Genomic DNA, 54,584 nt, shown 5'->3' on the forward strand with positions numbered 1-54,584 from the left:
TTGCTGACATTGCTCACGCAGTACGAGGCCGACAAGATCCACCTGCAAGACATGCCCGATGGTGAGGAAAAGACCGCCTTGCGCAAGGCATGGCAGGCGCGTGGTGGGCAGATGCTGACCCAGGCGCGTCAGGCGCAGCTGTTGCGTGCGGTGTATGCGCCGGAGCAGACGCGCGAGCAGCTGGTGTGGTTCTGGCTCAATCATTTCAGCGTGTACGCCGACAAGGGGCGGGTGAAATGGATGGCGGCCGATTACATGGAAAACGCGATCCGCCCGCATGCCACCGGCAAGTTCGCCGACCTGGTGATGGCGACGCTGGAAAGTCCGGCGATGCTGGAATATCTGGACAACGCCAAGAACGCCAAGGGCAAGGTCAACGAAAATTACGCGCGCGAACTGATGGAACTGCATACGCTGGGTGTGCATGGCGGTTACAGCCAGCAGGATGTGCAGCAACTGGCGCTGATACTGACCGGCGCCGGCCTGGTGCCGGTCAAGGCCGAGGGCGCTCCGCCCTTGCCGACTGCCGTGCCGGGGCAACCGCAGGTGGTGCGCAAGGGGCTGTTCGAATTCAATCCCGCACGCCATCAACCCGGCGACAAGACCTTGCTGGGCAAGCGCATCGCTGCGGGCGGCCTGGATGAGATCGAGCGCGCGGTGCAGCTGTTGGTACGGCAGCCGGCATGCGCACATTTCATTTCGCAGCGTTTGGCCGAGTACTTTGTCAGCGACAAGCCGCCGGCCGCGCTGGTCGAGCGCATGGCGAACACGTTTCAACGCAGCGATGGCGACATCGCCAAGGTGATGCAGGCCATGCTGGACGCGCCGGAATTTGCGCAGGCGCAACCGCGCAAGTTCAAGGATCCGAATCGGTTCGTGGTTTCGGCCATGCGGCTGGCGTACGAGGGCCAGCCGGTGGTCAATGCCGCGCCGATGGCGAGCTGGCTGCAGCAACTCGGCGAGCCGCTGTTCGGGCGCATCACCCCCGATGGCTGGTCGCTGCAATCGCAGGCATGGACCAGCTCCGGGCAACTGGCGCGACGCTTCGAGGTGGCACGTTCGCTGGGTAGCGGACCCAAGCAACTGTTCCGCTTCGATGGCGATAACGACACGCCACTGCCGGCGCTGACGCAGATCGATACGCGCCCATCGTATCGCTGGGTGGCGCCGTCGCTCTCCAGCGGCACGCGCGATGCCTTGGCGCAGGCGCGTTCGCCTGCGGAATGGAACGGATTCCTGCTGTCATCGCCGGACTTCAACTATCGCTGATTCGAGGGTCGCCGATTCGACGGTTGCCGATTCAAACCCGCTGTTCAACGTTCGACCAGCGATCACCGCCACGGGAGCGCGCCATGCAACGACGTCAATTTCTGCTTGCCTCTGCAGCGGCCGCAAGTCTGCCCTGGAGCGGTCGCCTGTTTGCTGCGCCACGCGACAGTGCGCGCATGCTGGTGGTGTTCCTGCGCGGCGGCTACGACAGCAATAATCTGCTGGTACCGCATGCCAGCGATTTTTATTATCAGGCGCGTCCGACCCTGGCGATCGCGCGGCCGGATGCGGCCAACCCGAACAGTGCCGTTGCGCTGGATACGCAATGGGGTCTCAACCCGGTGATGTGCGATGCGCTGCTGCCGCTGTGGCAACGCCGGCAACTGGCGTTCGTGCCGTTTGCCGGTACCGACGATCTGTCGCGCAGTCACTTCGAAACCCAGGACGATATCGAATCCGGGCAATCCGGCCGACAGCGCCGCGATTATCGTTCCGGCTTCATGGCGCGCCTGTCGGGTGTGCTCAGCGGAGTGCCGGCGATTGCCTTCACCGATTCCTTACCGCTGACCTTCCAGGGCGGCGGCGACTTGCCCAACGTGTCGTTGCGGGGCATCGGCAAGGGCGGTCTGGATGCGCGTCAGGCACAGATCCTGTCGCAAATGTACGACGCAACCCCGCTGGCGGCCGCTGCGCGCGAGGGACTGGCACTGCGTCAGCAGGTCACCGCGCAGCTGCGCGAAGAGATGGAGCAGGCCGGTCGCGGCGCCGCCAGTGCGCGCACCTTCGCCGACGAAACCCGGCGCATGGCAAGCCTGATGCGCGAGCGTTATCGGCTGGGCTTTGTCGATGTCGGCGGTTGGGACACGCACGCCAATCAGGGCAGTGTCGAAGGTGGGCTGGCGAACAATCTGCGCAATCTGGGCGAAGGGCTGGCGGCATACGCCGACGCCCTCGGGCCGGCATGGAAGGATACCGTGGTGGTGGTGCTGTCCGAGTTCGGCCGCACCTTCCGCGAGAACGGCAGCAGGGGCACCGATCACGGGCACGGCACCACCTATTGGGTGCTGGGTGGCAGCGTGCGTGGCGGCCGGATCGCCGGCGAGCAGGTAGAAGTTGCGCAGGCGCAGCTGCTGCAGAACCGCGATTATCCGGTGCTCACCAATTACCGCAGCCTGTTCGGCGGTGTACTGAGCCGGTTGTGGGGATTGTCGGCTGCGCAGCTGGAACGGGTGTTTCCCGGTGCCAGGCCGCGCGATCTTGGGTTGGTGTGAATGCCTGGCAATGCGCGAGCGATGTCGATCCGTCCCGCGTGTGGCCGCGTGCGGCATCGCGCATTGGTGTGCTCAGTCGCTTGAAACGCCTGCGATTGATGCGCGCGACAGCGTTGCATGAGACGACAGCCCAACGCATGCAGGCATGTCAGCGCACCATCAGCGCTGCGCTGACGCCGCAAACGGCGATGGTCCATAAAAACGCGTCAGCTGTGCAGCGACATCCGGCATGAGGCGCGCCAGCAGCTGTGGCGCGGAGAAGTGGTATTCGCTTACGACCGCGAAGAATTCTTCCGGTGCCTCGGCGGCATACGGGTCGATCTCGGTGTCTTCGCCCGCATCGACGCGTTGGCAAAACGTATCGAAGGCGCGCTGGAAATCGCGTGCCCAGGCACGCTGCGCAGCGTGCGGCAGCGGCGGGGTGCCGTCGAGCGCGCCATCGAGTGCATCGAGCTTGTGCGCCATCTCATGCACGATCACGTTGAAGCCGGCCTGCGGGTCGTCCAAGTCGGCCTGTACGTCGGCCCAGCTGACGATCAGCGGCCCTTGCTCCCAGGCCTCGCCAATCAGGGTGTCGTCCCAGGCATGCATCACTCCGGCCGCATCCACATGCGTGCGTTGCACGCGGAATGCGTCCGGGTAAACGATCAGCTGCGACCAGCCACGCCAGCCGGCCGCGCCGATGTTCAGCAGCGGCAGGCAACACATGGCAGCCAGCAAAACGTGATCGTGCGGTTGCAGCTGCAGCCCGTCGAGCGGGGAAATGGTTTTTTGCTGCAGGAACTGCGCGGTCAGTGCACGCAGACGGTGCTGGCGGGGCGGATCGAGCGCAGCGACCCAGGCGCAGCGGCGGCTGACCGGCAGCCATAAGGCATCGGGAATATCGGCCGGCGGCCGGCGCAGCCGGCGCAACAACCACTGGATCAGCGGAACATGCCCGGCAGGAAGCTATGCCAGCGCGGCATCGTGCGCATACGGGGGAACAGTCCGTCGCCGTCGCCACCACCACCGCCGGTGGCCGGTGCGGGCTTGTGCGCGGGAGCACGTGCCGGGGTTGCCGGCTCGCCGTTGGGGGTTCTGCCGCGTGCCGCCGAGTTGCTGCTGACGCAGCTCTCATGATCGCCATCGGCCAGCTGGTCCGATGCCAGTGCGGCAAGCGGAGCCAACAACAGGAGCAGGCAAACCGTGATTCGGCGCATCGTCCACATCCAGGGCAAGCGGCGTGAGTCGCCGATCATAACGTGCTTTTCACTCCCTCACGCAAGCCAGGCTGGGCGGGTGCGGACGCTTGGCGCATACTTTCACGGATCGATTTGGGGACTTGCCGTGGATGACCGCGCCTTGCTGGCCAAACTTGCGAGCGGCCGGCTATCCGGCGATGCGTTGGCGCGCGATGCCGGGTTGACCCGTGCGGCGGTGTGGAAGCGGATTCAGAACCTGCGCGCGGCCGGGGTCGAGATCGAAGGGCGGGCCGGGGACGGCTACCGCCTGGCGGCGCCGCTGGACCTGCTGGACGACGCGCGCATTCGTGCGGCGATGGCGGCCGAAGCGCTGGCAGGCCTGGCTGCGCTGGAGATTGCCTGGACCCTGGAATCCACCAACACCAGCTTGCTGGCGCGCCCGGCGCCGGAGCAGGGCGTGGCGGTGCTGCTGGCCGAGCGGCAGACCGGCGGGCGCGGCCGGCGTGGGCGTCAATGGACCTCGCCACTGGGTGCGCACATCTATCTGTCGGCCTCGCGCCGTTTCAGCGGCGGATTGGGCCAGCTGGCCGGGCTCAGCCTGGCCGTGGGCGTGGCGGTGGCCGAGGCCCTGCGCGGTTGTGGCTTTGCCGATGTCGGGTTGAAGTGGCCCAACGATCTGCTGGCGCGCGAGCGCAAGCTGGGCGGCCTGCTGATCGAAGGCGGCGGCGAAATGGCCGGCAACGCCCGCGCGGTGATCGGGTTGGGTTTGAACGTGCATATGCCGGCGGCAGCGGCCGCTGCGATCGACCAACCGTGGGTGGATCTGGATACGCTGGCCGGCCACGCGGTGTCGCGCGATACCGTGGTGGCTGCAGTGTTGTCGGCGCTGCTGCCGGCGCTGGAGCTGTTCGAGGCGCAGGGGCTGGCCCCGTTCCTGGGCCGCTATGCGGACCTGGACGTCCTGAGCGGCCGCGCGGTGCAGGTCGAGGAAGCCGGCACCCGGCATCACGGCATTGCGCTTGGCCTGGCAGCCGACGGCGCGTTGCGGGTGCAACTGGGCGAGACGGTGCGGCTGTTCCACTCCGGAGAAGTGAGCGTGAGACCTGCATGAGCGAGTGGTTGTTCGACCTGGGAAATTCGCGGTTCAAGTACGCACCGCTGCAGGGCGACCGCGCCGGCGACGTGCAGGCCTGGCCGCATGGTGCCGAGGCGATGGACGCGGCCGCGTTGTCGGCCTTGCCCACCGGACGCATCGCGCACGTGGCCAGCGTGGCTGCGCCGGCGTTGACGCAGCGCATGCTCGGCTGCCTGCGCGAGCGTTTCGAACAGGTGCGCATCGTGCGGACCGCGGCCGAGTGCGCCGGCATCCGCATCGCCTATGCAGACCCGGGCCGCTTCGGGGTCGATCGCTTCCTGGCTCTGCTGGGCGCACGCGGCGACGCACCGGTGCTGGTGGCCGGCGTGGGCACCGCGCTGACCATCGATGTGCTCGGCGCCGATGGGCAGCACCACGGCGGCCGTATCGCCGCCTCGCCGACCACCATGCGCGAGGCGCTGCATGCGCGCGCGGTGCAGTTGCCGGCCAGTGGCGGGACCTATGTCGAGCTGGCCGACGACACCGACGATGCGCTGACCTCCGGCTGCGATGGCGCGGCGGTGGCGCTGATCGAGCGCAGCCTGCAGCACGCGCAACGTAGTCTGGGCGTACCGGTGCGGCTGCTGGTGCACGGGGGGGGCGCGCCGCCGCTGCTGCCGTTGTTGCCCGATGCCAGCTTCCGCGCCGCGCTGGTGCTGGACGGGCTGGCGACCTGGGCGAGGTCTGCGTCGGCGCCTTGAACGGCGGGCCATGCGATCGTGCGGCCACGCGGCGGGCGCGGCCGGGAGACGGAATCGGTCGGCAGCGCTCGTACACTGCGCCCCCACTACCTGGCATGGGCAGCAAGCCGACCAGCGCTCGCCGGTTGTGACTGCCCGCGCTTAGAATCCATCGCATGTATGTACGCGCACTCATCGTCGTCCTGATCGTCCTCAATGCCGGTGTGGCCTTGTGGTGGGCGTTGCAGCCGGCACCGGCAGCGGTGGCGGCACCGCCGCAGCCGGCCGGTGTGGCGCGCCTGGAAGTGCTGCCGAGCACTGCGGCAGCATCGCCAGGCGAGGCGAGCGAGGCAGGCATGGGCCCGGCAGCTGCGGTCACCGCACCATCGGATGCACCTGCACCTGCACCTGCACCTGCATCGACACAGACACAGACACAGACGGCAGCAGCGGCAGCGTCTTCTTCGATAGATGCGGCCGCCGCGAAGGTGGCCGCACCGTCGCAGACGTCGGCACAGGTTCCACCACCAACCAAGGTCGCTCCAACACCGAACGAGGTTGCGGCAGTGGCGATCAAACCATCGCCAGCGGTACCTACTCCCGCCGCTGCGCCGGAGCGTTGCGCCAGCCTGGGGCCGTATGCGGCGCGCGCCGATGCCGATGCCGCGCTGGCACGCCTGCGTGGCCAGGCCACGCGCACCCGCGTGCGCGAGGACAAGGACGCCGGGGTCAGTACGTTCCGGGTGATGCTGCCCAATGTCGGCGATCGTGCAGCGGCGCAAGCCTTGGTCAAGCGCATCGCCGCCGCCGGCATGGGCGACTATTACGTGATTGCCCAGGGCGAGAACAACACCATCGCGCTGGGGCAGTACCAGAGTCGCGAGCGTGCAGAGCGACGGCAGGCCAGCCTGGTCGGTGCAGGGTTTCCGGCGCAGTTGCTGCCCAGCGGCACCGGGCAATCGCGCTGGTGGATCGATGTGCGCAGCACGGCTGCGATCGGCACATTGCAAGGCACCGCAGGTGCAACGCGTCAGCGGTCGCTAGATTGCGCCGCGCTGCGCTAGAATGCGCACCGGCGCGCAACGCGCCTGCCTTTGCCGGCATAGCTCAGTTGGTAGAGCAACCGCCTTGTAAGCGGTAGGTCCCCAGTTCGAATCCGGGTGCCGGCACCACGAAGGTTCTCTCGTCCTATCCCGAAATGTCCATGTAGCTCGGGGCTGACTGCGCTGTTGGGTCAGCGTCTCCGGGCCGCGCCTTGTCCGGTGTGATCGGCCGAAACAGCTATCTGCCCGCGGCCCGCCAATCACAACGCGCCAGTTGCTGTTGCCTGCGCGCAAGACGCGCAGCGACTCAGGCCGGGCGACCGGCCGACAGCAGTTCCAGCGTGGCCTGGTCGGCATCGGTGGCGTCGACGCGCAGGCGTTCGGCCAGTGCGGCAACGACGATGGCGTGGGCCTGGCGGAGCACGCTGTCCGCATCGGCGCTGGCGTCCACGACGTGCTTCCCCGGCAACTGCAGCTGGGCAAAGATGCTGCGGCAGCGTTCCAGGTTGTCCTGGGTTTCGAAGTGATTGGGTGCATCGCCGCGGGCGCGGATACGCGCCAGGCCGGTAGGCGGGGGCAGGTCGAGCAGCAGCAGCACGTCCGGGCGCGGCGCAAAGGCGTTGCGGTCCAGCAGGTCGTCCAGCGGCAGGCCGGCGGCGCCTTGGTAGGCGACCATCGAGGGGAAATAGCGGTCCAGGATCACGATGTCGCCGCGTGCCAGCGCCGGCACGATCAGGGTGTCCACGTGTTCGTGGCGGTCGCGGATCAGCAGCTCGGCTTCTTCGTCGGCGCTGAGGCGGCCGGTGGCGGCGGACTGGCGCAGCTGGGTGCCCCAGGGGCCATTGGTCGGTTCCTTGCTGAGCACCACGCGCGCGCCGGCCGCTTCCAGCGTGGTGGCCAGGCTGCGGGCGAGGGTGGTCTTGCCGGCGCCGTCGATGCCTTCGATCGCGATCAGTAGACCGCCGGGCTTCAGTTCGATTGTCATCGCGCTACTTTATCCGATCGTGGTGCTGGATCAGCACCTGGCATTGGCGCGGACGTCGCCCTGCAGCGGCCGATCCCGGCGCATCGGGTCTGCGCTGCGCGTTACCGATGGCACCGCCGCTGCCGCGCGTCGATGCCTGTGCGAGATGGCTTGACGACGGTCTGTGCAACGCAGCGCCGGGCGCGCACAACAACCGCATCACGACCGCCGATTGCAGGCGCTGCCGGCTGCTGGCGTTATTGCATATGCCGTATGACCGGTATGTCCTGCGCGATGTCGGGAACGTCCCGATGCCCTGATTTCTGGCTGCGCGGCATACTGAACAAGTCAGGCAAAGCACCCGAATGTATGACGTCCGCGTCGCGTGCCTGGCAACAAGGAAGATGGACGCGTCGCCGTCACCCTAGAGGCGGCATCCCCCGCGTGACGCCCTCTCAGGCACCGTCGTGACCGGATTCCTTGTTTTTCTCGCGCGCCGACCACGTCGGCAATGCCACGTACGCGCCCGCTCAGCTGGTCGCCGAGGTGTAACGATAGGACAGCAGCGACTTCACCAGGAACGTGATCTGGGTGGCCGAGCGTGCGTCCACGCGCATGACCGGGATGCGGAAGCCTTCGGCCACCAGCGCATCGCGAAACGGCGGCAGCAAAAAGTCCTGCATTTCGTCGGTCATGGTGATGCCCACCGCCAGGCTTGCCGCAGGTGCGATCTGCGAAAACTCGCGCAGCAAGGCCACGGTGGCATCGCGCATCTGCGGATCGCGCGCGCTGACCAGCACGATCACGCCCAACGCGCCGTCGCACACCAGCGGCCACATGAAATCCAGGTACTTCTGCCCGGGCACGCCGTAGACGTGCAGCAACTCGCCGTCTTCCAGTTCGATCGAGCTGTAGTCCAGTGCGACCGTGGTGTAGGTCTTGTCGCCGTAGGCATCCTGGCTGAGCGGCATCTCGGTGCTGACCGGCTCCACGTCGGAGATGGCGCGCACGGCGGTGGTCTTGCCGGCGCCCATGCCGCCAACGAACACCAGTTTGTTGGCCGGAAGACTCATGACTGCGCCTGAAAGAGAGAGAGGCCAAAGCGACGTGCGACCCAGGAGAAAAACCGGGAGTTGCTGCTGTCCGGACGGGGCTGCGTTGCAGGCACGGGAATCTCCGCAGTCTGGGCAAGGCCGCTGGCGAGTGCAGCGGCGAACAGGCATTCCACCGTTTGCAGCGGCAGCTTGCAAGCATTGGCCAGCGCCTGCGGGCGCCACGGGCGCGCATGCAGGTGGGCAATGGCAAGCAGCTGCGCCGGCGAACTGGTCTCGGCACTCAGCTCCGGCCATTGCCGCAACCGCAGCGCATGGCTGGGTTCGACCGCCGGCAGCGCGGGGCGCAGGTGCTCGGGCAGGGCGAAGTACAGCGCCTCGAAGGAAATACGTTGGCTCAGTACGCTGTCGGCGGTGTCCGGCGCAACCTGCCAGCCGGGGCGATCCAGGGCCGCCAGCAGCTCGGTCAAGGCGATGCCGGCGGGAAGCTGCACGCAGCTGTCGGCCGGGTCCACGCGCACCTGCAAATGCCCGTTGCGCAGCAGCACCGCAGCGGTGCCGAATTCGCCGCGGCAATGGCGGACCAGCAAGGCCGGCTCGGCGACCTGCGCATGATCGGAGGACGACAGCAACAGGCGCATCTGCTCGTTGAGTTCGCGCACGGTGGCGCCGTGCTTGAGCCATGCGCCGCCGACCGGTGTCCGCGACACCACCAGCACGCGCACCGGTTGCCCCTGCAAGGCCTGCCAGGCGGCCAGGCCATCGGGGCTTTCCAGCCCCAGCACCACCACCTCGGCGGCGTGTTGCGGCCATTGTCCCAATTGCACGTCGATGCGCTCGGCCAGCAGCAACGAGCACGCCAGTTTCAGGCGCGTGGTGTGCAGCAGGTCCAGGCCGGCCGTGGCGACCCGCATGGTGTGAATGGGTGAGGTCATGACAGGGCGCCGCGTCGGCGCGTAGCAAGTACGGTGGCTGCCGGTACGGACCGGCAGGCCGGGCAGGCGACGCGTGCGCGCCGCCTGGTTGGCATCAACCGAAGTCCAGGGTCTTCTCGAACGCCTTGAGCTCATGACGGGCCATGGCCAGATTGGCCTTGGCGCGATCCAGCACGACGTACAGGAACAAGGTGCCGTTGCTCTCCAGCGGGCGCAGCAGGTGGTATTGACGCGCCAGGGTGATCAGGATGTCTTCGATGGTGTCGTTGAGGCCGAGCTGCTCGGCGATACGGCGCTTGGCACGCACCACCTCGGTGTTGCCGGCTGCGGCAAGTTCCAGGTTGAGATCGGTGCCGCCGGTCATGCCCAGCGCCATGCCGCTGTCGCTATCGACCAGGGCAGCGCCGACGAAGCCGGCGATCGAATGCAGGTGTTCCAGATTGAGTTTTGACACGGGTCGTCCTTACGAGCGGTGAGAAATTCAGTGCACTGGCACAAGCACGAACAGTGCCAAACGCTCAGTCGGCCGGCTGCGCCAGCGCTGTCGCCAGTCGGCCGGCGCAGTCGCGTGCGTTGAACAGCAGCGCTGCGGCATTGAGATCGCTGCTGCCCACCGCGGTGAGCGTCAGCGGTTTGTCGGCGCGAATGCGGATCAGCACCAGCTGCCCGCCGCGCGTACTGATGGTGGCGTAGTCGGCTTCGCTCAGACTGGATTCGCGTGCCAGGGTCTCGCCCAGGGTCAGGAACGAATTGGCCATCGCTGCCAGCCGGCGACCGTCCACATCCAGGCTGGATTGTTCGGCGATGGCGCGCCCGTCGGCAGTGGACAGCATCAGCAGACGGATGCCCGGCTCGCGCTCGATGGTCTGCGCGAACTCGCGCCCGATGCGCTGCAGATCGTATTGGTGCGACGCCCGCGCGACCTCGCCCACGGCAGCCTTGACGACCTGGTTGACGGCGTTATGCGGCATGAAATCCTCCCCTGTACGAAACCCGCTGCGCGATGAAAGACCTTGTCGATGACACCGGGTCCCGCGCTGGCGGGCGAACAGTAGCATCGGCACCTTCCGTCATCGTCATAGCACCCTCAATCTCTTAACTGTGCGGTCAGACAAGCACAGTCCGCAAAGCGCAGATACGCCACAAACTGCCCAACCACGTCACTTCAAGCAGCCATCAGACCGCGGTCGCCGCCGCCAAGCGGGCGCGGCCGATGCACTGCCAGTGCTCCGGCCTGACTGCAACGCGCCTGTACCGCGGTGTTGCGCCTGCCATCCGTACCGGTCCGACCATTGCCCGCTACGCACTATCGGCCGCACTTTCGATTGCTGCAGTGGCAAATGCGATTGCGTGATCGGTGACGCAGGCCGGACGTCGTGCTGCGCTGCCGCGCGTCAGCGCACGAGCCGGCGACTAGACTGCAGCGCTTTCTCGATGCTGGAGCAATGCATGGCGACGCAGTACCTGCCGGTTTCCCTGATTGGCGTTCCCACCGACATCGGTGCCGGCCACCGTGGTGCGCGGATGGGGCCGGAGGCGTTGCGCATCGCCGGGCTGCAGGAGGCTTTGATCGGCCGCGGCGTGGAGGTGCACGACCTGGGCAACCTGGATGGCCCGCGCAATCCCTGGCAGGCCCCGCAGGCCGGCTACCGGCATCTGGACGAGGTGGTGGCCTGGAACCAGGCGCTGATGGAGGCCAGCTATGCGCAGCTGCGCGCCGGCCGCATGCCGGTCATGCTCGGTGGCGACCACTGCCTGGGCATCGGTTCGATCACCGCGGTGGCCAAGTACTGCCGCGAGCAGCAACGCCCGCTGCGGGTGCTGTGGCTGGATGCGCACTCGGACTTCAATACCAGCGAGGTGACGCCGTCGGGCAATGTGCACGGCATGCCGGTGGCCTGCCTGTGCGGGCTGGGCCCGCAGGCGTTGACGCATCTGGGCGGCAGCGCACCGGCGTTGCTGCCCGAGCAGGTGCGGCAGATCGGCATCCGCTCGGTGGACCCGGAGGAGAAGCGCCTGATCAAGCAGCACCGCATCGATGTCTACGACATGCGCTACATCGACGAGGCCGGCATGAAGCGCACCATGGAAACCGCCCTGCAGGGCATGAGTGATGACACCCATCTGCATGTGAGCTTCGACGTGGATTTCCTGGACCCGAGCATCGCACCGGGCGTGGGCACCACCGTGCCGGGTGGGCCCAACTACCGCGAGGCGCAGCTGGTGATGGAGATGATCGCCGACACCGGGCGCATGGGGTCGCTGGACATCGTCGAGCTCAATCCGGTCCTGGACAACCGCAACGCCACCGCCGAGCTGGCGGTGGATCTGGTCGAGAGCCTGTTCGGCAAGTCAACACTGATGCGAGATTGATCGATCGCTGAACGCAGCACGCCGCGTTCACATCAAATCCACGGCCGCGCAGTCAGATTTGTCGCCAGACACGGTGCGTCTGCACCGAACGCAGAACTGAGGAAGACCGATGAAGCGACTGCTGACACTGATGGTACTGGGCCTGTTTTCGGCCGGCGTGATGACTGGCTGCAACACCATGGCCGGCGCCGGCAAGGACATGCAGGGTGCAGGCGAGAAGGTCGAAAAGAAGGCCGACAACTGCAGCGACGGTAAGTGCTGATCCTTGCGTTTTGAACCCTAGTTGTTTGATTTGATTGATCTGCGGCAAGCCGCCGCTTTACCCACGAAGGAGTCTGTTATGAAGCGTGCAATTGTGCTGCTGGTGCTGTCGGTGTTGTCGGTCGGTATGCTGTCGGGTTGCAACACCGTCGCAGGTGCCGGCAAGGACGTGCAGGGCGCTGGCGAGAAGGTGGAAGACGCTGCGCGCAAGTAATCTAGCGCTGCATGCAGAAAAAACGGGCCGCAAGGCCCGTTTTTTTTGCCTGATGCCTTGCGCAGGCAGGGCAGCGCGGCGACGCATCTGGGCATGCGACGGCGCGGCCATACATAGAACTGCGCCGCAAGCGTCGGCAACCGTTCAGTGCGGTGAGTGCGGATTTGACGGCTTTTGATCTGCGGCGAACGGCGCCATGGGCAACCTGCGTAGACGGTCAATCGCGGCCGCATCAGCGGAGTCGACGCAATGAACACTGACATCATTTCCGGCAAGTGGACCCAGCTCAAGGGCAAGGCGCAGGCCAAGTGGGGCGACCTCACCGACGACGATTTCAAGGTTGCCGAGGGCAACGCCGAATATTTGCAGGGTAAGTTGCAGGAGCGCTACGGCTGGGATCGCGACCGTGCCCAGACCGAGGTGCGCGCCTTCGAAAAATCGTTGCGCGACGACACCTGACGGTGCCGCGCAACCGCGCCCACCTTCCGTGGTGAGCGCAACTGCACAGGACGGGCCGCTCGATGCGGCGCGTCTTGCGTTTGCCGCCGCTGCCGGTAGCGGCAGGTACAAGGCACCGTCTCGTTCATGTCAGGGGCACGGAACCGCTAAACTTGCGTGCTGACTCCCTGGCCTTACGCAGATGACCACTCGCGTCCTTACCGGCATCACCACTTCCGGCACCCCGCATCTGGGCAATTACGTCGGCGCGATCCGCCCGGCCATCCAGGCCAGTACGGCTGCCGATACGGAAAGCTTCTACTTCCTGGCCGACCTGCACAGCCTGATCAAGGCGCAGGACCCGGCGCGGACGCAGCGCTCCACATTGGAGATCGCCGCCAGCTGGTTGGCCTGCGGCCTGGACCCGGAAACGGTGTGGTTCTATCGCCAGTCCGATGTGCCGGAGACCACCGAGTTGCTGTGGCTGCTGACCTGCGTGGCCGGCAAGGGCATCCTCAACCGTGCGCATGCCTACAAGGCGGCGGTGGACAAGAATCGCGCCGACGGCGAAGACGACGATGCGGGCGTGACCGCCGGCCTGTTCATGTACCCGGTGCTGATGGCTGCAGACATCCTGATCTTCAACGCGCACAAGGTGCCGGTGGGGCGCGACCAGATCCAGCATATCGAGATGGCGCGCGATTTCGCCCAGCGCTTCAACCACGTGTACGGCCGCGACTTTTTCACCCTGCCCGAGGTGGTGATCGACGAACAGGTCTCGACCTTGCCGGGTCTGGACGGCCGCAAGATGAGCAAGAGTTACGGCAACACGATTCCGCTGTTCGCCCCGCGCGAGGAACTGCGCAAGCTGGTGTTCTCCATCCTCACCGATTCGCGCGCGCCCGGCGAAGCCAAGGACACGCAGGGGTCGGCATTGTTCCAGCTGTACCAGGCCTTTGCCACGCCGCAGGAAACGGCGGCCTTTGCGCAGGCCTTTGCCGATGGCATCGGCTGGGGCGATGCCAAGCAACAGCTGTTCGAGCGTATCGACCAGGAGATCGCACCGCTGCGCACGCGCTATGAGGCGCTGATGGCCGAGCCGGCCAAGATCGAGGCGATTCTGCGCGCTGGTGGCGCACGTCTGCGCGCGCGCTACGCCACGCCGTTTTTGGCCGAGCTGCGTGCTGCGGTGGGTCTGCGCGATCTGTCCAGCCAGGGCGATGCGGCTGCGACCCCGGTGGGCGAGAAGAGCGCGCCACCGGTGTTCAAGCAATACCGCGAGAGCGACGGGCAGTTCTATTTCAAGTTGACCGACGGCGCCGGTGCGTTGCTGCTGCAGAGCGATGGCTTCGCCTCGCCACGCGATGCGGGCCAGCTGATTGCGCGGCTGAAGCAGGCCGGGCAGGGCAGCGACCTGCAATTGCCGGGCGTGCATGCGCAGGTGGAGGCGGAGGTGATCCTGGCGGCGCTGCGCGTGTTGCGCGAGGCGTAACGACACCTGTGGAGCCGGTGGCTAGACTGTGGCCTCTCGCATAGCCGTGGGGGAGCAATGACAGCGACCGCCGATTCCAGCATCCACACCATCGACACCGGCTTTGGCGGTGTGCAGTTCGATGCGGCGTACCTGATCGTCGAGGCGCAACGCGGCGCCTTCGTCGATTGCGGCACTTCGCTGTCGGTGCCGCAAATGCTGGCCGCATTGCAGTCGGCCGGGCTGACGCCGGCGCAGGTGGACTGGCTGATCCTGACCCACGTGCATCTGGATCACGCCGGCGGGGCGGGAGCCTTGCTGCAGCATCTGCCCAATGCGCGGGTGCTGGTGCATCCGCGCGGCGCGCCGCACATGATCGACCCCGCCCGACTGATCGCCGGTGCCACGGCGGTGTACGGCGCGGCGGAAATGGCGCGCAGTTACGGCGCGATCGTGCCGGTGCCAGCCGAGCGCGTGGTGGAAGCGGTCGACGGACAAACCGTGATGCTGGGCGAGCGCGCGCTGCGCACCATCGAGACGCCGGGCCACGCACGCCATCATCTGTGCGTGTGGGATGCGCGCAGCCGCAGCTGGTTCACTGGCGACACCTTCGGCCTGTCGTATCGCCAGCTCGATAGCGCGCAAGGCGCCTTCATCCTGCCGACCTCCTCGCCGGTGCAATTCGAACCGGAGGCGATGCTGCACTCGATCGCGCGGCTGATGGAGGCCGCGCCGCAGGCGATGTATCTCACCCACTACGGCCGGGTCGAATCGCCGGCACCGCTGGCGCAGGCGCTGGTCGAGCAGATCCATGCGATGACCGCCATCGCGCTGGACTGCGCGCAGCGTGCGGACCGCCATCGCTGCATGGTGGCGGCGCTGACCGACCTGTATCTGCAGCGCGCCCGCCTGCACGGCTGCCGGCTGGATGATGCACGCGTGGCGCAGCTACTGGGCACCGATATCGAACTCAACGCGCAGGGCCTGGCGTGCTGGCTGGATCGCGCGACGCGCACCAATTAGCGCCGCTGGAGTGGGTAACATCCACCCACTCGAACGCTGCAGCGAGTCGTCGCATCGTTCGGCGACAGTCAAAAGCCGCGTCAGTCGAGCGCGCGGTGTCCTCACCGCTTGCGGGACACGCCTTGAATCCGTGCGTGGAGGCGCGGTGGCGGCATCCACGCCGCCACACGGTCCCCGCAATCGGCGAGGACACCGCACCAGAGAGTTGGTCGGCTGCTTTTGAAAGCTTGTTGCTCGGCTAGCGGTAGTAGCTGAGACGTTTTAAGTTGCGTGTTGAAGCCTGCCTGCCGCTCGGCTCGCGATGGGAAGATGGTGAGGCGCTAATCGAACGCACAAGTGATCCGACCGGCGCAGGTCATGCACCGCTTTTAACCATGCACACCGACCATCCCGACGGGTCCTTGTCCGCTCACCGTCGCGGGACCTTACGCGGCATGGATGCCGCGTAAGAGCCTACATGGACGTACTTGCGGCGTGTCCCGCGATGGTGGGCGGGCAAGGGCCTTGCAGCCAAGCTGCAAATCATCAGCTCTGCAGCTGATCTATCCGCACTGTCCAGGCTCTCGAAGCACAACGCCAAAGCAATCGAGACTTCGAACCGTAGTCATGTTTAGGCGCGATCAGAGGCGTGAACCAAGAGCTCTGTGAGCGGAGGCTTCAGTCTCCCGCCCTCCTTTCACGGAGAAGCGCGCGCGGTGTCTTTGCCGCTTGCAGGACACGCGGTAAATCCGCCATCGAGCTCCCTGACAGCATCCATGCAGCCCAAGGGGCCTGCTAGAGAGGAAGACATCGCGCCTGCCAACGCTGGTCAAAGCGCTCCCGTGGCGGCCGTGCGCTTGTAAACTGTGTGTCATCTATCAGTTGCAAGGCCATGCCGTGAACCCGATGCGCATCCTGTTGTTGTCCGCCTGCCTGTTCGTGGGGGGCGTGGCGCAGGCCGCCAACGATCTGCCCGGTGGCGGCATCGATGCCGAAGCGTTGTCGCGGCATGTGCGTCTGCTGGCATCGGACGAGTTCGAGGGCCGTGCGCCGGCCAGTGCCGGCGAGCAGCGCACGGTCGATTACCTGGTCGAGCAGTTCAAGGCTGGCGGCCTGCAGCCGGGTGGCGAGCAGGGCGGTTGGACCCAGGCGGTGCCGTTGGTGCGCGCCCAGGTCGATGGCCCGGTGCGCGCCAGCCTGCGTGTCGGCGGCAAGAGCCAGACGCTGGTCAATGGCACCGATGTGACCCTGCAGAGCCTGCGTCCACAGGACGCGGTGCGCTTGAAGCATGCACCGCTGGTGTTCGTGGGCTACGGCATCAGTGCGCCGGAGCGGCAGTGGGACGACTACAAGGGCGTGGACCTGCGCGGCAAGATCGCGGTGGTGCTGATCAACGATGCCGACTTCGAATCCAGCCAGCCTGGCGCCTTCGATGGCAAGGCGGTGACTTACTACGGCCGCTGGACCTACAAGTACGAAGAGGCCGCGCGTCGTGGTGCCGCCGGCGTGTTGATCGTGCACGAGACCGCGCCGGCCGCATACGGCTGGGCGACGGTGCAGAGTTCGGGCCTATCGCCGTTGTTCGATATCGAACGCAGCGATGCCGATGCGAAGGCGCAGCATGTGCCGGTGCGTGGCTGGATGCAGCAGGCGTTGGCGGTGTCGCTGTTCCAGCGCGCCGGGCTGGATTTTGCGCAGGCCAAGCAGCGCGCGCAGCAGCGCGACTTCGCCCCGGTGGCATTGGGCGATGCGACGCTGTCGGTGGACTTCAAGCTCAAGCGCGAGCGCGTGGTCACGCACAACGTGGTGGCCAAGCTCACCGGCAGCCAGCATCCGGACGAGACGGTGATCTTCTCCGCGCACTGGGATGCCTTCGGCGTGGGCAAGGCCGATGCCGGCGGCGACACGGTGCGGCGTGGCGCGGTGGACAACGCCACCGGCGTGGCCAGCGTGCTGGAACTGGCGCGCGTGTTCGCGGCCGGCCCCAAGCCGCAGCGCACGCTGTATTTCATCGCGTTGACGGCGGAAGAGAAGGGCCTGCTCGGCGCCAACTATTACGCCGCGCATCCGCTGGCGCCGCTGGACAAGACCGTGGCGGTACTCAACATGGAGATGTTCAGCCCCGATGGCCCCACCCGCGATATCGCCTCGTGGGGACGCGGACGGGTGTCGCTGGAAGGCGATCTGGAAACCGCGGCCAAGGCACGCGGCCGCAGCTATTCGCCGGACCCGAATCTGGAAGCGGGCTTCTTCTACCGCGCCGACCATTTCGCCTTTGCGCGCATGGGCGTGCCGGCGATCACCGCCGGTCCCGGGCTGGACATGCTCGACGGCGGCGTGGCGGCCGGCAAGGCGCTGCGCGACAAGTATTTTGCCGAGTGCTATCACCAGCCCTGCGATCGCTGGACCCCGCAATGGGATGCCAGCGGCCACGCGGCCGACACCACCCTGGTCTACGACGTCGGTGTGGCGCTGGCCAACGGCCGGCAGTGGCCGAGCTGGCAGGACGGTTCGGAGTTCAAGGCGATCCGCGCCAGCAGCGACGCCGCGCGCAAGTAGGGCCGGTGGTGTGCAAACGCCTGGTGCTTTCGAGCCCGGGCGTCGGGCGATCGGCGAGGCGAACGTCAGTGCATCCGGCCATTGCGTGGCGGTTGGTCGAGCCGGCCTGCGGCGACCGCGCCGCCTATTTGCGGCACGGGTAGCGCTTGGCCAACGCCTGCACGATCAACGCAGGTGCGGCCTCGTCCAGGCGTGCATCGGGTAGCGCGCCGATATCGCTGATGATCGCCTGCATGTCCGGCGGGCCGCTCTTGCCGGCCGGCATGCACCATTGCGTGCGGTAACTGCTGCTGGCGACGCCGAGCAGGTAAGCGCCGGCGCGGTTCGCCGAGAGCATGACCTTGAGCTCGGTTTGTTCGGGCGCGATCTCCGGCGCCAACGAACCGTCCAGCCCGGCCTCGAGGAGCTTGCGCCCGCTGGGCTCCCAGGGTTCGGGCACGCGTGCCAATGCACTGGCCGATAGCACGGTCAGGGCGGCCAACATCAACCAGGGGACGCGACGCTGCATATGCACTCCGGGCCGGGGATCAATGCGCACCATACCGCGGCAGGCGCCCGAGAGGCGTACGACGTTGGCGTGGGCAGGTGATCTAGAATTGAAGCTTCCGCTGTATTTGGCAATCTTCGATGTCCTCTTCACACGATGCTGTGGCGCCTGCGCGCAGCGGCCTGGTCGTTGTCGCGTTGTTGCTGGTCTATGTGGTCTGGGGCTCGACCTATCTGGCGATCCGCTTTGCGTTGGAAGGCGGCGCGCTGCCGCTGACCATGGTGTCCGGGGCGCGCTTCATCGTGGCCGGCACGGTGCTGTATGCGGTGCTGCGCTGGCGCGGGGTAGCTGCGCCGACGCGCGCGCAATGGAAGAACGTGGCGATGATGGGCGCGGCCCTGTTGCTGCTGGGCAACGGCATGGTGGTGCTGGCCGAGCGCAGCGTGTCGTCCGGCCTGGCCGCCACCTCGGTGGCATCGGTGCCGCTGTGGATGGCCTTGTTCGGCGCCTTGCGCGGGCAGCACGCCAGCCGTGGCGAATGGCTGGGTATCGTGATCGGCTTTCTGGGCGTGGTCTGGCTCAACGCCGGCAGCAGCCTGACCGCCACGCCGGGCGGGCTGGTGTTGTTGCTGATCGCGCCGATCGGCTGGGCCTTCGGCTCGGTGTGGTCGCGCGGACGCGACCTGCCGTCGCCGTTCATGACTGCCGCCGGGCAGATGTTGTGCGGCGGCGTGTTGCTGGTCAGCACCGGCCTGCTGATCGGCGAGCGCCCACAGAGCCTGCCGACCTCGCAGGGGCTGCTGGCCGTGGCCTATCTGTGCGTGTTCGGCTCGATCGTGGCGTTTACCGCCTACGTGTGGCTGCTGCATCACGTGCGCCCGGCGTTGGCCGGCAGCTACGCCTACGTCAACCCGGTGATTGCGGTGGCGTTGGGTGCCTGGCTGGGGCATGAGCGTTTCAGCGCGCACGACATCGGCGCGATGGCGGTGATCCTGTCCGGCGTGCTGGTGGTGACCCTGGCCAAGGCGCGGCGATGACGGCGGTCTCGCCGACCGAGGCGCGTCGCGGGCTGTTGATCACCGCATCGACCTTCGTGATCTGGGGCCTGGTGCCGCTGTACTGGCACCTGCTCAAGGCGGTGCCGTCGCTGCAGATCATCGCGCACCGCATCGTCTGGAGCGCGCTGTTGGTGGTGGCGTGGTTGCTGGCCAGCTCGGGCCTGCGCTGGTGGCGCGCCATCGCCGCGCAGCCGCGCGCGCTATGGATGCTGGCCGGCAGCAGCGTGGCGATTGCGTTCAACTGGGGCCTGTATATCTGGGCGATCAACGCCGGGCACGTGATCGAGGCCAGCCTGGGGTATTTCATCAATCCGCTGCTGAGCGTGTTGCTGGGCGTGCTGGTGCTGAAGGAACGCCTGCAGCGCATCCAGTGGGTGGCGGTGGTGTGTGCGGCGGTGGGCGTGCTGTGGCTGACCCTGGATGCCGGTGCGCCGCCGTGGATCGCGCTGGGGCTGGCGTTCTCGTTCGGTGCCTACGGCCTGCTGCGCAAGCTGGTGGCGGTGGATCCGGTGGCCGGGCTGGGCGTGGAAAGCGTGTACCTGTTCGTGCCGGCGCTGCTGCTGGCGGGCTGGGGCGAGCAGGGCCATGGCGGCGCCTTCCTGAGCGGTTGGGACCTGCGTACCGATCTGCTGCTGATCGTCGGCGGCGTGCTGACCGCGGTGCCGCTGATCGGGTTTGCGTATGGCGTGCGGCGGATTCCGCTGTCGCTGGTGGGCATCCTGCAATACATCGCGCCGAGCCTGCAGTTGCTGCTGGGCGTGTGGTTCTTCCACGAGCCGTTCGATCAGGGGCGCGCGATCGGATTTGCCGCGATCTGGGTGGGGCTGCTGCTGTTCGTCGGCGATAGCCTGTGGCGGCAGCGGCGGCCGGTGGTGGTGACGCCTTAAGCATCGGCCGATGCGCGATCCGGGCAATCGCGCAGCGGCTGCGTTGCGCGGTGGGCAGCAGCGCGGTGCGCGCTTCGACAGCCTGCCGTTGCGCAGCTCCTGCCTGGATTCAGGGCGAGCAACAGACGACTGCGTTCACCGCGGTGCGGGTGCAGTCATCGGCATGTCATTCAGACCCACCGTTTCGGAACGCGCGGTCCGCTCCCGCCTGACGACCGTTCGCGACCTTCGTCCACCGCTCTCAGCCGCGCGGCGCCAACGCCGGTGTCGCCACCGCCAGCGTGGAGGTCGGCAGTGCCTGCGGCGCGGGGCAGTGGCCTGGATCCTGTTGCGTCTGCGCCAGCCACTGGTCGATCGGCCCACCCAGCAGATCCAGCCGCAGCGGCAGGCTCAGATGGGTTTCGCCAGGCAGCTCGACGTAGTGCGCGCGCGGGCTGGCCAGCGCCAGCGCACGCCCATGCGCGACCGGGATGTGCTGATCGGCATCGCCGTGCACCAGCAGCACGCAGCTGCGCGTGTCGGCCAAGGCCTGCGTGACGTCGACGTGGTCCAGGTCCAGCTGCAGCTGGCGGTCGGCGGCGGCGATCACCGCATCGATATCCTGGTCGGCATAGCGCCAGCGCGCATACGCGGCCACCGCCTGCCCACGCCAGCCATTCGGTTGGCTGGCGAGCAGGTGCGGGACCATGTCGCGAATGCCGCGCCCGGCGTTGGCGAAGGATTCCATCGCCACCACGCCGGTCACGCGCGGCCCGAGCTTGTCGGCGGTGAACAGCGCGGTGGCGGCGCCGTAGGAAATGCCGAACAGGTACAGCGGGCCACGGATCTCGCCACGCGGTTGCAGTGCATCGAGCACGTCGATGACGTCGTCGGATTCGCGCGTGCCGTAACCGGACGGGCCACCGCCGGAATGGCCATGGTTGCGCAGGTCGATGGTGATCACCCGGTAGCCGGCCTGCGCCAGCTCCAGCGACCATGGCAGCAGCGAATCGCCATCCATCATCCAGCCATGCAGCAGCACCACGGTGCCGCGCGGCGTCGGTGGGGCCGCGGTGGGCACCTTGAAACTGAAATCGACATCCAGCGCATGCGCCGGATCGTGGCGCTGGCCGAGATAGCGGTAGTGCATGGCGTACTGGCCGGGGTCGATCGCGCGCCAGAAGATCGGCACCTGATCGCGCGTGACCACATGCCCGCTGCGGTTGGGCACCGTGGCGATGGTGGCGGCAATGCGCTCCTCATCCAGCAATGGCGAGGTACCGCCGGGCGCAACCAGGCGCTCGCTGAGCGAGGTGGAGGACGAGGAACAGCCGGCCAGCCACAGGCAGGCGCAGGCCAGCAGAATCAGGCGCGTCATGGGCGAAGATCGATGGATGCAACGGCCGGGCAGCCTACGGCCTGCCCGACCCGCGCATCTACCGCACTGCAGTGACAGAACGATGACAGCCCGCACTGCGTTCAGCCGCAGCAGCGCACTTGCTCCGCGTTGGCTGTCACCAATCCCCACTCCCGATTCCCGATTCCCGATTCCCGGCGGGCCAAGGCCCGCGCTACACCTCACGCAAGGCAGTGGTGATCGGCAACCGCGCCGCGCGCAAGGCCGGGAACAGCCCGCCGACCAGGCCAATGCCCAGCGCCCATTTGAGCCCGCTCCACAACAGCTCCGGCGAGACCTTGAACTGGAACACGATCTGGCTGAAGTTGCTGCCCAGCGTGGACACGCTGTAGCCATTGAAGATGGCCCAGGCGATCAGGCCACCGAGCAAGCCGCCCAGCAGCGCCAGCAACATGGTCTCCAGCATCAGCGCCATGATCACCGGCGTGCCGCGGAAACCGATCGCGCGCATCGTGGCGATCTCGCGCGCGCGCGTGGCCACCGCCGCATACATGGTGTTGAGCGCGCCGAACACCGCGCCCACCGCCATGATCGCGCCGATCACCGTGCCCAGGATGCTGATCAACCTGTTCAAGCCACCGCCCTGTTTGCCGTAGTAGGCACGGGTGGTTTCCACATCCAGTTTGAGCCGCGGATCGGCGCCCATGGCGGTCTTGAACTGGCTGAAACCGGCCTTGCCGGCGGTGCGCACGCTGATCGACTGGTAGGCGCTGCGGTTGTAGGTGGTGGCCAGCGTCTGCGCATCGGTCCACAGCTCCGAATCGTGCGCATCGCCGGAGGCGAACACGCCGACCACGGTCCATTGTTGGCTGCCGAGAGTGAGCGTCTTGCCCAGCTGCAGTCCGCGGAACTGAGTCAACGCGCCCTTGCCGACCACGATCTCGCGCAGGCCAGGGGTGAAGCGCCGGCCCTGCACCAGCCTGACCTTGTCGTGCACCGCCCAGGCCTGTTCGCCCACGCCACGCAGTTGCGCGTTGACGTCGGTGCCATCGGATCTGGAGGCGATGTTGACCACCTGCGAGAGCTCCGGCGACAACAGCGGGCGGCCCCTGGCATCGGCGGCGATGCCGGGCAGGCTGCCGATCAGCGGCACCAGGTCGCGGGTGATCACCGAGTTGGTTTCGGCCTGCGAGCCGCCGCGCAGAACAATCGCGGTGGTGTCGTCGCCGGTGCTGTTGAGCGTGGCCTGAAACCCCTGGCCCATCGCCAGCATCGCCACCAGCACGCCGACCACACCGGCGATGCCGACCACGATCACCGAGCTGGCACCCCAGCGTTGCGGCAGCGTGGCGATGCCGATACGTGCAGCGGCCAACGACAGCCGGCCGCTGCGCGTGACAACCAGCCACACCGCCAGCAAGGCGGCGGCGACCAGCACGCCGATCCACGGCAGCGCGATCCACACGGCCAACCCGACGGCCAGCGACACGACCGACAGCAGATTGACCAGACGGTTCTTCCATTGGGTTTGCATTTGCCTGCTCCTGTCAGCGGCCGGCGAGGGCATCGACGATCTTCAAGCGCTGCGCGCGTCGCGCCGGCAGCACACCCACCACGATGCCGATGCCGGCCATCAGGCCCAGCCCGACCAACCAGGTCTGCAGCGGCACGCCCTGCACCGGCATCACCCCGCCGCTGCGTGCGGCCACCAGCGGAATCACCAGCGACGCCAGACCCATGCCGATCAACCCGCCCAGGCCGATCAACAGCACCGACTCCACCATCACCAGACTCAACACGGTGCGGTCCTGAAAGCCCAGTGTCTTGAGCGTGGCCAGCTCCGGTATGCGCTCGCGCACCGCCTGCGCCATGGTGTTGCCGGTCAGCAGCAGCAAGGTGAAGAACACCGCGGCCATGATCGAGGTGACGATCAGGCCGATATCGGCGAACTGTTTGATGAAGGCCTGCTGGAACGCCGATTCGGTCTGCGACTTGGTTTCATGATCGGAGTTGGCCGACAACGCGTCGATCGCCTGCGCCACACGCGAGGCCTGGTCGGCGTTGCGCAACGTCACCGTGTACCAGCTGACCCTGCTCTTGATGTAGTCGTTGGACTCGTCGAAGTATTTCCAGTTCATCATCAACTGGCGTTCCTGATTGGCCGCCACCGCGCGGTCCTTCATGCGGAAGATGCCGACCAGTTGCAGCGGCCAGTCGTTGCTGCCGCCACGCGGGAAGATGGTGGCCTGCAGCGGAATGGTGTCGCCGATCTTCCAGCCATTGGCCTTGGCCAGGGTCTCGCCGACGATGGCGCCGGTGCGCGTGGTCTGGAACGCCTTGAGCTGCTCCTTGGGCAGCTCGTACTCGCTGTAGACGTCGAAAAAATTGGGCGCTACCGAAAAGTTCGGGAAGAAATTCTTCGGGTCGCGGTAGATGCCGCCGAACCACATCGCCGAGGTCACATCGCGCACGCCCGGCACGCTGCGGATCTGCGGCTCCAGGCTGATCGGCAGCGATTGGGTGATCGACAGGCGCGAGGCCACCACCAGGCGGTTCACGCCGCTGACGCTGCCGCCGGAGGTGAAGGCCACGCGCACCGAATCGAGCATGCCGAACAGCAGGAACGCCGCCACCACCGACAGCAAGGTCAACAAGGTGCGGGTCTTGCTGCGGAACAACTGCGCCCACACCAGCCAGAGATACTTCATGGCAGCACTCCCTTAGAGCACGAGCGGCGCATCGGCCAGCTCGCCCTTGTCCAGATGGATGGTATGGGTGGCGTACTCGGCGGCCTTGGGGTCGTGGGTCACCATCACGATGGTCTTGCCGTGTTCGCGGTTGAGTTCCTGCAGCAGGCGCAGGATCTCCTCGGCGTTATGGCGGTCCAGATCGCCGGTGGGTTCGTCGCAGATCAGGAACGTGGGGTCGGACACGATCGCGCGTGCAATCGCCACGCGCTGCTGCTGGCCGCCGGACAGTTCGCTGGGCTTGTGGTTGCGGCGTTCCTGCAGGCCGACCAGGGTCAGGGCGATTTCCGCATTGCGCTTGCGTTGCGCGGCGTTGAGCGCGGTGAGCAGCAACGGCAGCTCCACGTTCTTTTGCGCGGTGAGCATCGGCATCAGGTTGTAGAACTGGAACACGAAGCCGACGTGGTGACTGCGCCAGGTCGCGAGCTGGCCGCCGCTCATGCGGTCGATGCGCTCGCCCTGGATCTCGATCTCGCCACCGCTGGGGTTGTCCAGCCCGCCGATCAGATTGAGCAAGGTGGTCTTGCCCGAGCCGGACGGACCCATCAGCGCGACGAAGTCGCCACTGGCGATTTCCAGGTCGATGCCGTGCAGCACCTGCACCTGCTCGGGGCCGCGTTGGTAGGTCTTGGTGATGTTGCGCAAGCTGACGAGAGCGGTCATGGCGACTCCTGGCGGTGCAATGGAAAGAGGCAAGCGCGATGCGGCATGGCGACCGCGATTGCATGAGGCGGCAACACGGCGATGCGGTGACGGTGAGGCGGCAAGACGGTGCGAGGCTGGATGACGACAGACGCAACTGCTGGGACATGCGCGACGACGCATGGCGGCGACAAGCCAGGCGGCTAGGTCTGCACTGACCGATGACGCCGCTGGCTGTGGATCACCAACGCCGCTGTGATCGTTGCTATGTGGCTGCATCGCCTTGCGCGATCGCAGGGCCATCCAGGTGCCACGATCGCATCAGCCATTGCCGCCACCGTGGGCGCCGCGCTCCCCGGAGCGGCGTCGCTGCCCAGCTGGTGACTGCAGTGACCGGCGCAGTTACTCGGCAGCGGCCGCGTCGGCTTCGGCCACCGTGTCGCCGTCTTTCAGGCCTTGCGGCGGATCCAGCACCACAGTGTCGCCCGCACTCAAACCCGACACCACCTGGCGGTCCTCGCCCATCACCATCCCGGGAGTGACCGTCTTCATGCTGACGGTGTTGCGCTCGCCGACCACGAACGCGACCGTGCGCGTGTCGCGTTCGACCAGTGCCGCAGCCGGCACGCGCACGCCTTGCGGCTTGCTGGCCTCCTGCGTATTGGCCCGTTCCAGAAAGCTCACCCGCACGCCCATCTCCGGCACGATGCGCGGGTCCTTGAGCTTGAGCGCCACGCGCACCTTCACCGTGGCCTTGCCGCGGTCGGCAGTGGGAATGATGGCGATCACCTCGCCGGGAATCTTCCATTCCGGGTACGCGTTGAGCACCGCTTCCACCGGCATCTTCGGCTGCACGCGGCCGATGTAGGACTCGCCCACTTCCACTTCGATCTCCAGCGATTCCATGTCCACGATGGTGCCGATGCCGGTGCGGGTGAAGCCGCCGCCGGCCGACAGCGGCGAGACGATTTCGCCGGGCTGCGCGGCCTTGGCGGTGACCACGCCGGCAAACGGCGCACGCACCACGTTGAAGTCCGAGCGGATTGCCGAGATCGCCAGCTGGTCCGATGCCACGCGCACATTGCGTTGCGCATTCTGCAGCTGTGCGCGCAAGGCATCGCGCTGTGCGGTGGCCTGCTCGTACTGCGAGCGCGACACCAGTTGCGCACCGACCAGCGATTGCAGCCGCGCCGCATCGGCATTGGCCACTGCCAGTTGCGCCTGCATGTTGTCGACCTGGCTGCGTGCGGCCGACAGCTGCGATGCCGACAGCGTGCGCTGCGCATCGGCATCCAGCGGGTCCAGCGTGGCCATCACCTGGCCTTGTTCGACGCGCATGCCTTCTTCGATCATCACCTCGCGCACCTTGCCGGTGACCTGCGCCGACACCGTGGCCATGCGCCGCGCCACCACGTAGCCCGATGCGTCCAGCACCGAGGCACTGCTGCTGCCGGCGCTGATCGCCACCACCGCTGCGGTCTGTACCTTCGCCACCGGGCGGCGGGTGAACCACCACGCCGCGGCCGCCAGCAGCACGATGACGATCACGGCGGCGATGACCCAGCCGCCGCGCCGTGCAGGTTGGGGGGCGGCAGGACGCTGGCGGTCGATGCGGAGTTGCTTGAGCAGATCGGCGGAAGTATTCATCGATGACCAGGACGGGATGCTGCGCGAAATGTGACCGGCCGCAGGCGGCGCCGCAAGCTGCCGGAAGTCACCAATGCGATCGCGGCGACGAACGGTAGCGCGACCAACGCTGCTGCCAGGTGCTGCGCAGCATGCGACCGCGATGGCGGCATCCACCAGTGACAGCTGTCACCTGCCGTGCATGACAGCGGCAACTGGCCGCGCCCTTCAGGATGGGCGAGGCTGCAGCATCGGGCGCCCGGTCGGGCCCGGCAGTGGCAGAATCCGATCACCCACATGGACCCACCCCGATGCGCGTGTCGTTACCCGCCTGGCTTCGCCCCGCCGCCAATTCGCAGGTTGCCGCGCGGCTGGCGCAGGGCCAGTCGCCGTGGATGGATGGCGTGCATCTGCTGTGGTCGAGCTGGGTGTTCGTGGTGCCGGTGTTTTCCTCGCGGGGGTACGACAGCACCTGGCTGCTGTGCACCCTGCTGTCGTATCCGGTCTTCCTGCTGCTGTATGCGCGCATGTTGCTGGCGCCGCGCGGCACCCTATATCGCTATGCCTGGGCGATGGGTGTGCTCAGTGCCGCGTTGCTGCCGGTGTATCCCTCGGGAATCAGCTATTTCGTCTTCGCCTGCCTGAGCCTGCCCCCGTCCACACGGCAGGCCCTGTGGCGGCACTTCGCGATGCTGGTGGTGATGAACGTGCTCTACCTGGGCTGGGCGCACTGGCTGGGAATGCGCCTGCAATCGCTGGTGTGGCTGCCGGTGTCGGTGCTGGGCATGGCCGGTGTCGGTGCGGTGTACAGCATCAACGAACGCAAGGACGCGTTGCTGCGCCTGTCGCAGGACGAAGTGCGCCGGCTGGCCGCCACCGCCGAGCGCGAACGCATCGGCCGCGACCTGCACGATCTGCTCGGCCACACCTTGTCGCTGGTGGCACTCAAGTCCGATCTGGCCGCGCGCCTGATCGCGCGCGATCCGCAGGCCGCGCGCGGCGAGATCGATGCGGTGGCGCAGATTTCGCGCGATGCCCTGGCGCAGGTGCGGCGTGCGGTCACCGGCATTCGCGCCGCCGGGCTGGTGGCCGAGCTGGCGTCGGCGCGGGTACTGCTGGAGATGGACGGCATCGTGCTGGAACACGCACTGGAAACGCTGGCCTTGCCGCCCGAACACGAAACCGCACTGGCACTGGTGGTGCGCGAAGCGGCCACCAATGTGCAACGGCATGCGCAGGCCAGGCGGATGCGCGTGAGCCTGCGCGCGCAGGGCGAGCAGGCGGTGCTGGACATCAGCGACGATGGGCGTGGCGGGGTGATCGTGCCCGGCAATGGCCTGGACGGCATGCGCACACGCCTGCACGGCCTGGGCGGCGCGCTGGAAGTGGAAGCGCTGCCGCGCGGCATGCGCCTGCGCGCCAGCGTGCCGTTGCCGCAGCCCACGCTGGCGACGGCGCAGCCGCCCTTGCCGGTGCCGCTGCTGCCACCGTCGCGCTGATCGCGCACACGTCCACCGCATTGCACGCAATGCACGGCGGGCCCAAGCGCTGCTATCGTGCGCCACCGTTGTCTGCATATGAGCGCGCGCGATGATCCGGGTGTTGTTGGCCGAAGACCAGGCGCTGCTGCGTGGCGCGTTGGTCGCCTTGCTTGGGCTGGAAGACGATATCGAGGTGGTCGGCAGCGCAGGCGATGGCGAAACTGCCTGGCGCGAGCTGCAACGCCTGCAGCCGGACGTGCTGATCACCGATATCGAAATGCCTGGCCTGACCGGTTTAGAGCTGGCCCAGCGCATCCAGCGCCAGGCACTGCCGGTACGGGTGATGATCGTCACCACCTTCGCCCGCCCGGGATTTCTACGCCGCGCGCTGGATGCCGGTGTGGCGGCGTATCTGCTCAAGGACGCGCCGGCCGAACAACTGGTCGGCGCCCTGCGTCAGGTGCAGCGTGGCGGGCGGGTGATCGACCCACAACTGGCGCTGGACGCCTGGGTCGAAGCCGATCCCTTGAGCGAACGCGAGCGCACGGTGTTGCGGCTGGCCGGCGAAGGCCGCTCGGCCAGCGAGATCGCGCAGCAATTGCAGTTGTCGCATGGCACGGTGCGCAATTACCTGTCCGAATGCATCGGCAAGCTGGGCGTGGCCAATCGCATCGAAGCGTATCGGCTGGCGCGGCAGAAAGGCTGGCTGTGACGCAGTGACGCAGGCGCGTTGCGCTGTCAGCGAGCGCGGCAATGAATGGCATGCTGCGCCGCGTATCCGTTGTGCATTGCTGCCTGCCGCTATTCCAAATAACGCGAAAAGCATGCCGCGCAGGCGCGGGTACACTGCCGGGCCAGAACGATCCCTGCGAGCGAACGGCATGAAATCCCTGTGGCTGTTGGGCCTGCTGATGGTGTGCGCATTCAACGCGTCTGCCGAGCAATTCAAGATCCTGGTGGCGGCGATTCCCAACCAGTATCACCACGACTATATCCCGGTCGCCAAGCCGCAATTCGAAGCGATGGCGCGCAAGCATTATGTCGAGTTGGTGTGGGCGTGGAATGCCAAGGCCTTCGATGGCGATCTATCGCAATACGCGGCGATCGTGCTGCTCAATACGCCGGCCACCGATCTGGATCCCACGCAGCGTGCGAACTTTCAGGCCTACGTGCGCAACGGCGGCGGCGTGGTGGCGGTGCACAAGGCGTTTGCGATCAAGCGCGGCGACTGGGAATGGTACGACCATCTGATCGGCCGCTCGTTCCGCACCCATCCGTACATGCAGACCGCGATGGTCGACGTGGTGGACGCCAACTTCCCGGCCACTGCCGGCCTGCCCGCGCGCTGGGTGTGGACCGACGAATGGTACGAATACGATCCGCCGTACAGCGACGACCTGGTCACGCTGATGACGGTGGACGAAACCAGCTATGACCCCACGCTGATCTGGCCGGGCCAGGTCGCCAAGGGCATGGGCAAGCAGCACCCGGTGGCCTGGTACCACCATTTCGAAGGCGGCCGCGTGTTCGCCACCGCGCTCGGCCACCTGGCCGAGGCCTACAACGACCCGCGCTACCTGGAGCATCTGTACGGCGGGATTTACTGGGCCGCCACCGGCAAGGGCATCCAAGCATCCGCGCCAGCGGCCAAGACAAAACGCCAGCATTAAATCCTAGCCCCTCTCCCGCCGGGAGAGGGGTGAGGGTGAGGGTGCGCGGCAACGCCACTCCAGATGGCGGTCAACCCGATGCTTCGCCCGTACCCGCATCCGCCCCTGCGGGGGCACCTTCTCCCGGCGGGAGAAGGGAGCCGACGCCCGTCCATCAACGCGCAGACCGCTCGCCACGCGCCATGCTGGAAAACACGCCATCGCGGCGCACCCAGGCATGGAACAGCGCCGCGCTCAGATGCCCCAATACGGTGGCGAACAACAGATACGCCAACCAGCCATGCGCGCTCCGCAACCAGGCGTACAGCGCTGGATCGTGCGGCGCGATCGCCGGCAGGTTCGCGCCCGGCCACAGCACGATCGGATAAGCGCCGGCCGACAGCATCGCCCAGCCTATCAACGGCATGCCCAGCATCAGCGCATACAACAACCAGTGCGAAGCGGTCGCCGCGGCCTTCTGCCAGGCCGGCAGGTCGGCCGGCAGCGGCGGCGGGCGGTTGCGCAGGCGATTGATCAGCCGCAGCACCGCAAGGATCAGGATCGCAATGCCCAAGGGGCGATGCAGATCGATCAACCACGGCCGCTGCGTCACCGAAGCCACCATGCCCACGCCGACGAACAGCATGGTCAGGATCATCGCGGCCATCAACCAATGCAGCACGCGTGCGGGCAAGTTGAAGTGGGTGTGGCTGCTCATTGGCGTGCTCCCTGGCCGGTGGCGGCGCTGCCTGTGCCATTGGCGATCTCATGCTCGCGCCGGTTGAACGATTGCGAATACACCGACGAGCGCGCCGCCAGGATCGGGTCGTTGGATCCGGCAATGCCCTTGGGCAGGATCAGCGGGTCGTAATTCAGGTCGCGGCACGGGCCGGTGGCCTGCGGCTCGGCATGGTCGATCGATACCGTGCCGGCGACGATCTGCTTGCGGCTTTCCGGCCATGGCTGCGAGGGATCGTCCACCGCATCGCCCGGCTCGGCCACGGTCAGCACCAGGTCCCAACGCAGCGGCCCCTGCGCCAGGCGCGTGCCCAGATCGGTGGCGAGAAAATCGCCATCGGCCTGCGCGCGCTGTTCGGCGCTGAGCTCCTGGAACGGGGTATGCGGACGCATCGACCAGCGGATGTAGCGCTCGCGTCCATCGGCGGCAATCGCGCGGAACGCATTGACCCCGTTGTATTGCGTATTGGCCCAGCTGTTGGACCACGGTGCGGTCTTGGCCCACTGCTGGAACTTGGCCGCTTCCGGATACTGCTTGCCGAACGCGGCCAGCTTGGCCGGATCTGGCTTGCCGGTAGCCGGGTCCGGCCGCGATGCCACGTTCAATGCCTGGAAACCGGCCGGCGTGGCCACCACGAAGAACGGAAAACTATTCATCGCGGTGCGCCATTCCTGCCCGTCGTCGCTGCGCAACAGCAATGCCATGCTGCGTACGCGTGCCGCACCATCGGCGCCATGCGGGTCGCCGCCGCCGATCGACAGGCGCCCGAGCACCGGCGTACTGGCCTGGCTGAAGATGCGTGCCGACGACAGCCAGGTGGCCTTGCCGCTGGACTTGAAGTCCCCGCTCACACACACGCCCTTGGTATGTGCGCGGCGAAAGCCCGGATGCGGCGGCCCGCTGGCCTCGATGGTGTCGGTCATGCGCGCGGCGGTCAGCCGGTCGCCACCGATCCAGCCGGCGGTCCAGGCGAACGCAACCGCCAGGCCGCCGGCAATCGCGGCGATCCCCAGCAAGGGCGCCACGCGAACGCGTCCATGCTGTGGCGGTGGGGAAGGAGGTGGCAAGGTCATGGCTGGCTCCAGGGGTCGGTGCGGTGAGTGGTCGATGCAGTGAGACGACGTGCAGGCCGGCTTATTCCCGTGATCGCCCAGGCGTTGTGGCACGCGCATCGAACGTGGGAATAGTCCACGCTCCAGCGCGTCTACTGTGTGATGCCACCACCAAACCTGCCGATGGATGCTCTGGACGATGACCAACTGCGTGCCGTGCTGCCGGCGCTGCGTCGCTTCGCGCGCTCGCTGAGCGGCGAGCCCGCCAGCGCCGACGACCTTGTGCAGGCCACGCTGGAACGTGCGCTGCGGCGTTGGCGCACCCGCCATACCGCCGAGGCCCTGCAGCCGTGGCTGTTCGCCATCCTGTACCGGCAGTTTCTGGACGGGCAGCGCCGCGCCGCGCGCTGGCAGCGCGTGGTGGGCCTGTTCGCACCGCAGCAGCCCAGCCAGTCCGCATCGGCCGAGCAGGTGCACGACGGCCGCGCCATGCTGGCCAGCCTGGCGTTGCTGCCGCCGGAACAGCGCGCCTTGCTGCTCCTGGTCAGCGTGGAGGGTTTCAGTTACCGCGAGGTGGCCGACACCCTCGGCATCCCGATCGGCACGGTGATGTCGCGGCTGTCGCGCGCGCGCGAACGCCTGCGTGCATTGAACGAAGGCCACGTGCGCCACGCACCTGCATTGAGGATCCTGAAATGACCAGCACCCCGCCGCCTGACGAACACGCACTGCACGCCTATGTCGATGGCCGGCTGGAGCCGGCGCAACGCGCAGCGGTGGCCGCCTGGTTGCAGGCGCACCCGGCGCAGGCCGCGCGCGTGGCCGGCTGGAAACGCGATGCCGAAGCGCTGCGCGCCGCGCACGCCGGCCTGGAGCCGGAGATGGCCACGCTGGCGCTGACGCCTGCAGCGATTCGCCGTGGCCTGCAGCAACGCCGCCGGACCCTGGTGGCCATGGCCGCCAGTTGCGTGCTGGCGCTGGGCCTGGGCACCGGGCTGGGCTGGCAGTTGCGCGAGAGCCGGCTCGCCATTCAGCGCGTGCCGATGGCTGATGCAGTGGCCGCCTACCGCCTGTTTGCCGATGTCGACGCGCATCCGGGCGTTGCGTTGGAGGTGCAGCGCCGTACGGAATTGGAGCCGTGGTTGCGCACGCATTTCGGCAATGCCGGTGTGGTGCCGGATCTGCGCGCGCAGGGCTATGTGCTGCGCGGCGGGCAGCTGCTTTCCACGCCCGAAGGCGCGGCAGCGATGCTGGTCTACAGCGATGCCGACGGCGCGCGTATCGGTCTGTATCTGCGTCCGCGCAGCGGGCCGATGCCCACCGGCGAACGGCGCGATGGCCGTCTACTGGCGCAGTACTGGGCCGAAGGCGAGACCGCGTTTGCGCTGGTCGGCCCGGCGACGCAGACACGCATGCGCACGATCGCACCGTTGCTGCGCAGCCAGGGATGACCGGCGCGACTCAAGCTGCGTGCTGATGGCCCGCGCGCTTGCGTGCGCGGCGAGCTCAGCGAGCTCAGCCGCCGTAGCGTTGCTGGAGCATCGCAAAGGCCGAGCGCAGCGCCAGCGCCTCGCCGCCCGCCGGGCGGCCGGGGCGGTCGCTGTCGTTCCAGGCATACACGTCCAGATGCGCCCACAGCTGGCCCGGCGCGACAAAGCGCTCCAGGTACAGCGCGGCGGTGACCGCGCCGGCCATGCGCGAGCCGGCGTTGGCCATGTCGGCGACATGGCTGTTGAGGTAACGCAGATACGGGCGCCATAGCGGCATGCGCCAGACCGGGTCGCGGGTCTGCTCGCCGGCACGCAGCCAGGCCTGCGCCAGCGCATCGTCGTTGGCGAACAGCGCGGGCAGGTCCGGCCCCAAGGCGATGCGTGCGGCACCGGTGAGCGTTGCGAAATCCAGGATCAGATCGGGGCGCTGCTCGGTGGCGTAGCTCAGCGCATCGCACAGCACCAGGCGGCCTTCGGCATCGGTGTTGTCCACTTCCACCGTGACGCCGGCGCGGGTGGTGATGACTTCGCCCGGGCGGAACGCATCCGGGCCGACGGCGTTTTCCACCGCGGCAATCAACAGGGTCAGTCGTACCGGCAGCTGCTGCGCCATCACCAGGCCGGCCAGCGCCAAGGCATGCGCCGCGCCGCCCATATCCTTCTTCATGTTGCGCATGCCATCGGCCGGCTTCAGATCCAGCCCGCCGGTGTCAAAGCACACGCCCTTGCCAACCAGCACCAGATGCGGATGCGCCGCATCGCCCCATTGCAGCTGGATCAGCCGCGGCGCCCGGTGCGAGGCACGCCCGACCGCGTGGATGGTGGGGAAGTTCTGCGCCAGCAATTGCTCGCCGACGATGGCATCGACCTGGGCGCCATGCGTTTGCGCCAGTGCGCGCGTGGCCTCTTCCAGATGCTGCGGGCCCATGTCCTCGGTCGGCGTATTGACCCAGTCGCGCACGCGGATGCAGGCCTCGATCAAGGCGCGCGTCTGCGGTGTCGGCGTAGCGGCAAGTTCGGCCGGTGCGCGCGGTACCTTGCGGTAGCGCGAGAAGCGGTACGCACCCAGGCCCCAGCCCAGGTGCAGCAGCGCCTGCTCGCTCTCGCTCAGCGTGTTGGCCAGGGTCCAGCGGCTGGCCGGCGGCAGCGCCATCGGTGCATGCGCGTAGGCGTAGGCATCGGCGCGGTCGCCGATGCCCAGCACCGCGCCGGCCAGCCCCTGTTCGCCCGGCAACAACAGCACGCTGCCTGGCGCGGCATCGAACCGTTGCGCCTGTGCCCACGACAGCACGTGCGTGGGCTGCTCGGCGCACCAACGTGCAAAGCCTTCGCGGTCGAGCACATGCAGCGGCAAGGCTGCGGCATTGGGATCGATGAAACCGGTGAGCTGCGACATGGAAATCCTCGGAGGCGGCGCCATGCGCCGAGCAAAAAGTGGCTCAGGCGGGAAGGCGGATGCCGGCGTGTGCGGGGTCGGGGTGCGGCTGCTGCGCGTCCAGCCAGTCGGCCAGCCCGGTCATGGAGTCGAACTCCAGATCCGGTTGCTGGGTCGGGTGCGACCACTGCGCTCCATCACGATTGATCCAGCAGGCGCGCAGCCCGGCATCCAGCGCGCCCAGCACGTCCATGCGCACGTGGTCGCCCACATGCAGCACCTGTGCCGGCGGTGCATCCAGCCGCGCGCATGCGGCCAGGAAGATGCTCGGATCCGGCTTGGCGCTACCGTGCTCGCGCGAGCCCAGCTGAAACGCGAAGTGATGCATCAGCCCGATGCGTTGCAGATCGGCATTGCCATTGCTGAGCGCCGCCACCGGCACATGCGCGGCGATACGCGCCAGCGCGTCCAGCGCATCCGGGTAGCACTCCACCTGGTTGCGCGCGGCGTAGAAGACGTCGTACGCAGGCTCCAGCAAGGCCAGGTCGCCGCCGCTCTCGCGCAGCGCCATTTCCAGCGTCAACCGCCGCAGCGCGCTGAGGTCATGATGCAGGTGCGGGTTGTCGGCAAAGCTGCGCTCGCGCAGTTCGCGCATTGCCTCTACCGGAAACCGCTCGGCGGTGACTGGACTGTGCTCGCGCATCCAGTCGTACAACACCTGGTCGATCCGCGCCCCGATCGGCGCAAAGGGCCACAACGTATCGTCGAGGTCGAGGGTGATGGCGCTGATGTGGAAGCTCATCGCCAGATTTTACGGTCTTGCGTTGGGATTGGGGAATCGGGATTGGGGATTGGCAACGGCAACTGCGCGGTTGCGTTTACCAATCCCCAATGCCGAATCCCCAATCCCGGCTACTCCAACAGCCTGGCCCAACGCTGCATTCCCTCCACCCGGCTCAGCACCATCTTGATGCAGACCAGCAGCGGTACCGCCAGCAGCAAACCGACCATGCCCCATAGCCAGCCGAACAGCATCAGCGCCAGGATCAGCATCAGCGGCGAGATCGCCATGCGGCGGCCAAGCACGATCGGGGTGACCACCTGGCCTTCGATGGTGTGCAGTGCCAGGTACAGGATCGCCGGCAGCATCGCCGACAAGGTGGTGCGGAATTCCACAAAGCCCATCAGCAGCATCAGCATCACGCCGATCAACGGGCCCACATACGGCGCGAAGTTGAGCAGCGCCACCACCGTGCCCCACAGCAGCGCTTCGGGCAGCGGAATCTTGAGCACATACAGAATTCCGGCGAAGACCAGCCCGACCAGCGTATTGATCACGCTGATGGTGAGCACGTAGCGCGAGACCTCGCGCTCGATGTCCAGCATGATTTCGGTGGTGAAGCGTTGCTGCTGTCGGTTGGGCAGCAAGGCGATCGCATGCCGTTGCAGGCTTTCGCCGTAGACCATGAAGAAGAACGTCAGCAGCACCACCGCAAGCACCGAGGCGGCCAGCTTGGGCGTGCGCACCAGCGCCTTGTAGGGGTCGTCCATCTGCGTGCGCACGATCTGCACGCTGCGCTGGCCATCGCCGCCGGCCGCGCGTGCAAAGTTTTCCGCGGCCTGATTGGCCTGCATCACCGGCTTGGTGAAATCGCGCACGTCGCGCGCGATCTGGCGCATCTGCCGGGGCGCCTGCTGCACCCATTCGGCGGCCGGCCCGGCCAGCTGCGCGGCCAGTGTCACGGTACCGGCTAGGCCCAGGCACAACACCATCAAGGCGCCGAGGAAGCGGGGGATGTACAGCTTGCGCAGACCGCGCAGGATGGGGTTGCCGATCAAGGCAAAGAAGGCGGCTAGCATCACCGGCAGGATGATCGTCTGTGCAGCCCACAGCGTATAACCCACCGCAAGCGTGGCCAGCACCACCAACGAGACCGGTGCGCGTGGGCGTGGTGCCGGTGGCGGCGGGAGTGAATCTGCCGCAGCGGCAGCATCCATAGAATCGACGGGAAGAGTCATGCGCGCCCTGGCAGCAGACTGGCGTGCTGCCAGCGGTGGGCCATTATCAGCCGAACGCGTCAACGCAGCGCACAGAGGGTGTGCGCGTAACGTCAGTCCTTAACAGCATCGGTGGCGGGCTCTGCCGCGCAGCGGGCGGCGGATACCCGCAGCGTGATCCCAAGCGGTGCTCGGGAACGCTTCATTACGCGGCGCGGTCGATCGGTGCCTGCACCACGGTCACCGGCGGATCGGCGGCGACTTCTTCGGCACTGTCTGCAGCACGTTCGGCCTGCTCGGAGGCTTCCTGCGCACGGTGTGCGGTGAACAGCGCAGAGATCGTACTGATCATCTGCAGAATCTTCGGGATACCGCCGAGCTTGCTGGCGATGCTGCCCAATGCCGCCTGCGGTTCGTTGCGGCCGGTGACAAACCCCAGGCCGAAACCAACCACCATGATTCGCAGCGGAGACCACCCGGCACGCCAGGTGTCACGCAATTGTCCCCAATGCAGGCGTGTTTCCTGGGCGCGCCCTTCCACCAGGAATTCGGCGCGTTCCACGCGCTGACGCAAGGTGCCGAACTTCATGTGCGTGCTCCATTGGCAGCCGATGCATTGGCATCGTCGTCATCGCTGCTGTCATCGAAGATGCCCAGCTTGACCAGCTGACGACGTGTTGCATTCAGGCCGGTGTGGTCGAAGTAGAAGAACACCCGCCACGCCGCAATGCCGGTGACCAGCAAGCTGGCCAACGCGGTGAAAAACATCGCCTGGAACCACGACAGGCCGGCGCGTTGCAGCAGCGCGATGATCGCACCTGCCAACAATAACCACGACGACGCGCCAAAGACCACGGCAACGCATGCCCAGGCCAGTCCGCGCCCGAAGGCACTGCGTGCAAGTTGCAAATCGGCAGATACCAGCCGGCGCAACGCGCGGCTGGTGTCCTTGGCCGAGCCCAGCGTGGCGCGGCCGGCTGCGCCGACCGCACGTACGCTTTCGTCCAGTCCTGGCGTTTCCGGCCGCGCGTTGGGCGCGTCGGAGGCGGCAGCTGTAGAGGCCTGGTCGCTCACGACTTAGTTGTCGTTGCTGCGTGCCAGCTTGGCAATGATCCAGCCGGTCGCAAACGCAACGCCGAACGCAGCCAGCGGGCGCTCACGAATCAGATCGGTGGCGCTTTCCAGCAGGTCGTTGCCCTTGCTGACCAGCACGTCGAGCTGTTCCTTGGCAGCGGCGCCGCCGAACTCGGCAGCAGCCATGCCGGCCAGTGCGGTATCGGAGAGCTCCGCCTTGACGTTGGCGCGACCGAGCTTGAGCTCATCTCCTGCGGCGCTGGTGGCGCCCTTGACGGCCTCGCCTGCGGCGCTGGCGGCAGACTTCAGGTGGGTGCTGGCTTCGCTCAGATTTTCTTTCAGCTGGTCGGTATTGGTGGGGCTCATGCGATATCTCCTTCGGTCATTGATGGCAGCCGCGACAGCGTGCGGGCGTGGTGCAGCAATAGCATCGCTACGGTGTAGGAGGTGTTAGTGCGCGCCGATGGCAGTGCACGCCACGTCAACGCATCAACGCGTCGTACTGCGCGTTGCCACGCAGGATGCGCACGACCAGTTGCTGCGGGTTGCGCTGGAAGTTGGCACGCCAGCTGGCCAGATCGGCAAACTCGCCCACGCTGCTGGCCACGATCACATCGCCGCTGACCAGACCATTGGCTGCGGCACGACCGCCGCGTTTGACCTCGCTGACCATGACGCCGGTAATGCCGGACTGGCGCAGCGATTCGGGCAGGTCCACGAAGGTGGCGCCGCCCAGGCGTGGGTCGAGCATGTCGCCGGTGACTGCGCGGTCCTGCTCTTTCAGTTTGGCGGTGAGGGTGAGCGGTTTGCCATCGCGGCGAATCTCCAGCCTGACCGGGCTACCAACCGCCTGCAGGCCTTCATAGTTGTGCAGCGCTTCTGCACTGTCCACGCGCTGGTCGTTTGCCGCCACCACCACATCGCCTGGCTGCACGCCTGCGGCGGCCGCAGCCGACCCTGGCAACACACGCGTCACCAGCGCACCCCGCAACGAATCCACACCCAGGCCCTGCAGCATCTGCTGGGTGAGGTTCTGGGTTTCCAGCCCGAGCGTGCCACGCACCACCACGCCCTTGGTCACCAGTTGCTCCACCACATTGCGCGCCAGGTTGGAGGGGATCGCCAGGCCCAGGCCGATATTGCCGGCCATGCTGCCCTGGGGATTGAAGCTGGCGGTATTGATGCCCACCAACTGGCCCTGCAGGTTGACCAGCGCACCACCGGAGTTGCCCGGATTGATCGAGGCATCGGTCTGGATGAAATTCTGGTAGCCCAGCCCGCGAATACCGCTGCGGCCCACTGCCGAGACGATGCCGGAGGTCACCGTCTGGGTGAAGCCGAACGGGTTGCCGATCGCCACCACGAAGTCACCCACGCGCAGCGCATTGCTGTCGGCCAGCTTGATGTCGGTGAGGTTGTCGGCCTTGATGCGGATCAGCGCGATATCGGTATCGGCATCGGAGCCGATGAAATCGGCCTTGACCGTGCGCCCGTCGCCAAGCGTCACCTGCACATCGTCGGCATTTTCGATGACGTGGTGATTGGTCAGCACATAGCCTTTTTGCGCATCGATGATCACGCCAGAACCCAGCGACTCGTTGATGCGGTCCTGCGGCACCTGCGGAAACAGCCGGCGCAGGATCGGGTCGTTGAAGAACGGGTTGCGCACGCGCACCACTTGCTTGGTATTGACGCTCACCACCGCCGGCATCGCCTGTTGCAGCATCGGCGCCAGCGACGGCACCGGTTGCCCGGCGACGGCGGCCGGCAACGCGGCGGCCGCGGGCAGGCTAAAGGTAGTGGAGGCACCGGCCGGTGCGGCCTCGGCGCGGTTGTCCATCCAGGCGTTGATGCCGGTGGCGGCAAATCCGCCGAAGGCAGCGGCCAGGGAAAGGGTCAGCAAGGTGGGCAGCGGGCGCATGCAACGAGTCCGGGTTACGCGGTGGAAGAGGAATAGGGCGTCTGACTGCGTAAATCAAGCTGAACGAGAGTGCCAGCAGGCAATTTAACGCCTGGTGAAAGCGCCGCCGAGCCCTTGCCGGCGCTGCGTTGACAGTCGCTTGAGCCCGGCGTAGCGTCCGCTTGATCCGATGCCTGTTCAGCATACGCATGCCGCTGCGCATCGCCCGCGTTTTCAGCACTGATGCCCTTAAGGAGGGTCCTATGAGCAACGGCAATGGTGTGACGGCAACCCTGTCCGAGGCTGTCGATAGCGTCAAGAGCACTGCCACCGAACTGGGCGAGACCATCGCCAGCACCACCAGCGACGCGGTGGCCAGCGTGCAGGACGCGGCCGGCACGGCGGTGGCAGAGGCCAAGACCCGCGTCGCCAAGGCCCGCAAGGCCGTGGTCAAGGTCGAACAGCGCGTCGTCGAAAAGGCTGGCGATGCAGCCACCGCGGTCAAGCGCAGCGTGGCCAAGACCAAGCGCTCGCTGGTGTCGGGCAAGGAGGCCGCCAAGGACAAGTTGACCGCCACCAAGGACGCTGCCAAGCAGAAGCTTGCATCTACCAAGGATGCCGCCAAGCAGAAGCTGAGCAGCACCACCGATGCTGCCAAGAAGAAACTGGCCAACACCAAGGCCAGCGCCAAGCAGAAGCTGGAAACCGCCAAGGCCAATGCCAAGGCCGAAGCGGCAGCACTGAGTGCCAAGACCGCGGCCAAGAGCGCAGCGCGCAAGAGCGCGGTGGCCACGGTAGGCGCGCGTGCGGCAGCGAAGAAGGCTGCGGCCAAGGCGGCGCCGGTCAAGAAGCCGGTCGCCAAGACCATCGTCAAGCCCGCCGCCAAGAAGGCACCGGTGGCCAAACAGACCGCCACCAAACAGGCCGCAGTGAAAAAGGCCCCGCTCAAGAAGGCGGTGACCAAGACCACCTTGAAGAAGGCCGCCAAGGTCACCAAAACCCCGGCCACACGTGCCGTGGCCAAGACCACCGCCGCCCGCAAGGCGGTGGGCAAGAAGGTGGCCAAGCGCGTGACGCGTTGATGCTGCGGCACCAAGATGGCATTGCACGCTGACGATGCGTTGGCCGTGCAGACCGACAAAGGCCGGCGCTGTCTGTGCAGCGCCGGCCTTTTCTGTGGTGTGATCGTTAACGAGGCGGTCCCTTGCTTGCTGCGCTCATGTGATCGGGCAAGTGACTGGATCTGACATTTGAACCGGATGGGCATCTGTCCGCACCGCTCGCCAGATGCGGGACATCAAGCCACTCTCCTCACGGAGCGAGAAGGTACGGCTTGCACGCCATGGGCGCGCGTCCTTGAGCGCCTGCGCTGCAAGAATGGGTTGGGTGTGCAGCGGCGGTAGCGTGAAACCGACGAAGCCGCATGTCGTCCCGCATTCGCGAGGCTTCGCCCGTACCCTCATCCGCCCTGCGGGGCACCTTCTCCCGATGGGGGACGAAAACTGGAAGCCATCGCTTCCGCTAATCCGACTCCCGATTCCCAAATCCCAAATCCCAAATCCCAAATCCCAAATCCCAAATCCCAAATCCCAAATCCCAGCTACTCCATTCCCTTGACCAACTGCTCGGCGCCCTTGCGAATACCGGCCTTGGCGGCGTCGTAGGCGCCCAGGCTGGCCTTGATGTTCATTGCGCTCGGATACTGTTTTTCGACATAGGCGGCGAGCAGGCGGTTGCTCTGCGCGTCGAAGATTTCCACCGCGTAGCTGACCGAGCCGGAAAACGCGCCTTCCTTGCCGCGTGCGGCCTGCACCGCGTTATAGGAACCGCCGCCCAGATCCACCTTCATGAAGGTGCCCAGCACCCGCTTGCTGGGCTTGGCACCGGTCAGGCTGATGCGCACGCGCAAGGTGTCGCGATCGGCCACCGTCGCGCGCTGCCAACGCTGCCCGATCGCATTGCCGAACTCCTGTTGCATGTAATCGGCGAGCATGCGTTTGTCCTGCTCGGGCACGTCTTCGAATTGCGCGTCAGGACCGCGATAGATGCTGACCGGCTCGACCAGTGCGGCGCGGTAGCGCGTCCAATCCACCTCGCCCTGGTAGGCGTATGGCATGCGGTCACCACGGCTGCCATCGTGCGGGCGCAGATAGCTTGAAGACGGCAGCTGGCTGTACGGCATCGGGCGCGTACTGGCACAACCGATCAGCGTCACGCCGACAACCAGCAGCGCGCAGCAGCGGACAAGGGAATGCAACGACATGGGCAAATACCTGGAGAGGAAGCAGATAGGGGCAAGCACGCGCCAGCAGGGCCGCGCGCTCAATGCATCAGATAGCTGGCCACCGCCAGCGCAAACACCACTGCGGCGGCAGTGAACAACACCCCGCTCTTGGCCCACTGCTGCAGCCGGCGGGCCTGACGCGCGCTGCGGATATCCGGCAGTTCGCTCCAGATGTCGCGATTGCGCGTGCCGGTGCGGCCGCAGCGAAAGTCCAGCAGGAGGACATCGGCGACAGGTGCAGGAGCAACGCTGTCGTTGGCAGCCGTATGCGGTGCCAGTAGCGCGATGGCGGCGGGGGAAAGCGGGGTGGAACGGATCGAGTGAAACATCACCATGCATCCTGGATGCGTGCGGTGAGTGCACTGTAGGCAGCGGGTGTTGGAAACTTATTGGGTTTGGCGCTGGGCGATCGCCACGCGCCACCTGCGTTCAGCCGGTGCGGCGCACGCCCTCGCTGGCGAACACCACGCGCACGCACAGGCCGCGGCCCTCGTGGCCTTCGCAGGTTTCGATGCTGGCTTCGTGCAGGCGCGCGATGCCGGCCACCAGCGACAGCCCGATCCCGCTGCCCTGCACCTGGCTGCCGGCAACCCGGTAGAAGCGTTCGAAGATGGACGCGTGGGCACTCTCCGGCACGCCGGGGCCGTCATCGCTGACCTGCACGAACGGATGCAGCGCATCGGCGCGCAGGCAGTAGCCGCAACTCACTTCCACCATGCCATGAGGCCGGCCATAGCGGATGGCGTTGTCGACCAGATTGCGGATCAGGATACCCACCGCATCCACATCGCAACGCAGCAGGCACGGCGATGCTTCCACCTGCAGATTGATGTGGCGGGCCTCGGCCTGCACGCTGAATTCGTCCAGCACATGCGAGATCAGCTCGCCCATGTCCACCTGCTGGTACGCCGCCGAACTGATGCCTGCATCCAGCCGTGCCAGATCCAGCAATTGCTCGGCCAGCCGATTGCTGCGGCGCGCGGTTTCCAGCAGCTGCTGCAGCGCCGCGTCCTTGGCCTCCAGCGTGGGTGCGCGCAGCGCGACCTCGGCGTAGGCATGCAGCGCAGACAGCGGGGTGCGCAGTTCGTGCGCGGCGTCTGCCACGAAATCGCGCTCGGCCTGCACGGTCTTTTCCACGCGGGCCAGCAGCGAATTGAAGGAGCCGATCAGCGGGCGAATCTCGTCCGGCACCTGCGCCAGCGGCACCGGTTCGGTTTCCAGCCCGGTGCGTTGCGCGATGGCGCCGGAGATGGCGCGCAGCGGTGCGAGGGAGGTGCGGACCGCCCACCACACCAGCACGCCCAATACCCCCAGTTGCAAGGTGTTGAGCACCATCGCAATCAAGGTCTGCTTGAAGCTCATGCGCGAGGACGCATTGCCGATCGGGGTGTGCGTATCGACCGCGGCCGGCGGCTCCGGTTGCGTATCGAAGCGGTGCTCCAGCGCGTCGGGCAGGGCGCTGATCAACTGGTCGCCGAACATGTTGAGCTCCTGCTCGAACACGCTGTGATGGCCCTGGGTGACCAGGGCGACCAGGATCCACAACGAGGTGGACCAGCTCAACAACACGATTGCGGCCAGCGCCGCCAGCATGCGCGCCTGCAGCGATTTCATTCCGGTGCCTTGCCGACCATGTAGCCCTGGCCATACACCGTGGAGATCAGCTCGTCGCCCAGCTTGCGGCGCAGCTGGTGCACGTACACCGCAATCATGTTGCTGCCGCCTTCGGACGGGCCGCCGTAGACGCCTTCTTCCAGTTGATCCTTGGTGACCACGCGCCCGGCGCGTTCCATCAGCGCCAGCAGCAGGCGGTATTCGTGCGCGCTCAGCGCCACCCACTTGCCGTCGCGGGTGACCTTGCGGCTGCTCGGGTCCACGCAGACATCGCCCTGCGTGAGCAGCGGCACCACGCGTCCCTGGCTGCGCCGGGTGATCGCTCGCAGCCGCGCCATCAGCTCGTCGAACTGGAACGGTTTGACCAGATAGTCGTCGGCACCGGCATCCAGGCCGCGGATGCGGTCGGTGAGCTGGCCGCGCGCGGTCAGTGCGATCACCGGCGTGGCGTCGTAATGGCCGCGCATGAAGCGGATCACCGTCAGCCCGGACTCGCCCGGCAGGCCGATATCCAGCAGCACCGCGGTGTAGCGGTGGTCCACCAGCACGGTCTTGGCGGCATTGGCGCTGCCGACGTGGTCGATGGTCCAGGACTGCTGGCGGACGCCATCGCAGATCGCGTTGGCCAGCATGGTGTCGTCTTCGACAAGCAGCAGGTGCATAGGTGTTCCGCCGGGCCCAGGGCCAGTCCGAGATCGGCAGCACTGTCGGAGATGGTCGTTAGGCAAATATTAGTGCATGGCCCGCCGGGCCGTTACAGGCGGCCGGCAGCCCTGCCATTGCGCAGGGCCCCAGGGCCACGCAGGCGCTAGCGCTGCAGGATGGCGCGCAACGCCGCTTCCAGATGGACATACTGGAAGCGGAAGCCGGCATCCAGCGCGCGTTGCGGCAGCACGCGCTGGCTGATCAGCAGCAGCTCGGCCATCTCGCCGAAGCCCAGCCGCAGCAGGCCGGCTGGCAGCGCTAGCAGTGCCGGACGATGCAGCACGTGGGCCAGGGTGCGCGCGAACTCGGCATTGGTGACCGGGGTCGGTGCGGTGGCGTTGTGGGCGCCGGACTGGCCGTGTTCCAGCAACCACAGCAGCAAGGCCACCATGTCGGCGCGGTGGATCCAGCTCATCCAGTGGCGGCCATCGCCGAACGGGCCGCCGCCGCCGAAGCGGAACGCCGGCAGCATGCGGGCCAGGGCGCCGCCGTCGCGGTCGAGCACGATGCCGGTGCGGACCCAGCTCACGCGCGGGCCGAGTGCGGCGATCCTGGCCGCTTCGGCTTCCCAGTCGCGGCACAGCTGCGCAGAGAAATCGTTGCCGGCGTGGTCCGCCTCGGTCAGGACGCTGTCGCCCCGCTCGCCGTAATAGCCTACCGCCGAGCCGGAAATCAGCACCGCCGGGCGCCGTTCGGCCGGCTGCTGCGCGATCCAGGCATGCAGCTGGCCGGTGATGCCCAGGCGCGATGCGCGGAAGCGCTGCTTGCGCGCATCGGTCCAGCGGCCGGCCGCCAGCGGCTCGCCCGCCAGATTGATGACCGCATCGGCCTGCACGCCGTCCAGCGTGTCCACCACGGTCATGCCGGGCAGGCGACGCGCTGCGCGCCGCAGGTCGCGGGTCAGCACGCTGACCTGGTGCCCGGCCTGCACGAGTGCCGGACACAAGGCCTGGCCGATGAAGCCGGTGCCGCCGGTGATGAGCAACTGCATGGGACATTCCTGCGCCGAATCGATGCGGCACGATAGGCCAGCGCTGCCTGCTGCAAAGTGAAGTCGCTGCTGCACCCGCTGCGATGGCCGCGTGCGGCACCAGGACGGCGGCCGGGCGCAGCGCGCGTCCACCAGTAAAGACCGGCAAGCCCCAAACGCCAACGCGCCGGACAGGCCGGCGCGTTGGGTGCTTGCAGACGCTGCAACAGGCTCAGCGCGAGGATGACACCGCGTGGGCGCGCTCGAAGTGCGCCGACACCACGCGCCGGCTTTCTTCCAGATGCTGCTTGACCGGCGCGCTTTCGGCGGCGGGCAGCAGTTCGGCGTCGATGATCTTGATGGTGTCGCCGTGGTCGCTGACCATCGTGCGCAGGAAGGCATTGCGGTAGGCGTCCTTGCCATCGGGCAGGGTCGCTGTCTTTGCCAGTGCATCCACCGCTGCCTTGCCCTTGGCGCGCATTGCATCGGCACGCGGGCTGTCGGTGGCACCCAGCGCCTTGCTCTTTTCCAGGTTGGCTTCGTGGTCGTGCAGCAACTGCTTGGCGAAGGTGTCGGTCGCACCACCCAGATCCTGGGAGATGGCCTGCTTGGCCAGCGCGATTTCGTTTTCATCCAGCGCCGCCAGCACGCCGAGCACGGCGGGATCGCCCTTGGCCAGTTCGGCAGCGCCGGTGCCGCTGACCGGCGCGGCAGTCGGCTCGGGCGATACTGCCGGCGCAGTCCGCGAGGCATCGCCGCCGGGGCGATCGCAGGCGGTCAGGGAGAGCACGGCAAGGAGCGATGTCGCGACAAGAAGGGATTTCATGGAGGTCCTAAAAGAATGCGGCCAATACTGCCGACGGTGAAATGCAAAGGAGCCGCTACGCGGCTCCGGTGATGCGTGGATCGGCGCCTGCCGGTCAGGCCAGCTGCGCCTGGGCGGCTGCGCCAAGGCCCAGCGGTCTGGCTGGTGTACGCACGCTGTCCTGTGCGGTGCGGCACACGCGCGCCATGCGTGCGGTGCGCTCACGAATCAGCGCGTGTTCGCTGGCCGGGGCACTGCCCAGCAAGCTGGCGACATGGAAGCCTAGGATGTCCTCCGCGCGGTCGCCCTGGTCGCTGACGATGTGCGGAACCAGCCGCTCCAATCGCTCCAGCTCCTGCTGCACTTGATACGGGGTTTTCATGATGCTCTCCAATGAGTAACGGTCTTGCTCAACACATGCTGCTCAACTATTGCGTGCACCCAGCCGCTGCCAGCAGTCGGTGGCCAATTGCTCGTAATTGGACTGGGTGCTGGATGAAATGAAGTGATGTTCCAGGCGGTCGCGAAACAGGCGCAGACGTTCCTGATCGCTCGAACGCGGCGCCTGCAGATAGATATCGCAGGCCATCTTCACCACCGGGGACAATTCGCTGAACTTGCCTGCACCCAGGTTGCCCTGCGCGTGCCGCGCCTGCCAATGCGCGATTTCGGCTTGTACATCGATGACGGATGGGTCTCTGCTCATGACTTCGCGTGGTCCGGGTTAAACAAACTTGACATGCAGGGTAACTGCGGCTGTGTCAACGAATGATCATCGAACCCGACTATTCAACGCACTGCCGCGCTGCGTGCTTAACTGGTCAGCTTGCATTTGCGCCTCTACACGCTGCGTATGCAGGCCATGCCGAGCATGACGTGCAGTGCGATCGAGGCGATGGCGTCGCGCTGAGTAATAGCCAGCAATCGATTGCATTGGCTGAAATGTCGGCAATCGAGGTGTGAGACTTGCCATCGCGTATCGGCTGGTGGCTGCATTGATGAGCGAGAAAACGCCTGCGCAATGCCGCAATTTACGGAAGATTCTGAATCGTTCCACACTTGTGTAACGTCTGATGCTTAGGATGTGGGATGACTTTAGGGAGATGAGAGTACTCAGGATGCAGGACAGCGAAAGCAGCCGTAAGCCGCAAGCCGCCAGCGGTACCTCCGAAGCACGCGTGTGGTGGCATGCCTTGGTGGAGCTACGAGGGGGACGTGTCGCCATCAGCTTGATCGTCGTCCTTGCGATCGTGTTTGCGTTCTATCTGACGCTGAAATAGCCGTTTCTCCCGGGCATCGCATAGCGCTGCATCAATGCCCGCGTGCGTCTCAACTGTTTGAACAAGCCAGCAACGGCACGCGGCTCGACGCTGCGAGGGGAGACGTGATGGCGCACAGGCAGTACTGCCGGGTCGTGGGGCATGTCACGCGTCCGGTGCCCGAGGACGGTCATGAGCGTGCCACGCACGCCTGGGTCTGCGGCGAAATCGCACGCTTGCTGGGCGTGCACGGCGCAGGGCACGCCAGTGACTTAAAGCATGCTGTCCCTGAGACCGTGTTTCATGTGCCCGATGAGACCTTGACCTCGGAACAGGCGCATGGACTCGGTATCGATGACGCGGCGGACCTGCTGGGCGGCATCGTGCCGCATGCCTTCCTGGCGACCAAAGTGATCGGCCACCCGCTCATTGCCGACCATGCAGCCAGCATCGCCGGATGGAACCAGACGCTGGCCACTGCACTGATTCCGGCCACATTGGCGGGCTATACGGTGTTTTCGCGCATCGATGCCCTGCGTACATTGGAGCTGCTGCTTCCGGATGGCGGTGTGCGACTGAAGCTGCCGACCGGCGTGGGTGGCAACGGCCAATGGCGTATCGCCGGTGCAGCACACCTCGCGCAGGTGCTGGACAGCCTGCCAGAGCACTATTTGCGCACGCATGGCGCGGTGCTGGAGCGCAACATCCTGCAGCCCGTGACGCATAGCGTGGGCGAGCTTTGCCTTGCCGGTGTCCAGATCGCCTATTACGGCACGCAATGCAGCGTGCGCAACATGCAGGATGAAGAGGTCTACGGCGGCTCGTCACTGCATGTGTATCGCGGATCGCTCGAGGCTCTGGCCGCGACTGCGCTTCCGTCGCTGCAACAGCGGGTGGTCGAGCAGGCCTGCAGATACGATCGATTCATCACCGCCGCCTATCCTGGGTTGCACATCTCGCGGCGCAACTACGACGTGGTCAGCGGCGACGATGGGCGGGCCGGGCCGGTCTGCGGTGTGCTGGAGCAATCCTGGCGCGTCGGCGGCGCGACACCGGCCGAGCTTGCCGCGATCTCCAGCTTCCAGGATGACGCCAGCTTGCAGTGGGTGCACGCATCCACGCATGAGATCTATCAGGGCGAACCGCCCGCGGATGCGCAGATCTACTACCGCGCAGAGCGCGCCGGGCCGGGTCCGCGCTTCAAATACAGGAGGGTATCCACCGCATAATGGAAGCCAAACTTTCCAGCATCCAGATCCCGGTCGACCAAGACGAACTCAGCGGCACCTTGCTGACGCCCACCGGCATTCCCGCGGTGTTGTTCGTCCATGGTTGGGGCGGCAGCCAGCATCACAGCCTGGTGCGTGCGCGCGAAGCGGTCGGCCTGGGCTGCATCTGCATGACCTTCGACCTGCGCGGTCACGAAGGCTATGCGTCGATGCGCCAGAGCGTGACACGCGCGCAGAACCTGGACGACATCAAGGCCGCCTACGATCAGCTCGCTGGCCTGCCGTACGTCGATCCGCAGTCGATTGCGGTGGTCGGGCTCAGTTACGGCGGCTACCTGTCGGCATTGCTGACGCGCGAACGCCCGGTGGAATGGCTGGCGTTACGCTCGCCCGCGCTCTACAAGGACGAGCACTGGGATCACCCCAAGGTGAGCCTCAACGCCGATCCGGAGTTGATGGACTACCGGCAACGCGTGCTGACCCCCGACGACAATATCGCCCTGGCCGCCTGTGCCGATTACAAAGGCGATGTGCTGTTGGTGGAGGCGCAACACGATGTGATCGTGCCGCATCCGGTGTTGCGCAACTACGCCAATGCCTTCGTCAATGCGCGCTCGCTGAGTGCACGCGTGATTGCCGGTGCCGATCACGCATTGAGCGTCAAGGAACACCAGCAGGAATATACGCGCACGCTGATCGACTGGCTGACCGAGATGGTGGTCGGCCGGCGCATCGCCCTGGCCAAGGAAGTGGTGGCCGCGCGCAAGCACAGACTCAAGCAGCAGAGCGATGCGCTCTCCTCGCCGGGGCAGGGCACGAATGAATTCCGTGGCGATATCCGTGCGGTGGAGAACAGTTCCAGCTGATTCGCGCGTTCGCTAGAACGCCTTTTGCAGGCAGTGCTTTCCACAACGAAGAACGGGCCCGTGGGGCCCGTTCTTTTTCCAAGACTTCAACCTGGCTCGGCACCAGGCCGTATGAGCTTAGACGCGCGGGTCGGTCGGGTTGCGACGTGCCGCATCACCGTGATGCTCGGAATCGAAGGCTTCGCGCACTGCGTGCTTGGCCTTTTCCCAGCTCAGGCGCGAGTTGGACTTGAACCGGTCCCAGCCGTCGCCCAGGTCGCGTTCCAGATGGTCGTCCCACTGGCGGCCGGCGTGTTGCTGACGCGCCTGCATGCCATAACGATAGGCCGGACGATAATCGTCATAGGAATACTCTGCATCGCGATAGCTCACGCTGTCGAAGCGGCCTTCGTAATGCGTGTCGCCCTCGCGATAGACGCTATGGGTGCGATCGGCGCGCTCCCAGGCATCGCGCGCAGCAAGGCGCGCTTCTTCCCATTCCAGTCGCGATTCCCCGCGATTGCGCGGCCACTCGCCGGCCAGGGTCGCTTCGGTTTCTTCCCAGGTGCTGGTTGGGCGTGTTTCACGCGCCTGCAGGCCGAAGCCGTACACGGTGGCGTAATCGCGATCGTAATCGGTGCCTTCCTTGTAGTAAGGACGGTTCTGATATTCCTGGCGCCAGTATTCGGTTTCCACTGTCGGGTCCAGGCGCTCGGCCACACCCTTGCCGGCTGCAGCGCCGGCCACCACGCCCACCGCAGCGCCGATCAGGGTGCCCAGCGGGCCGAACACCGTACCGGCCAGCGCGCCTGCGGCAGCGCCGCCTGCAACGCCGCCCACACCCACGCCTACCGGATGCGAACCGGGTGCGCCGGAGATCGGATCACGATTCAAATCCTGCGCTTCGGCCTTGCGTTCCTGCTTGTCGAGAGGGGTATCGTGGTTGCTCATGTCGTCTCCGGGGTGGCTGTAGGTGCGTCTGTCGAGCAGATCGCGAACGTGGCGCCACCTTGGCCAGCGAGGAGTGAAACGCGTGTGCTTGGACGTGAGTGCCGTCGCGACAAGACTGAACTGTGCATCTGTCGGTATGGATGAGGTTGCTGACGCCAGCCTGCAATATCGCGCTCAAGCAAGCTTGCACTACAGGTGTATTGATTTATCGAATGGCCTTACGTGGCTGGTGTGTACGTATCATCTGTACCAAGACGTCAGCCGATAACGCCAAGCGTATTTCCACAAAGCGATGGCCTTCAGAAGATGCGGCCGTATTGTCCTGCAGGTCATCGAAATGCCTTCGAAAGCAGGCACTACAGATGTTTCAGCGATCGCTATTTCTGGCTGGCTGTGCGAAACGCAGTACCTGCGGCCATGTCGATGCACGGGCGCTTGAACGATGCTCGACGCGGCAACGCAGGTGGACGACGCCAGCATGACCACAAGGTCATTGACGCACTGACAGTGCAGACGTGCGATGCAATCCATCCGCAGCCAGCCGGGCTGCAGCGCTCAACGATCAAGCGTCATCGATGAAAGCAGGGCAGGCACGCCGCTTCCAACGTCAAACCACGCTCACCCGCCGTGCGTGCCCAAGGTACGTGCGCCGGTCAAGATCATGCGCAGCATCTGCGAGATCTGTTCGATCAGCTCGGGATCTTTTTCCGGCGGCGAGTCCATCGCCACCGCGCCCATCGCAAACACCAGCCGGGTGATCGCCTTGGACACCAACGCAGGTGCATGCAGCTTGGCGTTGTCGGCGGCGGCCAGGCGGATCAGGTCCACCCGCAGCTCGTCTTCGAAATAGCTGAGCTCGCGCTCCACCGCCTGCTTGAATGCATCCGAGCCCACCGCGCCTTCGCGCAGCAGCACATGCAGCAACTTGTCGTCGGCGCGCAGCTGCTCCATGAAGGCTTCGACCGACACGCGGATGACGCTGCGGTCGGTGGAGGTGGCGCGCTGGCGGGCCTGGCCGATGATGGTGCGCAACGAACGCCCGGCCAGATCGATCAAAGCTACCGCCAGCTCGTCCATGTCGCGGAACTGGCGGTAGAAGCTGTTCGGCGCGATGCCGGCTTCGCGTGCCACCTCGCGCAGGCTCAGCGTGGACAGGCTGCGATGCGGTCCGATCAGCGACAGCGCCGCGGCGATCAGGTCCTCGCGTGAAATCGCCGGCTTGCGTGACGGCGGCGCGTCTTGGGAAGGCAGGGCGATGGAGGTCATGAGGCAGCAGCTAGGCGTGGGCCTGAATCATAGCTCCTCTGATCGATATACAACTGTATACACGGCTGTGCATGCATGCGTATAGTGCAATCCATGAACCTGGCATCTCCTCCCAAGTCCAAGTCCCCATTGCCGACGCGTCTAGCGCGCCGGCTGGTGTCGCCGCAGCTGTTCGACTTCTGGGCGACCCGGCTCAACCCGCTGTGGACGCTGGAACGGCCGATGGCCCGCCTGGTCGCGCGCACGGCCGCCAGCCGCGACGCGGTGACCCTGGTGCTGCGGCCCAATGGCCACTGGCAGGGCCTGCAGGCCGGCCAGCACGTGAGCCTGGGCGTGGAGATCGACGGCCGCCGCCTGCTGCGCAGCTATAGCCCGACCGTGCTGGCCGATGGCCGCCTGGCGATCACCGTCAAGGCGATCGAGGGCGGTCTGGTCAGCCGCTACCTGGCCGGCGCTGCGCCGATCGGGACGGTGGTGTCGCTGGATCCGGCCTTCGGCGACATGCTGCTGCCGACCACCCCGACGCCGCTGTTGCTGCTGGCGGCCGGCTCGGGCATCACCCCGATGCGCGCGCTGCTGCAGGCCGCCGCGCAGGCCGGCATGCCGATGGACGTGGACCTGCTGTACTGGGTGCGCCAGCGCGACGAAGCCTGCTTCGTCGACGAATTCGAGGCGATGGCCGCCGCCCATCCGCGCTTGCGCGTACGGCTGCTGACCACCCGCGAAGGCGCCACGCCGGCGGCGCGCATCGATACCTATCCGTTGGAGCAGATCGCAGATCTCTCCAGCCGTCACGTCATGGTCTGCGGGCCGGGCCGTTTCGTGCAGGCGGCGCGTGCGCGCCTGCAGGGCCGCGTGGCCGCGTTCCAGGCCGAAGCCTTCAGCGTGCCGACGCTGGAAGACGGCGAAACCGGTGATGTGCAGGTCCAGCTGTCACGCAGTGGCCGTACGCTCAGCCTGCCGCGCGGCCAGTCGCTGCTGGAAGGGCTGGAAGCGCAAGGCCTGCGCCCGAAATACGGCTGCCGCATGGGCATCTGCAACAGCTGCGCCTGCGCGCGCCAGTCCGGCACCACGCGCCACCTGTTGACCGGTGAGCGCAGCAATGAACCCACCGCACAGGTCCGCCTGTGCATCAGTGCCCCGAGCACTGACCTGATCCTGGATCTGTAAGGAATCTTCATGAGCCGAGTCCATAACCGCGCCCTGTCCGCTGCCGAACTGCAGTCCTTCGGCGACGAGCTCGATGCCATCCGCGCCCGCGTGCAGAGCCAGGTCGGCGTCGCCGATGCGCGTTACATCCGCCGCATCGTGGCGGCGGTGCGCTGGACCGGCGTGGCCGGTCGCGCGCTGCTGTTCCTGGGCGCGTTCGTGCACAGCGTGCTGGTCCCGGCCTGGATCGCCGGCGTGGTGCTGCTGACCCTGTCCAAGATCCTGGAGAACATGGAGCTGGGCCACAACGTCATGCACGGCCAGTACGACTGGATGGGCGATCCGCAGCTCAACGGCAACACCTACGAGTGGGACATCGTTGCCACCGGCGACAACTGGCGCAAGACGCACAACTTCAAGCACCACACCTATACCAACGTGCGCGGCATGGACGACGACATCGGCTACGGCCTGCTGCGCATCTTCCCCGAGCAGCGCTGGCGCCCGTTCTACCTGCTGCAGCCGTTCGTGGCGGTGTTCTTTGCGCTGCTGTTCGAATGGGGCGTGGCCATCCAGGACCTGCGCCTGGGCCGCTGGTTCGCCGGCAAGATGAAGGCGGCCGAATTGCGCGCCTCGTTCCTGCCGGTCGGCCGCAAGATGGGCCGCCAGATGCTCAAGGACTACATCGTGTTCCCGCTGCTGGCCGGCCCGTTCTTCCTGACCGTGCTGCTGGGCAACCTGGCCGCCAACGTGCTGCGCAGCATCTGGACCTTCGTGATCATCTTCTGCGGCCACTTCACCGCCGATGCGGAAGTGTTCCCGAAGGAGTCGATCCGCAACGAGTCGCGCGGCCATTGGTATCTGCGTCAGCTGCGGGGTTCCTCGAACCTCACCGGCGGCAAGCTGATGAACGTGCTGTCGGGCAACCTGAGCCACCAGATCGAGCATCACTTCTACCCGGACCTGCCGGCCAATCGCTACGCGCAGATTGCGGTCGAGGTGAAGCAGGTCTGTGCGCGCTACGGCCAGCACTACAACACCGGCTCGCTGCCGCGTCAGTTCGGCCAGGTGATGTGGCGGATCGTGCGGCACGCGTTCCCGAGCCGGCCCAAGCCGGTACGCCGCCAACGCGAAGGCGCCTTGCAGAGCGCCTGATCGAAAGGGCCGCCATTGGCGGCCCTTTTTTTTGGGGTGCAGTCAGTCCCTGCCGGATCGCCACACGAGATTGCGCCTTGCCGGGGGCTCGGCATCGGTGCTTGCGGCAGGGGTGGACGCAAAGCGGTAGCGCCAGCTCGGGCAACACGCGTTCGGGCAATTTGAGCTTGCGTGCGGGTGAGATCAGCACCTGCGCTGCGATTCGAGCATGCCGTGCGCGCATACCGTTTATTGCGGTGCCCGGATCGCCGTGGCTGTTGGTCGATTGCGCGTCCTGACGGTCCAGGTCAGTGCAGGGCGCCGTCCCGGCGCCGGTCAGTGCGCAGCGCCGCGCATTAGTGCGTGGTAGGCGATGAAGCCGGTAGCCGGCAGCGCGCGCGAGAACAGCCAGCCCTGCGCCAGATCCACGCCGTGCGCGCGCAGATAGTCCAGCTGCTCCTGCCGTTCCACGCCTTCGGCAATGGTGCGTAACTGCAGCGTCTTGGCCATGTCGATGATGTGCGAGGTCACCGCGCTGGTGGCCGAATGGGTGCCGATGGTATCCACGAACGACTTGTCGATCTTCAGCGCATCCAGCGGCAATCCCTGCAGGTACTGCAGGCTCGAGTACCCGGTGCCGAAGTCGTCGATCGACACCGTGTGGCCGGCACCGCGCAAATGGGTGATGGTGGTGCGTGCCGCTTCGATGTCCATCAGGCTGCGTTCGGTCGCCTCCACCCACAACTGCCCGCTGTCCACACTAGTGCCATGCAGCGCCTGGGCAAGCACGGTCTGCACACGGCCGCTCTTGATGTCCTCGGCAGAGACATTGATGGCCACGTGCAGGGAGGGGTCAGCCGCCAGGGTGGGGCCGAGGTCGCGGATGACTTCGGCCACCACCAGGTCGGTGATCGGCAGGATCAAGCCGCTTTCTTCGGCCAGCGGGATAAAGGCATCGGGCGGGATCAGCACGCCATCGGGTTG

General features: G+C 66.5%; 59 protein-coding genes and 1 tRNA gene (2 of these 60 cut by a window edge). 27 read left to right on the top strand and 33 right to left on the bottom strand.

From position 1 onward, the window contains the following. Both DYQ94_RS19355 and DYQ94_RS19360 read left to right on the top strand, forming a co-directional pair. Window positions 1–1,269, top strand: partial view of a DUF1800 domain-containing protein gene (locus DYQ94_RS19355; RefSeq protein ID WP_425519008.1) — the 3' portion only. Its footprint begins 213 nt before the window's first position; the window shows 1,269 of its 1,482 coding nt (coding positions 214–1,482); its start codon lies beyond the left edge, outside the window; the stop codon is at window positions 1,267–1,269. An 83-nt stretch (window positions 1,270–1,352) separates the two neighbouring features. Beyond that, entirely contained in the window at window positions 1,353–2,540 is a 1,188-nt protein-coding gene (locus DYQ94_RS19360; RefSeq protein WP_126966446.1) for a DUF1501 domain-containing protein, read from the top strand. A 159-nt stretch (window positions 2,541–2,699) separates the two neighbouring features. Here the strand turns inward: DYQ94_RS19360 and DYQ94_RS19365 are convergent, their stop codons facing one another. Together DYQ94_RS19365 and DYQ94_RS19370 are read right to left on the bottom strand one after the other, a co-directional pair. Continuing rightward, window positions 2,700–3,455: a M90 family metallopeptidase gene (locus tag DYQ94_RS19365; RefSeq protein ID WP_126966447.1), complete on the bottom strand. Its 756-nt coding sequence runs from the start codon at window positions 3,453–3,455 to the stop codon at window positions 2,700–2,702. Window positions 3,456–3,463: 8 nt separating this feature from the next. Continuing rightward, entirely contained in the window at window positions 3,464–3,778 is a 315-nt protein-coding gene (locus DYQ94_RS19370; RefSeq protein WP_024939067.1) for a hypothetical protein, read from the bottom strand. 88 nt (window positions 3,779–3,866) lie between these two features. Between DYQ94_RS19370 and birA the strand changes: the two genes are divergently transcribed. The 4 genes from birA to DYQ94_RS19390 all read left to right on the top strand — a co-directional run bounded on the left by birA (window position 3,867) and on the right by DYQ94_RS19390 (window position 6,708). Continuing rightward, on the top strand, window positions 3,867–4,832 hold the full coding sequence (gene birA / locus DYQ94_RS19375; protein WP_126966448.1) for a bifunctional biotin--[acetyl-CoA-carboxylase] ligase/biotin operon repressor BirA: 966 nt from the start codon (window positions 3,867–3,869) through the stop codon (window positions 4,830–4,832). Continuing rightward, window positions 4,829–5,557: a type III pantothenate kinase gene (locus DYQ94_RS19380; RefSeq protein ID WP_039524746.1), complete on the top strand. Its 729-nt coding sequence runs from the start codon at window positions 4,829–4,831 to the stop codon at window positions 5,555–5,557. Before birA ends, DYQ94_RS19380 begins: the two co-directional genes overlap by 4 nt. Before the next feature lie 155 nt (window positions 5,558–5,712). Then, window positions 5,713–6,600 (top strand): SPOR domain-containing protein, encoded by an 888-nt coding sequence (locus tag DYQ94_RS19385; RefSeq protein ID WP_126966449.1) that lies wholly within the window; start codon window positions 5,713–5,715, stop codon window positions 6,598–6,600. A gap of 32 nt (window positions 6,601–6,632) precedes the next feature. Then, window positions 6,633–6,708: transfer RNA gene (locus DYQ94_RS19390), tRNA-Thr, on the top strand. Between the two features lie 178 nt (window positions 6,709–6,886). Here the strand turns inward: DYQ94_RS19390 and tmk are convergent. The 5 genes from tmk to DYQ94_RS19415 form a co-directional block, all read right to left on the bottom strand. Further along, window positions 6,887–7,564, bottom strand: coding sequence for a dTMP kinase (gene tmk, locus DYQ94_RS19395; protein ID WP_126966450.1), 678 nt, complete (start codon window positions 7,562–7,564; stop codon window positions 6,887–6,889). Between the two features lie 509 nt (window positions 7,565–8,073). Continuing rightward, on the bottom strand, window positions 8,074–8,616 hold the full coding sequence (locus tag DYQ94_RS19400) for a GTP-binding protein (protein WP_016904520.1): 543 nt from the start codon (window positions 8,614–8,616) through the stop codon (window positions 8,074–8,076). After that, window positions 8,613–9,530 (bottom strand): hypothetical protein, encoded by a 918-nt coding sequence (locus DYQ94_RS19405; protein WP_104575692.1) that lies wholly within the window; start codon window positions 9,528–9,530, stop codon window positions 8,613–8,615. The genes DYQ94_RS19400 and DYQ94_RS19405 overlap by 4 nt, the downstream gene beginning before the upstream one ends. A gap of 94 nt (window positions 9,531–9,624) precedes the next feature. Further along, complete coding sequence (locus DYQ94_RS19410; RefSeq protein ID WP_016904518.1) at window positions 9,625–9,984, bottom strand: roadblock/LC7 domain-containing protein; 360 nt, start codon at window positions 9,982–9,984, stop codon at window positions 9,625–9,627. 64 nt (window positions 9,985–10,048) lie between these two features. Beyond that, on the bottom strand, window positions 10,049–10,501 hold the full coding sequence (locus tag DYQ94_RS19415; RefSeq protein ID WP_054591235.1) for a roadblock/LC7 domain-containing protein: 453 nt from the start codon (window positions 10,499–10,501) through the stop codon (window positions 10,049–10,051). 478 nt (window positions 10,502–10,979) lie between these two features. On the opposite strand from DYQ94_RS19415, the gene rocF reads away from it, so the two are divergent. From rocF to DYQ94_RS19450, 7 genes are all read left to right on the top strand, one after another. Then, window positions 10,980–11,903: an arginase gene (rocF, locus tag DYQ94_RS19420; protein ID WP_046346094.1), complete on the top strand. Its 924-nt coding sequence runs from the start codon at window positions 10,980–10,982 to the stop codon at window positions 11,901–11,903. 109 nt (window positions 11,904–12,012) lie between these two features. Further along, window positions 12,013–12,165 (top strand): entericidin A/B family lipoprotein, encoded by a 153-nt coding sequence (locus DYQ94_RS19425; protein WP_006451340.1) that lies wholly within the window; start codon window positions 12,013–12,015, stop codon window positions 12,163–12,165. A 78-nt stretch (window positions 12,166–12,243) separates the two neighbouring features. Further along, window positions 12,244–12,378 carry an entericidin A/B family lipoprotein gene (locus tag DYQ94_RS19430; protein WP_016904515.1) on the top strand — a complete coding sequence of 45 codons (135 nt, stop codon included), beginning with the start codon at window positions 12,244–12,246 and terminating at the stop codon, window positions 12,376–12,378. Between the two features lie 249 nt (window positions 12,379–12,627). Then, window positions 12,628–12,837: a CsbD family protein gene (locus tag DYQ94_RS19435; protein ID WP_016904514.1), complete on the top strand. Its 210-nt coding sequence runs from the start codon at window positions 12,628–12,630 to the stop codon at window positions 12,835–12,837. A gap of 181 nt (window positions 12,838–13,018) precedes the next feature. Then, a complete protein-coding gene (locus DYQ94_RS19440; protein WP_126966451.1) occupies window positions 13,019–14,308 on the top strand; it encodes a tryptophan--tRNA ligase in 1,290 nt (429 codons plus the stop codon). A 57-nt stretch (window positions 14,309–14,365) separates the two neighbouring features. Then, window positions 14,366–15,310 (top strand): MBL fold metallo-hydrolase, encoded by a 945-nt coding sequence (locus DYQ94_RS19445; protein ID WP_126966452.1) that lies wholly within the window; start codon window positions 14,366–14,368, stop codon window positions 15,308–15,310. Window positions 15,311–16,195: 885 nt separating this feature from the next. After that, window positions 16,196–17,848, top strand: coding sequence for a M28 family metallopeptidase (locus DYQ94_RS19450; protein ID WP_065048491.1), 1,653 nt, complete (start codon window positions 16,196–16,198; stop codon window positions 17,846–17,848). Window positions 17,849–17,972: 124 nt separating this feature from the next. On the opposite strand, the gene DYQ94_RS19455 is transcribed toward DYQ94_RS19450, so the two are convergent. Further along, window positions 17,973–18,389: a Rap1a/Tai family immunity protein gene (locus tag DYQ94_RS19455; protein ID WP_046344903.1), complete on the bottom strand. Its 417-nt coding sequence runs from the start codon at window positions 18,387–18,389 to the stop codon at window positions 17,973–17,975. Window positions 18,390–18,475: 86 nt separating this feature from the next. Between DYQ94_RS19455 and yedA the strand changes: the two genes are divergently transcribed. Beyond that, window positions 18,476–19,372, top strand: a complete 897-nt coding sequence (gene yedA, locus DYQ94_RS19460) for a drug/metabolite exporter YedA (RefSeq protein ID WP_024939056.1) — start codon at window positions 18,476–18,478, stop codon at window positions 19,370–19,372. Continuing rightward, window positions 19,369–20,280, top strand: coding sequence for an EamA family transporter RarD (gene rarD / locus DYQ94_RS19465; RefSeq protein WP_126966453.1), 912 nt, complete (start codon window positions 19,369–19,371; stop codon window positions 20,278–20,280). Before yedA ends, rarD begins: the two co-directional genes overlap by 4 nt. 241 nt (window positions 20,281–20,521) lie before the next feature. Here the strand turns inward: rarD and DYQ94_RS19470 are convergent, their stop codons facing one another. The 5 genes from DYQ94_RS19470 to DYQ94_RS19490 all read right to left on the bottom strand — a co-directional run bounded on the left by DYQ94_RS19470 (window position 20,522) and on the right by DYQ94_RS19490 (window position 26,652). Continuing rightward, window positions 20,522–21,637: an alpha/beta fold hydrolase gene (locus DYQ94_RS19470; protein WP_126966454.1), complete on the bottom strand. Its 1,116-nt coding sequence runs from the start codon at window positions 21,635–21,637 to the stop codon at window positions 20,522–20,524. Window positions 21,638–21,830: 193 nt separating this feature from the next. After that, window positions 21,831–23,150 carry an ABC transporter permease gene (locus DYQ94_RS19475; protein WP_160954447.1) on the bottom strand — a complete coding sequence of 440 codons (1,320 nt, stop codon included), beginning with the start codon at window positions 23,148–23,150 and terminating at the stop codon, window positions 21,831–21,833. Window positions 23,151–23,163: 13 nt separating this feature from the next. After that, window positions 23,164–24,324: an ABC transporter permease gene (locus tag DYQ94_RS19480; protein ID WP_046344898.1), complete on the bottom strand. Its 1,161-nt coding sequence runs from the start codon at window positions 24,322–24,324 to the stop codon at window positions 23,164–23,166. 12 nt (window positions 24,325–24,336) lie between these two features. Beyond that, entirely contained in the window at window positions 24,337–25,026 is a 690-nt protein-coding gene (locus tag DYQ94_RS19485; protein ID WP_024939051.1) for an ABC transporter ATP-binding protein, read from the bottom strand. 381 nt (window positions 25,027–25,407) lie between these two features. Further along, on the bottom strand, window positions 25,408–26,652 hold the full coding sequence (locus DYQ94_RS19490) for an efflux RND transporter periplasmic adaptor subunit (RefSeq protein ID WP_160954448.1): 1,245 nt from the start codon (window positions 26,650–26,652) through the stop codon (window positions 25,408–25,410). Window positions 26,653–26,942: 290 nt separating this feature from the next. On the opposite strand from DYQ94_RS19490, the gene DYQ94_RS19495 reads away from it, so the two are divergent. From DYQ94_RS19495 to DYQ94_RS19505, 3 genes are all read left to right on the top strand, one after another. Further along, a complete protein-coding gene (locus DYQ94_RS19495; RefSeq protein WP_065033469.1) occupies window positions 26,943–28,130 on the top strand; it encodes a sensor histidine kinase in 1,188 nt (395 codons plus the stop codon). A gap of 91 nt (window positions 28,131–28,221) precedes the next feature. Beyond that, on the top strand, window positions 28,222–28,824 hold the full coding sequence (locus tag DYQ94_RS19500) for a response regulator transcription factor (RefSeq protein ID WP_039524779.1): 603 nt from the start codon (window positions 28,222–28,224) through the stop codon (window positions 28,822–28,824). A 169-nt stretch (window positions 28,825–28,993) separates the two neighbouring features. Then, entirely contained in the window at window positions 28,994–29,782 is a 789-nt protein-coding gene (locus DYQ94_RS19505) for a ThuA domain-containing protein (protein WP_126966455.1), read from the top strand. Between the two features lie 154 nt (window positions 29,783–29,936). On the opposite strand, the gene DYQ94_RS19510 is transcribed toward DYQ94_RS19505, so the two are convergent. Together DYQ94_RS19510 and DYQ94_RS19515 are read right to left on the bottom strand one after the other, a co-directional pair. Further along, entirely contained in the window at window positions 29,937–30,479 is a 543-nt protein-coding gene (locus DYQ94_RS19510) for a cytochrome b (protein WP_016902642.1), read from the bottom strand. After that, window positions 30,476–31,573 (bottom strand): catalase family peroxidase, encoded by a 1,098-nt coding sequence (locus tag DYQ94_RS19515; RefSeq protein ID WP_126966456.1) that lies wholly within the window; start codon window positions 31,571–31,573, stop codon window positions 30,476–30,478. Before DYQ94_RS19515 ends, DYQ94_RS19510 begins: the two co-directional genes overlap by 4 nt. 162 nt (window positions 31,574–31,735) lie before the next feature. On the opposite strand from DYQ94_RS19515, the gene DYQ94_RS19520 reads away from it, so the two are divergent. Both DYQ94_RS19520 and DYQ94_RS19525 read left to right on the top strand, forming a co-directional pair. Continuing rightward, the gene (locus DYQ94_RS19520) at window positions 31,736–32,251 is read left to right on the top strand and encodes an RNA polymerase sigma factor (protein WP_016902644.1); all 516 of its coding nucleotides are present in this window, start codon (window positions 31,736–31,738) and stop codon (window positions 32,249–32,251) included. Continuing rightward, entirely contained in the window at window positions 32,248–33,003 is a 756-nt protein-coding gene (locus DYQ94_RS19525; RefSeq protein WP_102251080.1) for an anti-sigma factor family protein, read from the top strand. Before DYQ94_RS19520 ends, DYQ94_RS19525 begins: the two co-directional genes overlap by 4 nt. Window positions 33,004–33,067: 64 nt before the next feature. Here the strand turns inward: DYQ94_RS19525 and DYQ94_RS19530 are convergent, their stop codons facing one another. The 7 genes from DYQ94_RS19530 to DYQ94_RS19560 form a co-directional block, all read right to left on the bottom strand. Next, the gene (locus DYQ94_RS19530) at window positions 33,068–34,438 is read right to left on the bottom strand and encodes a leucyl aminopeptidase family protein (RefSeq protein ID WP_039524791.1); all 1,371 of its coding nucleotides are present in this window, start codon (window positions 34,436–34,438) and stop codon (window positions 33,068–33,070) included. Window positions 34,439–34,481: 43 nt separating this feature from the next. Then, the gene (locus DYQ94_RS19535; RefSeq protein ID WP_102257166.1) at window positions 34,482–35,219 is read right to left on the bottom strand and encodes an HAD family hydrolase; all 738 of its coding nucleotides are present in this window, start codon (window positions 35,217–35,219) and stop codon (window positions 34,482–34,484) included. A gap of 110 nt (window positions 35,220–35,329) precedes the next feature. After that, complete coding sequence (locus DYQ94_RS19540; RefSeq protein WP_024939693.1) at window positions 35,330–36,436, bottom strand: AI-2E family transporter; 1,107 nt, start codon at window positions 36,434–36,436, stop codon at window positions 35,330–35,332. Window positions 36,437–36,620: 184 nt separating this feature from the next. After that, window positions 36,621–37,004 carry a hypothetical protein gene (locus tag DYQ94_RS19545; RefSeq protein WP_054591247.1) on the bottom strand — a complete coding sequence of 128 codons (384 nt, stop codon included), beginning with the start codon at window positions 37,002–37,004 and terminating at the stop codon, window positions 36,621–36,623. After that, window positions 37,001–37,489 (bottom strand): hypothetical protein, encoded by a 489-nt coding sequence (locus DYQ94_RS19550; protein ID WP_024939695.1) that lies wholly within the window; start codon window positions 37,487–37,489, stop codon window positions 37,001–37,003. The genes DYQ94_RS19545 and DYQ94_RS19550 overlap by 4 nt, the downstream gene beginning before the upstream one ends. Before the next feature lie 3 nt (window positions 37,490–37,492). Continuing rightward, a complete protein-coding gene (locus DYQ94_RS19555) occupies window positions 37,493–37,855 on the bottom strand; it encodes a hypothetical protein (RefSeq protein ID WP_006450942.1) in 363 nt (120 codons plus the stop codon). Window positions 37,856–37,970: 115 nt separating this feature from the next. Further along, entirely contained in the window at window positions 37,971–39,410 is a 1,440-nt protein-coding gene (locus DYQ94_RS19560; RefSeq protein WP_126966457.1) for a Do family serine endopeptidase, read from the bottom strand. Between the two features lie 242 nt (window positions 39,411–39,652). Here DYQ94_RS19560 and DYQ94_RS19565 point away from each other — a divergent pair, with 242 nt between their 5' ends. Further along, window positions 39,653–40,471: a histidine biosynthesis protein HisIE gene (locus DYQ94_RS19565; RefSeq protein WP_065033475.1), complete on the top strand. Its 819-nt coding sequence runs from the start codon at window positions 39,653–39,655 to the stop codon at window positions 40,469–40,471. 518 nt (window positions 40,472–40,989) lie between these two features. Here DYQ94_RS19565 and DYQ94_RS19570 read toward each other — a convergent pair. The 8 genes from DYQ94_RS19570 to DYQ94_RS19605 all read right to left on the bottom strand — a co-directional run bounded on the left by DYQ94_RS19570 (window position 40,990) and on the right by DYQ94_RS19605 (window position 46,473). Continuing rightward, the gene (locus DYQ94_RS19570; protein ID WP_047127539.1) at window positions 40,990–41,652 is read right to left on the bottom strand and encodes a DUF3313 domain-containing protein; all 663 of its coding nucleotides are present in this window, start codon (window positions 41,650–41,652) and stop codon (window positions 40,990–40,992) included. 59 nt (window positions 41,653–41,711) lie between these two features. Next, entirely contained in the window at window positions 41,712–42,002 is a 291-nt protein-coding gene (locus tag DYQ94_RS19575) for a hypothetical protein (protein ID WP_102257208.1), read from the bottom strand. Between the two features lie 100 nt (window positions 42,003–42,102). Next, window positions 42,103–43,287, bottom strand: coding sequence for a sensor histidine kinase (locus DYQ94_RS19580; protein ID WP_126966458.1), 1,185 nt, complete (start codon window positions 43,285–43,287; stop codon window positions 42,103–42,105). Further along, window positions 43,284–43,949: a response regulator transcription factor gene (locus tag DYQ94_RS19585; RefSeq protein ID WP_016902656.1), complete on the bottom strand. Its 666-nt coding sequence runs from the start codon at window positions 43,947–43,949 to the stop codon at window positions 43,284–43,286. The genes DYQ94_RS19580 and DYQ94_RS19585 overlap by 4 nt, the downstream gene beginning before the upstream one ends. Window positions 43,950–44,095: 146 nt before the next feature. Then, window positions 44,096–44,983: a TIGR01777 family oxidoreductase gene (locus DYQ94_RS19590; RefSeq protein ID WP_126966459.1), complete on the bottom strand. Its 888-nt coding sequence runs from the start codon at window positions 44,981–44,983 to the stop codon at window positions 44,096–44,098. 211 nt (window positions 44,984–45,194) lie between these two features. Beyond that, on the bottom strand, window positions 45,195–45,788 hold the full coding sequence (locus DYQ94_RS19595; protein WP_024939702.1) for a DUF4142 domain-containing protein: 594 nt from the start codon (window positions 45,786–45,788) through the stop codon (window positions 45,195–45,197). Between the two features lie 94 nt (window positions 45,789–45,882). After that, window positions 45,883–46,149 (bottom strand): hypothetical protein, encoded by a 267-nt coding sequence (locus DYQ94_RS19600; RefSeq protein ID WP_054591254.1) that lies wholly within the window; start codon window positions 46,147–46,149, stop codon window positions 45,883–45,885. A gap of 42 nt (window positions 46,150–46,191) precedes the next feature. After that, on the bottom strand, window positions 46,192–46,473 hold the full coding sequence (locus tag DYQ94_RS19605; RefSeq protein ID WP_003486531.1) for a hypothetical protein: 282 nt from the start codon (window positions 46,471–46,473) through the stop codon (window positions 46,192–46,194). A 62-nt stretch (window positions 46,474–46,535) separates the two neighbouring features. Between DYQ94_RS19605 and DYQ94_RS19610 the strand changes: the two genes are divergently transcribed. The 4 genes from DYQ94_RS19610 to DYQ94_RS19625 all read left to right on the top strand — a co-directional run bounded on the left by DYQ94_RS19610 (window position 46,536) and on the right by DYQ94_RS19625 (window position 49,121). Further along, a complete protein-coding gene (locus DYQ94_RS19610) occupies window positions 46,536–46,730 on the top strand; it encodes a hypothetical protein (protein ID WP_126966460.1) in 195 nt (64 codons plus the stop codon). Between the two features lie 140 nt (window positions 46,731–46,870). Further along, entirely contained in the window at window positions 46,871–47,047 is a 177-nt protein-coding gene (locus DYQ94_RS19615; RefSeq protein WP_158506677.1) for a hypothetical protein, read from the top strand. A gap of 107 nt (window positions 47,048–47,154) precedes the next feature. After that, the gene (locus DYQ94_RS19620) at window positions 47,155–48,255 is read left to right on the top strand and encodes a DUF3182 family protein (protein ID WP_126966461.1); all 1,101 of its coding nucleotides are present in this window, start codon (window positions 47,155–47,157) and stop codon (window positions 48,253–48,255) included. Further along, window positions 48,255–49,121, top strand: a complete 867-nt coding sequence (locus DYQ94_RS19625) for an alpha/beta hydrolase family protein (protein ID WP_046344865.1) — start codon at window positions 48,255–48,257, stop codon at window positions 49,119–49,121. The genes DYQ94_RS19620 and DYQ94_RS19625 overlap by 1 nt, the downstream gene beginning before the upstream one ends. A gap of 117 nt (window positions 49,122–49,238) precedes the next feature. Here DYQ94_RS19625 and DYQ94_RS19630 read toward each other — a convergent pair whose 3' ends face one another. Both DYQ94_RS19630 and fabR read right to left on the bottom strand, forming a co-directional pair. After that, window positions 49,239–50,051: a hypothetical protein gene (locus DYQ94_RS19630; RefSeq protein WP_065033481.1), complete on the bottom strand. Its 813-nt coding sequence runs from the start codon at window positions 50,049–50,051 to the stop codon at window positions 49,239–49,241. 618 nt (window positions 50,052–50,669) lie between these two features. After that, window positions 50,670–51,317 carry an HTH-type transcriptional repressor FabR gene (gene fabR, locus DYQ94_RS19635; RefSeq protein WP_016902665.1) on the bottom strand — a complete coding sequence of 216 codons (648 nt, stop codon included), beginning with the start codon at window positions 51,315–51,317 and terminating at the stop codon, window positions 50,670–50,672. Window positions 51,318–51,410: 93 nt separating this feature from the next. On the opposite strand from fabR, the gene DYQ94_RS19640 reads away from it, so the two are divergent. Continuing rightward, complete coding sequence (locus DYQ94_RS19640) at window positions 51,411–52,487, top strand: ferredoxin reductase (RefSeq protein WP_126966462.1); 1,077 nt, start codon at window positions 51,411–51,413, stop codon at window positions 52,485–52,487. A 9-nt stretch (window positions 52,488–52,496) separates the two neighbouring features. Next, window positions 52,497–53,621: a fatty acid desaturase family protein gene (locus DYQ94_RS19645; protein WP_126966463.1), complete on the top strand. Its 1,125-nt coding sequence runs from the start codon at window positions 52,497–52,499 to the stop codon at window positions 53,619–53,621. Window positions 53,622–53,936: 315 nt separating this feature from the next. Here the strand turns inward: DYQ94_RS19645 and DYQ94_RS19650 are convergent, their stop codons facing one another. Then, window positions 53,937–54,584 carry the final stretch of an EAL domain-containing protein gene (locus DYQ94_RS19650; RefSeq protein WP_102582067.1) on the bottom strand. It continues 912 nt past the right edge of the window, so only the last 648 of its 1,560 coding nucleotides appear in the window; its start codon lies off the right edge, out of view; the stop codon is at window positions 53,937–53,939.

It is taken from the genome of Xanthomonas sp. LMG 8993 (genome assembly GCF_009835065.2).
Taxonomy (GTDB): Bacteria; Pseudomonadota; Gammaproteobacteria; order Xanthomonadales; family Xanthomonadaceae; genus Xanthomonas; species Xanthomonas arboricola.

Coding starts and splice junctions, on each gene's coding strand:
- DYQ94_RS19425 (WP_006451340.1), top strand. CDS start 12,013: ATGAAGCGACTGCTGACACTGATGGTACTGGGCCTGTTTTCGGCCGGC.
- DYQ94_RS19445 (WP_126966452.1), top strand. CDS start 14,366: ATGACAGCGACCGCCGATTCCAGCATCCACACCATCGACACCGGCTTT.
- DYQ94_RS19555 (WP_006450942.1), bottom strand. CDS start 37,855: ATGAGCCCCACCAATACCGACCAGCTGAAAGAAAATCTGAGCGAAGCC.
- DYQ94_RS19585 (WP_016902656.1), bottom strand. CDS start 43,949: ATGCACCTGCTGCTTGTCGAAGACGACACCATGCTGGCCAACGCGATC.
- yedA (WP_024939056.1), top strand. CDS start 18,476: ATGTCCTCTTCACACGATGCTGTGGCGCCTGCGCGCAGCGGCCTGGTC.
- DYQ94_RS19540 (WP_024939693.1), bottom strand. CDS start 36,436: ATGACTCTTCCCGTCGATTCTATGGATGCTGCCGCTGCGGCAGATTCA.
- DYQ94_RS19470 (WP_126966454.1), bottom strand. CDS start 21,637: ATGACGCGCCTGATTCTGCTGGCCTGCGCCTGCCTGTGGCTGGCCGGC.
- DYQ94_RS19500 (WP_039524779.1), top strand. CDS start 28,222: ATGATCCGGGTGTTGTTGGCCGAAGACCAGGCGCTGCTGCGTGGCGCG.
- DYQ94_RS19435 (WP_016904514.1), top strand. CDS start 12,628: ATGAACACTGACATCATTTCCGGCAAGTGGACCCAGCTCAAGGGCAAG.
- DYQ94_RS19645 (WP_126966463.1), top strand. CDS start 52,497: ATGAGCCGAGTCCATAACCGCGCCCTGTCCGCTGCCGAACTGCAGTCC.
- DYQ94_RS19565 (WP_065033475.1), top strand. CDS start 39,653: ATGAGCAACGGCAATGGTGTGACGGCAACCCTGTCCGAGGCTGTCGAT.
- DYQ94_RS19495 (WP_065033469.1), top strand. CDS start 26,943: ATGCGCGTGTCGTTACCCGCCTGGCTTCGCCCCGCCGCCAATTCGCAG.
- DYQ94_RS19570 (WP_047127539.1), bottom strand. CDS start 41,652: ATGTCGTTGCATTCCCTTGTCCGCTGCTGCGCGCTGCTGGTTGTCGGC.
- DYQ94_RS19525 (WP_102251080.1), top strand. CDS start 32,248: ATGACCAGCACCCCGCCGCCTGACGAACACGCACTGCACGCCTATGTC.
- DYQ94_RS19610 (WP_126966460.1), top strand. CDS start 46,536: ATGATCATCGAACCCGACTATTCAACGCACTGCCGCGCTGCGTGCTTA.
- DYQ94_RS19430 (WP_016904515.1), top strand. CDS start 12,244: ATGAAGCGTGCAATTGTGCTGCTGGTGCTGTCGGTGTTGTCGGTCGGT.
- DYQ94_RS19490 (WP_160954448.1), bottom strand. CDS start 26,652: ATGAATACTTCCGCCGATCTGCTCAAGCAACTCCGCATCGACCGCCAG.
- DYQ94_RS19505 (WP_126966455.1), top strand. CDS start 28,994: ATGAAATCCCTGTGGCTGTTGGGCCTGCTGATGGTGTGCGCATTCAAC.
- DYQ94_RS19595 (WP_024939702.1), bottom strand. CDS start 45,788: ATGAAATCCCTTCTTGTCGCGACATCGCTCCTTGCCGTGCTCTCCCTG.
- DYQ94_RS19535 (WP_102257166.1), bottom strand. CDS start 35,219: ATGAGCTTCCACATCAGCGCCATCACCCTCGACCTCGACGATACGTTG.
- DYQ94_RS19615 (WP_158506677.1), top strand. CDS start 46,871: ATGAGAGTACTCAGGATGCAGGACAGCGAAAGCAGCCGTAAGCCGCAA.
- DYQ94_RS19590 (WP_126966459.1), bottom strand. CDS start 44,983: ATGCAGTTGCTCATCACCGGCGGCACCGGCTTCATCGGCCAGGCCTTG.
- tmk (WP_126966450.1), bottom strand. CDS start 7,564: ATGACAATCGAACTGAAGCCCGGCGGTCTACTGATCGCGATCGAAGGC.
- DYQ94_RS19520 (WP_016902644.1), top strand. CDS start 31,736: ATGGATGCTCTGGACGATGACCAACTGCGTGCCGTGCTGCCGGCGCTG.
- DYQ94_RS19485 (WP_024939051.1), bottom strand. CDS start 25,026: ATGACCGCTCTCGTCAGCTTGCGCAACATCACCAAGACCTACCAACGC.
- DYQ94_RS19385 (WP_126966449.1), top strand. CDS start 5,713: ATGTATGTACGCGCACTCATCGTCGTCCTGATCGTCCTCAATGCCGGT.
- DYQ94_RS19640 (WP_126966462.1), top strand. CDS start 51,411: ATGAACCTGGCATCTCCTCCCAAGTCCAAGTCCCCATTGCCGACGCGT.
- DYQ94_RS19510 (WP_016902642.1), bottom strand. CDS start 30,479: ATGAGCAGCCACACCCACTTCAACTTGCCCGCACGCGTGCTGCATTGG.
- DYQ94_RS19625 (WP_046344865.1), top strand. CDS start 48,255: ATGGAAGCCAAACTTTCCAGCATCCAGATCCCGGTCGACCAAGACGAA.
- DYQ94_RS19545 (WP_054591247.1), bottom strand. CDS start 37,004: ATGAAGTTCGGCACCTTGCGTCAGCGCGTGGAACGCGCCGAATTCCTG.
- DYQ94_RS19480 (WP_046344898.1), bottom strand. CDS start 24,324: ATGAAGTATCTCTGGCTGGTGTGGGCGCAGTTGTTCCGCAGCAAGACC.
- DYQ94_RS19475 (WP_160954447.1), bottom strand. CDS start 23,150: ATGCAAACCCAATGGAAGAACCGTCTGGTCAATCTGCTGTCGGTCGTG.
- DYQ94_RS19415 (WP_054591235.1), bottom strand. CDS start 10,501: ATGCCGCATAACGCCGTCAACCAGGTCGTCAAGGCTGCCGTGGGCGAG.
- DYQ94_RS19605 (WP_003486531.1), bottom strand. CDS start 46,473: ATGAGCAGAGACCCATCCGTCATCGATGTACAAGCCGAAATCGCGCAT.
- DYQ94_RS19455 (WP_046344903.1), bottom strand. CDS start 18,389: ATGGTGCGCATTGATCCCCGGCCCGGAGTGCATATGCAGCGTCGCGTC.
- DYQ94_RS19620 (WP_126966461.1), top strand. CDS start 47,155: ATGGCGCACAGGCAGTACTGCCGGGTCGTGGGGCATGTCACGCGTCCG.
- DYQ94_RS19450 (WP_065048491.1), top strand. CDS start 16,196: ATGCGCATCCTGTTGTTGTCCGCCTGCCTGTTCGTGGGGGGCGTGGCG.
- DYQ94_RS19530 (WP_039524791.1), bottom strand. CDS start 34,438: ATGTCGCAGCTCACCGGTTTCATCGATCCCAATGCCGCAGCCTTGCCG.
- DYQ94_RS19575 (WP_102257208.1), bottom strand. CDS start 42,002: ATGTTTCACTCGATCCGTTCCACCCCGCTTTCCCCCGCCGCCATCGCG.
- DYQ94_RS19440 (WP_126966451.1), top strand. CDS start 13,019: ATGACCACTCGCGTCCTTACCGGCATCACCACTTCCGGCACCCCGCAT.
- DYQ94_RS19370 (WP_024939067.1), bottom strand. CDS start 3,778: ATGATCGGCGACTCACGCCGCTTGCCCTGGATGTGGACGATGCGCCGA.
- DYQ94_RS19380 (WP_039524746.1), top strand. CDS start 4,829: ATGAGCGAGTGGTTGTTCGACCTGGGAAATTCGCGGTTCAAGTACGCA.
- rocF (WP_046346094.1), top strand. CDS start 10,980: ATGGCGACGCAGTACCTGCCGGTTTCCCTGATTGGCGTTCCCACCGAC.
- DYQ94_RS19630 (WP_065033481.1), bottom strand. CDS start 50,051: ATGAGCAACCACGATACCCCTCTCGACAAGCAGGAACGCAAGGCCGAA.
- DYQ94_RS19400 (WP_016904520.1), bottom strand. CDS start 8,616: ATGAGTCTTCCGGCCAACAAACTGGTGTTCGTTGGCGGCATGGGCGCC.
- DYQ94_RS19560 (WP_126966457.1), bottom strand. CDS start 39,410: ATGCGCCCGCTGCCCACCTTGCTGACCCTTTCCCTGGCCGCTGCCTTC.
- fabR (WP_016902665.1), bottom strand. CDS start 51,317: ATGACCTCCATCGCCCTGCCTTCCCAAGACGCGCCGCCGTCACGCAAG.
- DYQ94_RS19405 (WP_104575692.1), bottom strand. CDS start 9,530: ATGACCTCACCCATTCACACCATGCGGGTCGCCACGGCCGGCCTGGAC.
- DYQ94_RS19360 (WP_126966446.1), top strand. CDS start 1,353: ATGCAACGACGTCAATTTCTGCTTGCCTCTGCAGCGGCCGCAAGTCTG.
- DYQ94_RS19600 (WP_054591254.1), bottom strand. CDS start 46,149: ATGAAAACCCCGTATCAAGTGCAGCAGGAGCTGGAGCGATTGGAGCGG.
- DYQ94_RS19515 (WP_126966456.1), bottom strand. CDS start 31,573: ATGACCTTGCCACCTCCTTCCCCACCGCCACAGCATGGACGCGTTCGC.
- rarD (WP_126966453.1), top strand. CDS start 19,369: ATGACGGCGGTCTCGCCGACCGAGGCGCGTCGCGGGCTGTTGATCACC.
- DYQ94_RS19580 (WP_126966458.1), bottom strand. CDS start 43,287: ATGAAATCGCTGCAGGCGCGCATGCTGGCGGCGCTGGCCGCAATCGTG.